We start from the raw sequence: 53,415 nt of genomic DNA on the forward strand, positions 1-53,415 counted from the left end.
TCCCCAACCCTTGGGCGACGGCGCGAACGGCACTCTCGATCGGCCAACGCCAGGAACCTCGGGCGCCGGTCCACCGCAGTGGCTGCGGCGATTCACCTGACAGCCACGTTCAGGCCCTGTGGGGCAGGAAAGTGGCTTTCCCGTCCTCACGACAGAGCCGCGAGGGCGCGGGTCAGGCCAGCGCCACGCGCAGCTGGGCCGCGCACTCCTCGACCGACCGCCCCGCCGTGTCGATCACGACGCGGTCGGTCGCCCACGGCTCGTAGGTGCGCTGCTGGATGTCCGCCCAGGTCGGCAGGGTGTGGTCGGGGATGTCGACGGTGCGCGTGCGGGCCCGCCGTTCGTGCTCGACGGGGTCGGAGCAGACGAACTCGACGTCGACGCACTTCGCCCCGCCGCGATCGGCGACGTCGTGCCAGCTCTCGCGGGTGACGGCGAGCGCGTTGACCGACTCCGCGAAGACGGTGAACCCCTGCCGCAGCAGGTCCCCGGCCAGCGCGTACCCCGCGCAGTAGCCGAGCGGACCCACCTCGGCACCGGCGCGGGCGATCGCGTTCTCGATGGTGTCGATCCGCACGTAGGGCGCGGACATCTCGTTGGCGACGGCGCGACCCACCGTCGACTTCCCCGTCGCCGGCAGCCCGGAGATCGTGACCAACAGGCTCATCGCTCGTCCTCGCTGTCGCAAATGTGCTACCCACCGTCGATGGAGCACATCATCGTCCCGGAGCTGCGGGGCTTCGAAGACCGGTGGACGTTCTCGCACGCCGTCCGGCACGGCGGCCTGCTGCACCTGTCCGGGGTCACCGGCACGCGCGCGGACGGTCAGGTGGTGTCCGACCCAGCCGAACAGTTCGAGCAGGTGTTCCGCCACCTCGAGCTCTACCTCCGCGCGGCGGGCGCGCAGCTCACCGACATCATCGAGATGACGAGCTACCACGTCGGCCTCAGGGAGCACCTCGACGCGTTCATGGCCGCCAAGAGCCGCCACATCCGGCACCCCTACCCGGCGTGGTCGGCCATCGGTGTCGCCGAGCTGATCACGCCGGGCGCGCTGGTCGAGGTCCGGGTGATCGCGGCCGACCCGCGCTGACGCCCGATGGGTCACCTTTTGCCTCCCACCTGCGTCGGATGGACGACAACACGACGCACCAGCTCGGGGACACGATGGAGACCGACATGACCTTCCAGCGCGAACGCCGCCAACTGCTCGCCATCGCGTTCCGCATACTCGGCTCGACCGCCGACGCGGAGGACATCGTGCAAGAGGCATGGATCCGGTATGCCCGCGCCGATCTCGACACCATCGAGAACGTCGCCGCCTGGCTGACCACCGTCGTCACCCGGCTGTGCCTCGACGTGCTGCGCCGGGCGCACGAGCAGCCCGCCGAGCTGCCCGATGAGCCCGACGACGGGAGCGGGCCGGCCGAGACCGCGCTGCTCGCGAGCGAGCTGACCAGCGCATTCGTGGTCGTCATGGAGCGGCTCACACCACCGCAACGGGTCGCGCTGATCATGCACGATGTCTTCGGTGCGCCGTTCGACGAGATCGCGCACGTGCTCGACACGACGCCCGGCTCGGCCAAGAAGCTGGCCAGCCGGGCGCGCGGCCGCGTCCGCGGCGCGACCGCGCCGGCTACGGCCGATCCCGGCGCGACGCGCGAGGTGGTCGGCGCCTTCCTGCACGCCGCGCAGCGCGGCGACGTCGATGCGCTGCTGGGTGTACTGGCCCCCGACGTGACGCGCACCGCGGATCCGCAAGCCGTCCCGGCCGGCGCCGCGCTGCAGGTGCGCGGCGCCCGCACGGTCGCCGAGCAGACGCGGAACTTTGCCGCGGCGGCACGGCTGGCCCGGCTCGTCGTGATCGACGGTGAGCCGGGCCTCGCGCTGCGGTCGGGCGGGCACGTGCGGCTGGCCATCACGTTCCACGTGGTGGCCGACCGGATCGAGCGGTACGACGTCGTCGCGGATCCGCGCCGGCTCGCCCTCCTGAACATCGAGGACTGAGCGGTGGACGGCGCCGCAGTCGTGGTCACGCTGGTGACCGTCGCGATGAACGTCGGGATCGCCGCCGCCGACCTGTCGAGGGCCGGGTTCGTGCTGGCGAACGCCGGGCAGCTGGGCCTCCCGCCCTCGATGCTGCCGGGGTTGGCCGCGCTCAAGCTGGCCGCCGCGGCCGGGTTGGTGCTGGGCCTGCTCGGGATCCCGCTGGTCGGGGAGGCCGCAGCGATCGGGCTGGTGGTCTTCTACGTCAGCGCCGTCGCCGTCCACGTGCGGGAGAAGGTCCTGTACAACCTCGCCTTCCCCGGCACGTTCCTCGCCGCGGCCGTGGCCACCCTCGTCCTCACGATCGCGAACTAGGCTCCAGCCACGGCACCTCGGAGAGGACGGATCCGGTCTCCAGGAACGACTTCAGGTTGGCCAGCACACCCGGCCACGTCGCCGCGGAGCCCGCCCGCTCCTCCTCGTCGCGGTAGTTGCCGTCGGTGACGGTGAGCCGGGTGATGCTGCCGTGCGGCTCGATGTCGAACGTCATGACACCCGGGCCGTTGGGCCGGGTCTCACCGGGGCCGGCGCCGTCGAGCACGAGCCGCCGCGGCGGGTCGCTCTCCAGCACGGTGCCGATGATGTCGGCGACGCCGGAGCCGTCGGTGCGCCGGTGCTCCCACGACGACCCGACCTCCCAGTCGGAGACGTTGCCGTGCCCCCACCACTGCCCGGAGAGGGCGGGATCGGTGATCGCCTCCCAGACCTTCTCCGGTGTGCTCTCGATATACGTGACGTATACGAACTCGGGCTTGCTCATCTGCTGTCCCTCCGCGTGTCGGCGGACCGCGCTCAGCGTGCGCAGCCGCGGACGCTCGAACTTGTCGATCCAGCGCTCCTGGATCTCCTGGAGCGGGACGGGGTTGAGGTAGTGCAGCTTCTCCCGCCCGCGCTTGACCGTGCTGATCAGGTTCGCCGCTTCGAGCACGGCGAGGTGCTGCGTCGCGGACTGGCGGGCCATGTCGAGGTGCTCGCACAGCTCGCCCAATGTCTGCCCGTTGTTCTCGTGGAGCAGGTCGAGCAGGTGGCGCCGGCTCGAATCGGCCAGGGCCTTGAAGACCTTCTCCATCTCTGCGGGCACGTCGGCCACTTTATGCAGGTATTTGCCTGCATGTCAACAACGCCACCGCGGCGGGATCCTCGACGTGCGCGTTGTGCCCCAGCCCCGGCAGCTCGACGGGATCGGGGACGATCGCGCGGAGCTGCTCGGCGGCGACCATCGGGTCGCGCTCCCCACGGGCCAGCACGACGGGCACCGGCGAGGCCGTGACCAGCGCGGACACCCCGGGCTCCCCGACGCCGAAAGCCGTGGGGTCGAGCGCGGTGCACCAGCCGTCGCCATCACGGACCACGCCTGCTTCGACGGTCGCGGGGGCGACCAGCCCGGTCAGCCCGGCCACCTTGAGGTGCCGCTCGACGGCTTCCTCCCGCGTCGCGAACCGCATCGGCGGACGCTGCGCCATCGCCGCCGCCCTGGCCAGCTCCTCGGCGCTCCAAACGACCTTGATGCCGAGCCCGATCACCGCAATGACACCGGGCCGCGCGGCGAGGTGCAGCCCGACGACGCCACCGAACGAGTGCCCGAGCACCACCGTCCCGGCGGGATCGACGAGATCGGCGACGGCGTCGGCGACCGCGGCGAACGTGTACGCGGGCAGCGGTGCCGTCGCGCCGTGTCCTGGCAGGTCCGGCGCCGTCCAGGCACCCGGCAGGTGCGCGGCCACCCCCGCCCAGACGTCCGCCGTCGCCCCGAGCCCGTGCAGCATCAACACCGTCGGCCCACCCGCACCACCACGCAGCACCCGCATGGCCGACAGCATCCCGAATCTCAGGCGCTGACGGGGGCCAGGTTCTGCCGGCAGGCCTCGGCGTAGGCGACGGGGGTCATGCCGATGGCACGCGTGAAATCGCGAATGAAGTGCGACTGGTCGAAGTAGCCCAGCTCGGTCGCGACGTCCGCCCACTGGCGGCGGTGGTCGTCGGCGAGCACAGCGGCCGCCTCGTGGAGCCGGTAGCGGCGCAGCACCCACTTCGGGCTCACGCCGACGTACCGCGCGAACAGCCGCTGCAACGTGCGCGGCGTGATCGCGAAGCGCTGGGTGACGTCCTCGACCCTGCTGATCGTGCGGTCGTGCAGCAGCGCGGCGACGATCTCGCCGACGAACCGGACCTGCGGATCGTCGGGCGGCCACCTGGCGCGCAGGAACTCCTCGACGAGCGCGATCCGCCGATCCGTGCGCTCGTCGGCGTCCATCGCCCTCGCGAGCGCGGCCGCCGACGGCCCCCACAGCTGCTCGGCGGGCAGCACCCGCCGGGTGATGTCGCCGACCGGGCGGCCGAGGAACGGCAGGAAGCCACCCGGACGGAACTTCACCCCGAACACCCTGCCGGCACCTCGGTAGACGTAGGTGAAGCGCTCCTCGCCGACGCCGGAGATCGCGAGCCGCCCGGCGTCGAGTACGAGGTTGACGCACGGGTGCGGCAGCAGCGTGATCGACGCCTCCCGGCCGGGCGGGAGCTCCCACGACACCACCCAGTGGCGCTCGACGAGCGAGGCGAGATCGGCCGCCGGCGGGAACCGCTCGAGCAGGTGGTGGGACTGCTCGGCGAAGCCGGAACGCACGCCGAGGACGCCGTACTCGCTGGTGGTGGCGATCTCGGGGCCGTTCATGGCAACAGGATGCCCGCTCACACCGACAACATTCCGCATCATTGACAACTTTTATTGTCGGTGCGACAGTCGTCCCGTGCAGGAGCTCACCGTCATCGCCGACCCGGCCGCGGCCGGAGTCTCGCTCGACCCGATCCGGGCCCGGCTGCTCGCGGAGCTGGTCGAGCCGGGCTCGGCCTCGACGCTCGCCGCGAAGGTCGGGCTGGCCCGGCAGAAGGTCAACTACCACCTCCGGACCCTCGAGGAGCACGGCCTCGTCGAGCTCGTCGAGGAGCGACGCAAAGGCAACATGACCGAGCGGGTCATGCAGGCGACCGCAGCGAGCTACGTGATCTCGCCGGCCACGCTCGGCGCGATCGCGCCCGACCCGGGCCAGGCCCCCGACCGGCTCTCGGCGCGCTGGCTCGTCGCCGTCGCCGCACGCACCGTCCGCGAGGTCGGCGAGCTGCTCGCCGGCGCGCGCCGGGCCGGCAAGCGGGTGGCGACGTTCGCCATCGACGGCGAGATCCGCTTCGCCACGGCGGCCGACCGCGCCGCGTTCGCGGAGGAGCTCGCCGACGCCGTGACGGCGCTGGTCGGCAAGTACCACGACGAGACCGCACCCGGCGGGCGGCCGCACCGCGTCGTCGTCGCCGTCCACCCCACGACACCTCCGACGGAGAAGCCATGACCGACCGCAAGCTGGAGAAGACGATCGAGCTGGCCGCCGACCCCGAGGCGGTCTGGGAGGCGATCGCAACCGGCCCCGGGATCTCTGCGTGGTTCGTGCCGAGCGAGACCGAGCAGCGCGCCGGCGGCGCGATCGTGCAGCGGTTCGGCGGCGGGTTCGACGAGACGGGGCGGATCACCGCGTTCGAACCCGGCCGCCGGTTCGCATACGGCGCCGCCGAGCCGCCCCCGGACGGCGCCGCGAACTACGCCTTCGAGTTCCTCGTCGAGGGCCGCGACGGCGGTGGGACCGTGCTGCGGTTCGTCCAGAGCGGGTTCCTGGAGACCGGCTGGGAGGACGAGTACAACAGCTTCGACGCCGGATGGGCGCTGTTCTTCGGCAACCTGCGGGTATACCTCGAGCATTTCGCCGGTATGCCGGTGCGCACCGTCGTCGCGATGGGTTACACGCCCGGGAGCGCAACCGACGTGTGGCCGCAGATGCATCGCGCACTGGGCCTCTCCGGACGACCGGCCGTCGGCGACGACGTCACGCTCGCGCCCGACGGGCCGGCGCCCATCACCGGAGTCGTCGACGTCGCGAACGACGAGTTCCTCGGCGTGCGCTCGGCCACCGGCCTGCACCGCATCGGCGCGGAGGGCGAGCACGGCTGCGGGGTGAGCGCCTACCACTACTTCTACGGCGACCCGGTGGACGTCGACGCACTCACGACCGAGTGGCAGAAGTGGCTGGCCGCGCAGTTCCCGCCACCCGCTGAGTGACACGAAGTTCCCCACCGTTTTGGGCACTTGCGCGCGTTTTCGGCGCGCATCCACCCAAAACGGTGGGGAAGTTGCGGTCAGTGGCCGAGGTGCATGGCCTCGAGACGGCGGATGCGCTCCTCGAGCGGAGGGTGGGTGGAGAACAGCCGGCTGAGCTGCTCCCCCGCCCGGAACGGGCTCGCGATCATCAGGTGCGACTGCGCGACGAGCTGCGGCTCCGGCGGCAACGGCGCCAGCTGGGTACCGCGCTGCAGCTTGCGCAGCGCCGACGCCAGCGCGAGCGGGTCGCCCGTGAGCTGGGCGCCGCTCGCGTCGGCCTGGTACTCGCGCGAGCGGCTGACCGACATCTGGACGACGGCGGCGGCGACCGGTCCGAGCAGCGCGATCAGGATCATCGCGAGCGGGTTGGGCCGGTCGTCGTCGCCACCGCCGAAGAGGCCGGCGAACATCGCCATGTTGGCCATGAAGCTCACCATCGACGCGAGCGCACCGGCCACCGAGGAGATCAGGATGTCGCGGTTGTAGACGTGCGACAGCTCGTGCCCGAGCACGGCACGCAGCTCCCGCTCGTCGAGCAGGGAGAGCAGGCCCGTCGTCGCGCAGACGGCGGCGTGGCGCGGACTGCGACCGGTCGCGAACGCGTTGGGCGCGTCGGTGGGGCTGATGTAGAGCTGCGGCATCGGCTGCCGGGCAGCGGCGGACAGCTCGCGCACGATCCGGTACATGCCCGGGTGCTCGGCCTGTGTGACGGGCCGGGCGTGCATCGCCCGCAGCGCGAGCTTGTCGGAGCGGAAGTACGCGTAGCCGTTCAGCGCCAGCGCGAGCACCAGCGCGATGACCAGACCTCCGCGGCCGAAGAACGACCCGACGAGCAACACCAGCGCGCTCATCACACCGAGCAGCACCGCTGTCTTGAGCCCGTTCACCTGCCTGTGCACTGCAACCGTCCTTCCACGTCCCCGCTGCTCAACGAGCCACGGACGAGTGGTGTTCCGGTTGTGCCCACACCTGGGTCACCAACCGCGCAGGTCCACCGGCCAGGTCTCGATCACCTCGCCCTCGACGGCCGCCGATCCGCTGACGAGGTGCATGCGCTCGTGAAGCGCGACGGTCGGGTCGATGTGCGCCGGCACGACGTGCACCCGGTCGCCGACCGCCACTGGCGCGTCGGGCGCGAAGACGGTGTGCTCGTCAGAGCAGAACCAGACCTGCCCGCCGAGCACCGTCGGGTTGCCGTGGTCCATGCCCAGCGCCTTGAGCCCCAGGTCGGCGACGGCCCACCCGGGCATCTCGCCGGACGGTGCCGTCACCGAGATGACAGTGGCCAGCACGGTCAGCGACTGCCGGAACGGCAGCCCCGCCTTTGTATACGCAGTGTCCATCAGCGCGTACGAGCCGGCCTGGATCTCGGTGACCCACGTGTTCACCGCGTACGTGCCGGTGCCACCGCCCGTCACCAGCTCGCCGCCGACGTCGGCGTGCGCTGCGAGCAGCTTCGCCATGCACTCCTCGGTGAGCTTCGCGCGCTCGGCGACGTCCTCCAGCATCATCAGGTGGCCCTCGTAGCCCATGACGCCGCGGACCACGAGCCCGGCAGCCCGGGCCGCATCGGCCAGCGCACCGGCCCGGTCGGGGGCGATCCCGCAGCGCGGCAGGCCGACGTTGACGTCGACGACGACCTCGCGCACCCCACCCGCGACGGCCGCGGCGAGCGTTGCGTCGGAGTCGATCGCGAGCGTCACCCGCGCGCCGGCATCGAGCAGCGGCCCGATGCGCCTGGCGTCGGCGACCTCGTTGGCCAGCAGGAGGTCCTCGCCGAGCCCGGCCGCGACCATGCCTTCGACCTCGCGGATCGTGGCGCAGGTGAAGCCGCGGTGGCCGGCCGCGAGCTGCCGCTTGGCCAGCTCGGTGGTCTTGTGCGCCTTGACGTGCGGGCGCAGCCGGTCGCCGGGCAGCGCGGCGGCCATGTCCGCCAGGTTCGCTTCGAACGCGTCGACGTCGACGACGAGCGCCGGCGTGGTCAGCTCGTTGATGTTCAACCGAGTACTCGTTCCAGGTAGGCGTTGGTGAAGCGGCGTTCGGGGTCGACGCGGTCGCGCAGCGAGACGAAAGCGTCGAACTCCGGGTAGCTCGCGCGGAGGTCCGCGGAGGTCCGGGTATGCAACTTGCCCCAATGCGGGCGTCCGCCCAACCCCGCCAGCGCCGACTCGACGGCGCCGAAGTACGCCTCGTGTGGCTGCCCGCGGTAGACGTGCACGGCGATGTAGGCGCTGTCGCGGCCGCTCGCCGTGGAGAGCGGGATGTCGTCGGCCGCCGCGAACCGCACCTCGACGGGGAACGTGACGGCGCGGGCGTGCCGTTCGGCCGCGGCGCGCATGCCGTCGAACGCCTCCCGGATCGCCTCGCGGGGCACCGCATACTCCATCTCGACGAACCGGACGCGGCGCGGGCTGGTGAACACCTCGTACGAGCGGTGGACGTACTCCGACGCGGCGAACTGCCCCGCGACCAGCCCGTTGAGCCGCGGCACCAGGCGGGGCGCGAGCTTCCCGACCCGGCAGACCACCTCGAAGGCGCCGTTGCCCACCAGCTCGTCGCCGACCCACTCCGCGACGCGGCCGCGTTCGGGGCCGGCGGCCTCGGTGCGGTTGTTGCTCTTGGTCGCCGCGACGGCGGTGTGCGGGAACCAGTAGAACTCGAAGTGCTCGTTCGAGGCGACGTGCTCGTCGAGGTCGGCCAGCACGCCGTCGAGGGGCACCGCCCGCTCGACGGCGTGCAGCCTGAACGCCGGAACGGTCTGCAGCGTGACACCGACGACGACCCCAAGCGCCCCGAGGCCGACCCGCGCTGCGCTGAACAGCTCCGCGTTCTCCGCCGGGGAGCACATCACGACCGACCCGTCGGCCAGCACCATCTCCAGCCCGCGGACCTGCGCGGCGATGCCGCGGAAGGTCGCTCCGGTGCCGTGGGTGCCGGTCGAGATCGCGCCGGCGACGGTCTGCGCGTCGATGTCGCCGAGGTTGGGCAGGGCCAGGCCGCGTTCCCAGAGCAGCGTGTTGAGCCTGCGCAGGGTCATCCCCGCCGGGACGGTGACCAGCTCACCGTGCACCCGCACCAGCCGCTCGTCCGAGGGCACCTGCAGCGCGATCCCGTCGGGCACGCCGATCGCGGTGAACGAGTGGCCGGAGCCGATCGCCTTGACCCGCAGCCCGTCGACGGCAGCGGCCTTCACCGCATCGACGACGTCGGCGGTGCTGTTCGCGACGACCGTGCGCAGCGGGTCGGTCCGCTGGTTGCCCGCCCAGTTCCGCCACGCCATGCCCGCCTCCGGTGGTTCGGCTCGCATCAGGGTGCGATGTGGAGCACACTGTGTCAAGCGTCCGGGACAGTTGACCCAGAGCGGCGCGGTCGGGAGGTCATGACCATGGCACGGGTGCCGGCGCAGGTGCGTCGCAAGCAGCTCGTCGACGCCGCGTTCCGGGTGATCGGCAAGGAGGGCTTCGCCGCCGCGACGACCCGCCGCATCTGCGCGGAGGCCGGCGCCTCGCTCGCGGCGTTCCATTACTGCTTCGACTCGAAAGAAGAGCTGCTCGTCGAGCTGACCAGGCAGACGCAGGCCGAGCTGACCAGCCGGCACGCCGCGGAGGTCGAGATCGGCGGCTCGGTGGCGGCGTCCGTCCGCGCCACGCTGCGCGGCTACTGGGAGACCGTCGAGGAGGACCCCAACCGCGAGTCCGTACTGATGGCGCTCACCCAGCACGCGCTGCACGAACCGGCGCTGGCCGGCGTCGCCGCACAGCAGTACGTCGAGTACCACCGCGTGGCGCAGGAGTCGCTGGAACGGATCGCGGCGGCGTGCGACGTCAGCTGGACGTTGCCGGTGGAGCAGGTCGCGCGCATGCTCGTCGTCGTCACCGACGGCGTGACGCTCGCCTGGCTCGTCGACGGCGACCGCGACGCCGCCCTCACGGCGCTGGACGCGTTCGCCGACGGGCTCGCCCGGTTCGCCGAGCCCGCCCACTAGCCGAAAGTTCCCCACCGTTTTGCCAACCTGCACGGGCAAAACGGCGTGCAGGTTGGCAAAACGGTGGGGAAGTTACGGGTTGACCTCGCGGCGCGCCTGGCGCTCGGCGCGGGCGGCGGCGACCTCCTGCGCACGGCCGTGCCGGGTGAAGTGCTCCCGCGCCACGATGACGAACAGCGCCGACGCGCGCGCGGCGACCGGGCCGTCCTCGGCGTCGAGCCGGGCCTCCCCGCTCACCCACAGCTTGCGACCCTCGCGCCCGTCGACCGTGCAGCGCAGGTGCAGCGTCGAGCCGACCGGCACCGGCCTGCGGTACTCGGTCTGCAGGCTCGCGGTGACGGCCGGCTCGCGGATGAAGACCTGCAGCGTGCCGAGCGCGTCGTCGAACGCGGTGGCGATGAGCCCGCCGTGGGCGAGCCCCGGCGCGCCCTGGTGCTGCGGCTCGACGGTGAACGTGCCGTGGATCGTGAGGCCGTCGCCGGTGCGGAACCGCAGGCGCAGCCCGCCCGCCAGCTCCCCGCAGCCGAAGCAGCCGGAGTAGTGCATCGGCAGATCGGTGCCCGGCGGCGGCGAGTCGGGGTGCGGAGCAGGCACGACGGCTTCGGTGGGGACGGCCAGAGTCACTACTCGACGGTAACTCGTCGCCGCCCGACGTAGTAGTCGGTCGGTCAGGCGCCGTCCACTTCGACGCTGAGGGCCGACCAGTCGGCCCAGGTCTGCAGGCGCGCCGCGTAGATCTCCCGGATGTCCCCGTACGGCTGGCTGCCGAGGATGACGCGCAGCGGCGGGCGCTCCGAGTCGACGATCTTCAGCAGGGCGGGGCCGATGGTCGCCGGGTCCAGCCACTTGATCTCGAACCCGGCGATCGCCGCGCGGAGGCCGTCGTAGGCGGGTTCGGGAGCGGAGAGCGTGGCGGAGGAGCCGCTCCAGTCGGTGGCGAACCCGCCGGGCTCGACGATGGTGACCTTGATGCCGAACGCGGCCACCTCCTGCGCGAGCGACTCGCTGAAGCCCTCGAGCGCGTACTTCGACGCGTGGTAGCCGCCGAGCAGCGGGAAGGACACGACGCCACCCGCGCTGGAGATCTGCACGATGTGCCCGCTGCCCTGCTCACGCAGGTACGGCAGGACCGCCTGGGTCACCCACAACGCGCCGAACACATTGGTTTCGAACTGGTCGCGGACGGCCTGCTCGGTGATCTCCTCGATGGCACCGAACAGCCCGAATCCCGCGTTGTTCACGACGATGTCCAGCCGGCCGAAGTGCTCGGCCGCCCGCTTCACCGTCTCGGTGACGGCGGCTCGGTCGGTCACGTCCAGCGGCAGCGGCAGGATCGCGTCGCCGTACTCCTCGACCAGGTCGGCCAGGGTGTCGATGTTCCTCGCGGTCGCCGCGACCCGGTCGCCGCGCTCCAACGCGGACTCCACGAACCGCCGACCGAAACCGCGGGAGGAACCAGTGACGAACCAGATCTCAGGCATGAGCTCGACCTCGTTTGTGTTGTATGCGCCAGATGTCCGAAACCGTAACCTCGATTTCGGTGACAGTTCCAATAAATGGTTCTGATCAGTCCGAGAACCTGAGGAGGGTCGCTCGATCCGTCCTGGTCGCGTGACGGCCGCAACGCGCGCGACATAGGGTCGCGACATGGCCACGGACGTCCGCAAGACGATCACCGACCGGGTCGCCGTCCTCACGGTGTCGAACCCCGAGCGGCGCAACGCGATGAACATCGAGCTCTCCCGGAAGCTCGTCGACGCCGTGCACGCCGCGGAGAGCGACGACGGTGTCGGCGCGATCGTCGTCACCGGCGAGGACCCGGCCTTCTGCGCCGGCGGCGACCTCGCGGAGCTCGCGACGGCCGATCCGGCGACCCTGCGGACGGTCTACGCGGGCTTCCTCGCCGTCGCGGAGTCACCGCTGCCGACGATCGCGGCCGTGAACGGTGCGGCGGTCGGCGCGGGGCTCAACCTCGCGCTCGCCTGCGATCTGCGGCTCGCCGGCCCACGCGCGAAGTTCGACGCGCGGTTCCTGCAGCTCGGCCTGCATCCCGGCGGTGGGTACACGTGGATGGCGCAACGTGTGCTCGGCGCGCAAGGCGCCGCCGCGATCACGCTGTTCGGTGAGGCCGTCGACGCCGCCGAGGCCGAACGGATCGGGCTCGTGCACAGGGTCGCGGAAGACGTCGTCGCGGCTGCCGTCGAGCTCGCGGCGCGTGCTGCCGCCGCCCCGCCGGGGCTGGTGCGCACCACGAAGGCGACGCTGCGGCTCACCGCCGGGATGTCGACGCAGGCCGAGGCCGTGGAGGTCGAGGTGCGGGCCCAGGCGGAGTCGGTGCGCTCGCCCGAGTTCCAGGAGCGGCTGGCCGCGCTGCAGGCCAAGATCCGAAGCTCTGCGTGAAACGTGCTGTTTCAATCGAGCGATCAGTGATGTGTGACATGCAACAGGGTGCTGCGACACCCGGGCGCACCGAGAGTTAACCTCGAAGTGCACCCTGAGCACGCCCCGTCGACCCGAGGACCGACCTCGAATGACTTCTGACACCGCCGTCGACCCATCCCCTGCAGAGTCCGGCGGCGGTCGTGAGGTACTCACGCGCGACCGCGTCGTCATCCGGTTCGCCGGCGACTCCGGCGACGGCATGCAGCTCACCGGCGACCGCTTCACGTCGGAGACCGCTGCCTTCGGCAACGACCTCTCGACGCTGCCGAACTTCCCCGCCGAGATCAGGGCGCCTGCCGGGACGCTCCCGGGTGTGTCGTCGTTCCAGCTGCACTTCGCGAACTACGACATCCTGACCCCCGGCGACCGCCCCGACGTGCTGGTCGCGATGAACCCGGCGGCGCTGAAGGCGAACATCGCGGACCTCCCGCCCGGCGGCGTGCTGATCGTCAACACCGACGAGTTCACGAAGCGGAACCTGACGAAGGTCGGCTACGAGTCGAACCCGCTCGAGGACGATTCGCTCACCGAGCAGTTCCAGGTCCACCCCGTCGCGATGGCCACGCTCACCCGCGGCGCGCTGGAGGAGACCGGGCTCTCGAAGAAGGACGCCGAGCGCGCGAAGAACATGTTCGCGCTGGGACTGCTCTCCTGGATGTACCACCGCCCGAGCGAGGGCACCGAGCGCTTCCTGCGCGAGAAGTTCGCGCGCAAGCCCGACATCGCCGAGGCCAATATCCTCGCCTTCCGGGCAGGTCACGCCTACGGGGAGACGACGGAGTCGTTCGCCGTCACCTACGAGGTCGCGCCGGCCCCGCTGCCGACCGGCACTTATCGTCAGATCACCGGTAATACGGCGCTGGCGTACGGGATCGTGGCGGCCGGGCAGGTCACGGGCCTGCCGGTGTTCCTCGGCTCGTACCCGATCACGCCGGCGTCCGACATCCTGCACGAGCTGTCGAAGCACAAGGCGTTCAACGTCACGACGTTCCAGGCGGAGGACGAGATCTCCGGCGTCGGCGCCGCACTGGGCGCGGCGTTCGGCGGCGCGCTCGGCGTCACGACGACGTCGGGGCCGGGGGTCTCGCTGAAGTCGGAGACGATCGGCCTCGCGGTGGCGCTCGAGCTGCCGCTGCTGGTCGTCGACGTACAGCGCGGCGGGCCGTCGACCGGCCTGCCGACCAAGACCGAGCAGGCCGACCTGCTGCAGGCGATGTTCGGCCGCAACGGCGAGGCGCCGCTGCCGATCATCGCGCCGCGCAGCCCCGGCGACTGCTTCGACGCCGCGGTCGAGGCCGTCAAGATGGCCGTCAAGTACCGCACGCCGGTGATGGTGCTCTCCGACGGCTCGCTGGCCAACGGCTCCGAGCCGTGGCGGGTGCCGTCGGTCGACACGCTCGGCACGCTCGACCCCGAGTTCGCCACCGGGCCGAACGCGCCCGACGGCTCCGACGAGTTCTGGCCCTACCTGCGCGACAGCGAGACGCTCGCCCGGCCGTGGGCGATCCCCGGCACGGCCGGCCTCGAACACCGCATCGGCGGGCTGGAGAAGGCCGACGGCCGGGGCTCGATCTCGTACGACCCCGACAACCACGACCGGATGGTCCGCCTCCGGGCCGCCAAGATCGACGGCATCCCGGTGCCCGACCTCGAGGTCGACGACCCCGACGGCGACGCCGAGCTGCTCGTGCTCGGCTGGGGCTCGACGTACGGCCCGATCGGCGCCGGTGCACGCCGCGTGCGGGCGCTGGGCCGCAGCGTCGCGCAGGCACACCTGCGCAACCTGAACCCGCTGCCGGCGAACCTCGGCGAGGTGCTCGCCCGCTACCGCACAGTGCTCGTCCCCGAGATGAACCTCGGGCAGCTCTCGCTGCTGATCAGGGGCAGGTACCTGGTCGACGCCAAGAGCTACACCAAGGTCTCCGGCCTGCCCTTCAAGGCCGAAGAACTGCAGGACCTCTTCCTGGACTACCTCAACGGGGTGCAGACGTGACCACGATCGACCTGGGACTGCCGCAGCTCGGCGGCCTCGACGGGGTTCCGACCACGGACGACAAGCAGACGGCCAAGGACTTCACGTCCGACCAGGAGGTCCGCTGGTGTCCGGGTTGCGGCGACTACGCCGTGCTCGCCGCCGTGCGCCAGTTCCTGCCCACACTGGGGATCAAGCGCGAGAACACCGTGTTCGTCTCGGGCATCGGGTGCTCGTCGCGATTCCCGTACTACCTGAACACCTACGGGATGCACTCGATCCACGGGCGCGCCCCGACGATCGCCACCGGTCTCGCCGTGACCAGGCAGGACCTTTCGGTGTGGGTCGTCACCGGCGACGGCGACGCGCTCTCCATCGGCGGCAACCACCTGATCCACGCGCTGCGCCGCAACGTCAATCTGAAGATCCTGCTGTTCAACAACCGGATCTACGGGCTGACGAAGGGCCAGTACTCGCCGACGTCCGAGGAAGGGAAGATCACCAAGTCGACGCCGTTCGGCTCGGTCGACCACCCCTTCAACCCGATCTCGCTCGCGCTCGGCGCCGAGGCGTCGTTCGTCGGCCGGGCGCTCGACTCCGACCGCAAGGGCCTCACCGAGGTGCTCGGCGCCGCGGCCGCGCACCGCGGCAGCGCGCTCGTCGAGATCTTCCAGGACTGCCCGATCTTCAACGACGGGTCGTTCGACGTGCTGCGCAAGGGCGACGACGCCGCCAAGCGGGTCATCTCGGTCCGCCACGGCGAGCCGATCCGCTTCGGACCGGTCACCGACGACGGCGTCGGCAGCTACGCGGTCGTCCGCGAAGGTTTCGGGCTGCGGGTGGCGAAGACCGACGAGATCGACGAGTCGGAGATCGTCGTGCACGACTCGGCCGACCTGAACCTCGCGTTCGCGCTCTCCCGGCTGTCCGACCAGGACCTGACGCACACCGTCACGGGCATCTTCCGCAACGTCGGCCGCACGACGTACGACGACGCCGTCCGCGCGCAGGTGAACCACGAGCGGGAGACCAGGCAGGCCGACCTGCAGGCGCTGCTCAACGGGCGCGACACCTGGACCGTCGCCGGATAGAGCCGAACAGAAACGCAGCGGCCCCGGCCGCTTATCCTGCGACCGGGGCCTGACTCGGCAGCGAGTCGATTCCAGATATCGGTGCTGCCTCCGATTTCGAGCTGCGTAGATCCCCCACCACTGGTCGCTCGGGTCAACTTCACGAAGGCGTGCTCTGCCATTGAGCTATCAAGGCATGGTTGGAGCCTTGACCGGGGGTCGAACCCGGAACCCACCTAAGATCGCCCGCGCGGGTAGATGCGAAGGATGCAGTTGTCTCGTTCAGCTTGGAGCGTTGCCAACTTGACGTGCCCGGCGCCTCTACCAATTGGGCCACGCCGGCCTGAGGTGCCGGCGGCAGGATTCGAACCTGCACTGAACGGGCGGTGACTCGACTTCATCTTTGCGACTGATCTTCAGCTTGCGCTCCTGACGCGGTACGGAACGTAGCACGGTCCCGCACCGCGTCAGAAGCCGATAAACATCAGGCGAAGATGTAGGACAGGATGCCGCTGCCGACCTCGGGGCGCACTGCCTCGGCCCGGTTCGCCTGCTCGCGCGCGACGTGCACGGCGCGGCGCAGGGCCTGCACGCGCTGCACGATCTCGGCCCGGCGGGCGATCGGGACGGCCCCGGACAGCTTGGTGGTCGTCCACACGCCGACGACGACGTTCTCCTGGTAGGTCGTCGCCTGGGCCGGGTGCTTGTCGGTGGCCGGGACGATGATCATGCTGCGCGGCTGCTGCACCTGCCGTGCCGTCTGCACCGGCGTGGAGCGGTAGACACCGCGCGGGTCGTCGAGCGTCCACTCCGTCGCCGGGTCGAGCGTCGGCAGCTTCGATGCGAACGTCTGCAGGTGCTCCAGCTGCTTGTCGAGCCAGATCAGGTACGGAACCGGGGCGGACGCGACGAGAACCTGCTCGCCGACCCGGACATCGGCAACAGCCGCGCCCTCGGCGGCACCGGGACCATTCGTGAAATCACGAGCCGCGGTGATGTCGAAGAGCCGGACCATCAATTCCTGCGTCGCCGTGATCATCTCGGTGACGGTGGCCTGAACCCGCACACCTTCGGGCGGGAGCTGCTCGCCCCCGTCGACGGCCGGCTGGTAGACGCGCTCGATCCCTTCGAGCATCGCGGGCTTCTGCAGGGCGTGATAGGCCGTGGTGAGCGCGCGCTCGGTGTCGCGACGGACGTCCTTTTCGATTGCGACGATCTGGTTCAGGTACTTCACGATCCCTCATCCCCCATTGAACGCCGGTGCCAGCCGGCCCCGGTCCCTCCGATCGTCGCATGAGGATTCCACCCGTTTTACGGCGGCGGTCACCGGCGGGGCCGGGTTCGAGGAGGGCAGGAAAGCCACTTTCCTGCCCTGTGAGGGCCGGAAAGTGGCTTTGCTGCCCTTGCATGCGAAACGCATACACCCCGCCCGCGGGTGCGTCGGCCCGCCGCGCGGGCTAGCGCTTGCGTTCGGGCGGGACGTCGGCGGGGCCGGCCTGCGCCGGGATCTCGGGCGGGGTGGCTTCGCCGACGCCGAGGCGGTCGAGCGCGTCGTTGGCCGATGCGGCCGGGCCCTGCCGGTCGACGACGGGCAGCTCCCCGGTCTCGGTGACGTCGAGCGCGGCGAGGGCCGGGTCGACCGGCGGCGCCGCGGGTCGCGACTCCTCCCGGCGCTGCAGCGGCGGGGGCGGCATCGTTGAAGGCGGCTGTGCCGGGGCCTGCCGGCCCTCCTGCGGTGTCTCCTCGCGCGACTTGAAGACCGGCAGCGGTGCCCACTCGGCGTGCCCCACGGGCGGCTCGGCCGCCCGCAGCGGCCGCACGAACATCAGCCACGTGACCGCGGAGCCGGCCAGGAACGCGATCACGCACAGGACCCAGACCTGACCGATGAGCCAGACCATGTCTCCTCCTACGAAACGCTGATCTCGACGCGACGGCTCGCCGCTGCCGAGTCGAGCTGGTTGGCGGCACCGCGGCCGGTCGCGGTGATGCGCGCTCGGTCGACGCCGCCCGCGACGAGCGCCTCGGCGACGACGGCCGCGCGGCGCTGCGAGAGGTCCACCGCCGTCTCCGGCGATCCTGGCGTGTCCGCGACGTAGCCGTCGAGCGCGACCCGCGCGGTGGGCTGGGCGACCAACAGCTCGGTCACCCGACGGACGGTGGCTGCGGGAGCTTCCGTGAGCTCGTCGCTGTCGGCGGCGAACGTGATCGGCGCGGCCTTGATGGCCTCCGCGATCCCGGTCGTCAGCAGCTGGGCCGCGGCGGGGTCCAGCGCAGTGCTGGTGAGCGGCGCGGCCGTCGGGACGGCGGCGGTGGGCGCGGTGCCCGGCGGTGAGGCCTGGACGACCTCGGCCGTCCCGATCCGGACCGCGCGCACGCCCGGCACGGAGGCGGCGACCTCGGCGGCCGAGCGGCCGGCGCCGATCGGGATGTTGTCGAGCCGGACGTCCCGCCCGTCGACGGACACGACGACAGGCCCCAGCCCGCGGTCGCTGAGCGCGGCCTCCGTGTCGGCCCGCAGGGTGCTCTCCAGCTGCGGGCCGGGCCACGCCTGCGCCAGGTATGCCAGTACTGCCGGGACCACGAGCAACGCGAGCACCCAGATCACGACCGCGCGGAACCGGCGTCCGGAGCCAGCGTCGACCACCGGACCTCCTCTGCGCTCGTCCACAGGCGACGCGAGAAACGTCATGCATCAGCGTCACGCGCCGATCACGGCGAGATAACAAAACGCTACTCGTGATCTCGCAATGCGCAACTCACCGTGCCGAAAGCGTCAACTCACCGTGCCAGATGTGTCGACTCACCGTGCTGGAAGTGGCGACTCACCGGGCTGGAAGTGTCGACTCAACCCGTCCTGTCGACCACGTAGGTGGTGAGGGCCGCGAGGGCGTCGTTGGCGGGGCAGGCGGGGAGTTTGCCCAGCTCCGCTCGGGCGGCGGCGGCCTGGGCGGCAAGGACGTCGCGGGCGCGGTTGAGGCCGGCTGCGCCGCGGAGCAGCTCCAGCGCCTCCTTCACCTCGGCCTCGTCGACGATGGGGCGGGCCAGCAGCGTCCGCAGCCGGTCGGCGGCCGGGCCCTTCTCCTGCAGCGCGTAGAGCATGGGCAGCGTGTGGATGCCCTCGCGCAGGTCGGTGCCGGGGGTCTTGCCGGAGCTGTCCGACGCCGAGGCGATGTCGATGATGTCGTCGGAGATCTGGAACGCCGTGCCGATCACGGCGCCGAACCGGTGGAGCGACTCGATGTGCTCGGGCGGGCAGCCGCCGAACATGCCGCCGTAGCGGCCGGCGGTGGCGATCAGCGAGCCGGTCTTCTCCGCGATCACGGTGAGGTAGTGCTCGACCGGGTCCTCGCCGGGCTGCGGGCCCTTGGTCTCGCGCATCTGCCCCGTGACCAGCTCCGCGAACGTCTCCGCGATGATCCGGACCGCCTCCGGGCCCAGGTCGGCGACCATCCTCGACGCGTGGGCGAAGAGGAAGTCGCCGGTGAGGATCGCGACGGTGTTGTCCCAGCGCAGGTTGGCGCTCTCGGCGCCGCGCCGCATGGTCGCCGAGTCCATGACGTCGTCGTGGTACAGCGTCGCCAGGTGGATCAGCTCCACCACGGCGGCGGCGATGATGACGGACTCGGAGTCGGACTTCGGGCCCATGTGGGCACCGAGCAACGTGAACAGCGGCCGGAATCTCTTGCCCCCGGCCTCGATCAGGTGCATCGAGGTTTCGCTGACGAACTGGTAGTCGCTGCGCACCTCTCGGTGCAGCAGCTCCTCGACCCGTTGCAGCCCCGCTTCGGTCGCCGCACCCAGCTCGGGATCGACGACCTCGACACCCGTTATCGCGTTCACGCCCCCTAGCCTACGAAGCCGCTGCTGCCGGCCCACCCCAAGGCCAGTGTTGGGAGGATCCCGAGCAGCAGGGTGACCAGCACTCCGAGCGTGATGGCGGCCGTCGTGAACGCCCCGGGGACGGTGACGCTCGGCCCGTCGGCGGCCGGTTCGCTGAAGTACATCATCACGATGACGCGGAGGTAGAAGAACGCCGCGACCGCGCTCGCCACCAGCGCGACGATCACAAGCGGGCCCATCCCGTCGCCGAGAGCTGCCGCGAAGACGGCGAACTTCGCGGTGAATCCGCTGGTCAGCGGGATGCCGGCAAGCGCGAGCAGCAGGAACGTCATCACCGCGGCCACGATCGGCGAGCGCTTCGCGAGCCCGGCCCACTGCGAGAGGTGCGTCGCCTCGCCGTCGGCGTCGCGCACGAGGCTGATCACGCCGAACACCGCGAGCGTCGTGAAGCCGTACGCGAGCAGGTAGAACAGCGTGCCGGAGACACCCTGCTCCGTGATGGACATCGCACCGAGCAGCAGGAAACCGGCGTGCGCGATCGACGAGTACGCCACCATCCGCTTCACATCGGTCTGGGTGAGACCGATCACAGCACCGATGACCATCGACGCGATCGCGACGGCCCACAGCACCCCGCGCCACTCCCAGCGGGTGTCGCCGAACGCGACGTACAGCACACGCAGGATCGCGCCGAACGCCGCGACCTTCGTGCAGGCCGCCATGAACGCCGTGACGGGCGTCGGCGCGCCCTGGTAGACGTCGGGCGTCCAGGTGTGGAACGGGCCGACGGAGCCCTTGAACAGCAGCCCGACGACGAGCAGCGCGAGCCCGCCGAGCAGCAGCGAGTCGGACTTCGCCGAGCCGGCCGCCGCGGTGGCGATGTCGGCGAGTTTCACCGAGCCCGCGTAGCCGTAGAGCAGCGCGAGCCCGTAGAGGAAGAACGCCGAGGCGAACGCGCCGAGCAGGAAGTACTTGACCGCCGCCTCCTGCGAGAGCAGGCGCCTGCGGCGGGCGAGCCCGCACATCAGGTACAGCGGGAGGCTGAGCACCTCGAGCGCGACGAACATCGTCAGCAGGTCGTTCGCGGCGCAGAACGTCATCATCCCGGCGAGTGCGAACAGCGTGAACGGGAAGACCTCGGTCTGCATCGTCGGGGCCTGCCCGACCATGCCGTACGAGCGGTCCTCGGGGTCGTCGACCGGCCCCCCGTTCACACCGCCGCCGACCGCCGCCCGCGACGCCGCGGAGGCCACGAAGGCCCCTCCGGGCTCGACGGAGCGGTCCGCGATCAGCAGGATGCTGCCGAGCCCCAGCGCGAGCAGCGTGCCCCAGAGGAACAGCGTGGGGCCGTCGATCGCGAGGGCGTCGGCGAGGGTGGTGGTGCCGATCGGCTCGCCGCCGGCGTAGAGGCCCAGCGAGAGCCCCGCGACGCCGATCGTGAGGATCGACAGCGCCACCTGCGCCGGCCAGCGCTGGTGCCGCGGGAGGAACGCCTCGACGAGCACCGCGATGCACGCGCCGCCGAGCACGACGAGCAGCGGCAGGATCGCCGCGTAGTCGATCGGCGGCGGGTCGAGCCTTGCCGGACCTTGGGCGAGTACAGCGCCTTCGGTGAGTACAGCGGAGAGCGGGCTCACTGGGACAGTCCTCCCACCGGGTCGGGAAGACCCACTTCATGGAGCGTGGCCATCACCGACGGGGTGATGACGTCGAGCACCGGGCCGGGGAAGAACCCGAGCACCAGCACGAGCACGATCAGCGGGGTCAACACGGCGATCTCACGACCGGAGAGGTCGGGGAAGCCGGTGCCGGCCTTCTTGGCCGCGACGTCCGGGTCGATCATCGCCCCCGGGCCGCCCGCCGGCTCCAGCGCGCCGAGCACGGCGCTGCCGCGCAGCGGACCCTGCATCGTGCGCTGGTAGACCCACAGGACGTAGAGCGCGGCGAAGATGATGCCGACGGTGGCCAGGATCGTGTACACCGGCTGGCGCGGGTAGGAGCCCACGAGCACCAGGAACTCGCTGATGAACGAGTTCGTGCCCGGCAGCGCCAGCGATGAGAGGCCGGCCACCAGGAACGTCCCCGCCAGCAGCGGGGCGACCTTGTGGACGCCGCCGTAGTCGGCGATGAGCCGCGAGCCGCCGCGCGCGATGACGAGCCCGACGACGATGAACAGCATCCCGGTCGAGATGCCGTGGTTGACCATGTAGAGCGTGGCGCCGGCGAAGGCCTGCGACGAGAACGCGAAGATCCCCAGCGCGATGAACCCGAAGTGGGCGATCGAGGTGTAGGAGACGAACCGCTTCATGTCGCTCTGCCCGACCGCGAGCAGCGCGCCGTAGAGGATCCCGATCACGGCCAGCGTCAGCACGAGCGGCGCAAGCCGCTGCGACGCCAGCGGGAACAACGGGAGGCAGTACCGCAGGAAGCCGAACGTGCCGACCTTGTCCAGCACGCCGACGAGCAGCACGCCGGCCCCGACGGGCGCCTCGGCACCGGCGTCGGGCAGCCAGGTGTGGAACGGCACCAGCGGCGCCTTGATGGCGAACGCCACGAAGAAGCCGATGAACAGCCAGATCTGCGTGGTCTCGTCGACGCTCGCGGCCATCCGCTGCAGCTCGACCCAGGTGAACGTGGCCTGGCCGAGCTCGGCGCCGCTGACGACGTACAGCCCGATCACCGACGCGAGCATGATCAGCCCGCCGAACAGCGAGTACAGGAAGAACTTCACCGCCGCGTACTGCCGGCGCGGCCCGCCGAAGCGGCCGATCATGAAGTACATCGGGACCAGCATGGCCTCGAAGAACACGTAGAACAGGAAGACGTCAGTGGCCGCGAAGACGCCGACGAGCAGGCCCTGGGTGGCCAGCAGCAGCGAGAAGAACCCCGCGGCCGTGCGGCCCTCGGGGAGCTTCTCCTCCCACGAGAAGCCCATGACGATCGGCACCAGCACCGCGATCAGCGCGAGCATGACGAGCGCGATGCCGTCGACGCCCAGCGCGAACGACGTGCCGAACGCCGGGATCCACGGCACCGAGAGCTCGAGCTGGAAGCGCGGCGCGCCCTCGGCGATCGAGTACGAGAACCAGGTGACGGCCGTCAGCACCAGCGAGGCCAGCGCGAACGCCAGCGCGACGAGCTTCGCGGTCGCGGCGTTGTTCTTCAGCGGTGCGACCACCAGCGCGCCGACGAGCGGCAGCACCAGCAGGATCAGGAGCAGCACACTTCCTCCAGTACTCATTGCTCGACCCTGACAAGCAGCTCTCGCGTGCTCATGCGAACCGCACCGCCAAGAGCGCCGCGACCACGAGCACGGTGCCGCCGAGCATGGAGAGCGCGTAGGACCGGACGAAGCCGGTCTGCAGGCGTCTGAGCCGTCCGGAGCTGCCGCCGAGCATGGCGGCCGTCCCGTTGACGACGCCGTCGACGCCGCGGTTGTCGACGTAGACCAGCGCGCGCGAGAGCCACACGCCCGGGCGGGCGATGAGCGCCTCGTTGATGGCGTTGGCGTAGAGGTCGCGGCGCGCGGCGCGGACCGGCAGCGACACCGGCTCCGGCCGCTCGACCGGTGTGGGCCGCCCGCCGACGACGAGCAGCGCGATCAGCACGCCCAGCGCGGAGAACCCGACGACGATCCACGGCACGATCTCGTGCGGCAGCGCGCCGCCCGCGGCGTGCTCCTCCAGCTCACCCAGCGAGGGTGCGAGCCAGTCGATGAGCACGTGGCCGTTGGAGAGCAGGAAACCCGCCCCGATCGAGCCGAGCGCCAGCACGATCATCGGCGCGGTCATCGAGATCGGCGACTCGTGCGGGTGGTAGTCCCTGCCGTCGGCCGACTTGAGCTTCTCCCAGCGCTTCTCGCCGAAGAACGTCATGAGCACCAGCCGGGTCATGTAGAACGCGGTGAGCCCGGCCGCGAGCGTCGCGGCACCGCCGAAGGCCCAGCCCTGCCAGCCCGGCTCGGCGAACGCGGCCTCGATGATCGCGTCCTTGGAGAAGTAGCCGGAGAGGAACGGGAAGCCGATCAGCGCGAGGTAGCCGAGCCCGAACGTGATGAACGTGATCGGCATGTACCTGGCGAGCCCGCCGTAGCGGCGCATGTCGACGTCGTCGTTCATGGCGTGCATGACCGAACCGGCGCCGAGGAAGAGCCCTGCCTTGAAGAAGCCGTGCGTGAGCAGGTGGAAGATGCCCAGCGCGTAACCGGCCGGCCCGAGCCCGACGGCCAGGAACATGTAGCCGATCTGGCTGACCGTCGAGTACGCGAGCACCTTCTTGATGTCGTCGTAGGCGCAGCCGATGATCGCCCCGATCAGCAGGGTGACCACCCCGACCAGGGCGACGACCAGCCGGCCGGTCGTGGTCAGGTCGTAGATCGGGTGCGTGCGGGCGATCAGGTAGACGCCCGCGGTGACCATCGTCGCCGCGTGGATCAGCGCCGAGACCGGGGTCGGGCCCTCCATGGCGTCGGGGAGCCACGCCTGCAGCGGGAACTGGCCGGACTTGCCGCACGCGCCGAGCAGCAGCAGGACGGTGATCGCGATGAGCACGCCGGCGTCGAGGGTCCCGATGTTCTCGAAGACCTCCGTGTACTGGACGGTCCCGAGGTTGGTCCACAGCAGGAAGATCGCGATGGCGAGCCCGACGTCACCGACGCGGTTCATCAGGAACGCCTTCTTGGCGGCGGTCGCCGCGGACGGGCGGTCCTGGTAGAAGCCGATCAGCAGGTACGACGCCAGGCCGACGCCCTCCCAGCCGAGGTAGAGCATCACGAAGTTGTTGCCGAGCACCAGCACGAGCATCGCCGCGACGAACAGGTTCAGCTGCGCGAAGAAGCGCCGCCGCCCGGGGTCGTGGCCCATGTAGCCGGTCGAGTAGATGTGGATCAGCGACCCGACACCGGTGATCAGCAGCACGAACGTCAGCGAGAGCGGGTCGAGCCGCAAGCCGAAGTCGACGTGCAGGCCCGCGACGGCGATCCAGTCGAACAGCGAGATCTCGCGGGTGCGCTCCTCGGCCGGCAGGCCGACGGTCTCCAGGAAGATCGCCAGCCCGAGCGCGAACGACGCCACGACGGTCAGCACGCCGAGCCAGTGGCCCCACTTGTTCGCGGCGCGCCCGGCGACGAACAGCACGAGCGCGCCCGCGGCCGGCAGCACGAACAGCAGCCAGGCGAGCGAGGCCATGCCGGTCGCGGGACCGACGTGGGGCAGCTCGGAGGTGGTCTCCGCTGCCGCGACCAGCACGTTCAGCGGGGCGTTCACGAGAGACCGCCACGGGGTGCGGCGCGGGGAGGACGACGGCTGGGCACGGGGAGCTCCTTGCGGCTCAGTACTTCAGCAGGTTCGCGTCGTCGACCGACGCGGTCCGGCGGGTACGGAAGATCGACATGATGATCGCGAGGCCGACGACGACCTCCGCGGCAGCCACGACCATCACGAAGAAGGCCATGACCTGGCCGTCGAGCTGGCCGTTGATGCGGGAGAACGTGACGAGCGTCAGGTTCACAGCGTTCAGCATCAGCTCGATGCACATGAACACGACGATGGCGTTGCGGCGCACGAGCACGCCGACCGCGCCGATCGCGAACAGCAGCGCGGAGAGCAGCAGGTAGTACGTGGGGCTCATGACTGCTTGTCCTCGGACTCGGGGCCGGTGGCGCTCTCGGGCTCTTTGCGACCCCCCGTGAGCGCGTGCGCGTCCGGCGGCGGCTCGTCGAAGGCCTCGACCGGGGTGGCGTCGATGATCGCGGAGATGGACTCCGGCGCGATCGAGCCGTCGGGCAGGATCGCCGGCACGGCGACCGAGTTGCCCGTCGCGAAGACGCCGGGGCCGGGCAGCGGGGAGATGCGGTCGTGCTCGCCGCGCAGCCGCGCCTCGACGGTGGCCCGCTGGCCGCGCTTGGCGTGGCCCTTGGACTGCGCGTAGGCCAGCACCATCGCCCCGAGCGCCGCGGTGATCAGCAGCGCCGAGGTGAGCTCGAACGCGAACAGGTACTTGGTGAAGATCAGCGCGCCGAGCCCGGTGACGTTCCCGCCCGAGCCGGCCGAGCCGGCCGCGAGCCCGACCGGCTGCACGGCGGTCAGCGAGCTGCCGACGGCGCCTACCAGCAGTACCGCGAAGCCGAGCCCAAGCACCAGGCCGGCGAGCCGCTGGCCGCGCAGCACCTCGACGACGGAGTCGGAGCTGTCGCGCCCGACGAGCATCAGCACGAAGAGGAACAGCATCATCACGGCGCCGGTGTAGACGATGATCTGCACGAAGCCGAGGAACGGCGCCTGCTGCACGATGTAGAGCACCGCGAGCGCGAGCATCGTCGAGGCCAGCAGCAGCGCGGAGTGCACGGCGTTGCGGGCGAAGACCATGCCCAGCGCGCCGGCCAGGGCCAGCGGGCCGAGGATCCAGAACGTGATGGCCTCACCGGTGCTGACGGCGCCGCCGGCAGCGTCGGCCGCTTGGGCCAGGAGGGTCATGTCGAGGCTCACTTGACCTGCTCCCCCACCGGATCGGTCTTCGGGTTCGCCCTGGCGAGCGTGGGGCCCTGGACGTAGTAGTCCTGCTCGCTCTCACCGAGCCGCATCGGGTGCGGCGGCTGCTCCATGCCGGGCAGCAGCGGCGCGAGCAGCTGCTCCTTCGTGTAGATCAGGTCCTGCCGGTTGTCGTCGGCCATCTCGTAGAAGTTCGTCATCGTGAGCGACCGGGTGGGGCAGGCCTCGATGCACAAGCCGCAGCCGATGCACCGCAGGTAGTTGATCTGGTAGATCGCGCCGAAGCGCTCACCGGGCGAGAAGCGCGCTTCCTCGGTGTTGTCCCCGCCCTCGACGTAGATCGCGTCGGCGGGGCAGGCCCATGCGCACAGCTCGCAGCCGACGCACTTCTCCAGCCCGTCCGGGTGCCGGTTGAGCTGGTGGCGGCCGTGGTAGCGCGGGGCCGCGGGCGGGAAGTTCTCCGGGTACTCCTCGGTGACGACCTTCTTGAACATCGTCGAGAAGGTGACGCCGAAGCCCTTGAAGAACTCAAACATCCTTCTTGTCCTTTCCGCCTGCGAGAGCCGGTTCCCGGTTCTCCGCTCCGGCAGCGAGCCTGCGCGCGCGCAGCTTGTGCCGCGGCGGCGTCGGGACCGTCAGGTCGAGCGGCGGCACCGGGTAGTCGGACGCGACCTCGATCACCGGCTCCTGCTGCACCTGCCGGTCGGGCACCAGGAACGCTATGACCAGCACGACCGCGAGCCCGATCCCGACCGCGACCAGCAGCGACGTCACGCCCTCGCCGCTGTTGCGGTAGGTGCGGATCGCGAAGATCATCAGGATCCAGAGCAGGCTGCCGGGGACCAGCACCTTCCAGCCCAGCCGCATGAACTGGTCGTAGCGCAGGCGGGGCAGCGTGCCGCGCAGCCAGATGAAGACGAACAGGAAGATGAACATCTTCAGCACGAACGCGAGGAACTGGAACCAGCCCGAATCGAAGCCCGACCACAGCGCCGGCAGCCACGGGATCTGGCCGCCGCCGAGGAACAGCGTGGTGGCCATCGCCGAGACGGTCACCATGTTCACGTACTCGGCGAGGAAGAACAGCGCGAACTTCAGCGACGAGTACTCGGTGTGGAACCCACCGACCAGCTCCGACTCCGCCTCCGGGAGGTCGAACGGCGCGCGGTTGGTCTCACCGACCATCGAGATCACGAACACCACGAAGCTCGGCGCCAGCAGCAGCACGTACCAGCCGCTCGACTGGGCACCGACGATGTCGGCGGTCGACATCGAGCCGGCGTAGAGGATCACGCCGACGATCGAGAGGCCCAGCGCGATCTCGTAGGAGATCACCTGCGCCGCCGAGCGCAGCGCAGCGAGCAGCGGGTACGGCGAGCCGGACGCCCAGCCGCCGAGCACGATCCCGTAGACGCCGAGCGAGGAGCAGGCGAGCACCACGAGCACGCCGACCGGGAGGTCGACGAGCTGCAGCACCGTCTCCTCACCGAAGATCGTGACGGTGCCGCCGAAGGGGATCACCGAGAACGCGACGAACGCCGGGATCGTCGAGATGACCGGGGCGATGAAGTACACCCGCTTGTCGGCCATCACCGGCATGATGTCTTCTTTGAACGCCAGCTTGAGGCCGTCGGCGAGGCTCTGCAGCCAGCCGCCCGGCCCCACCCGGTTGGGCCCGGGCCGCTGCTGCATGCGGCCGACGACCTTGCGCTCCCAGTTGATCATGAACAGGGTCATGACCACGCCGATGGCGAAGAGCAGGACGACCTTGAGCACGATCAGCCACAGCGGGTCGTCCGCCAGCAGCTGCTGCGTCCGCGTCAGGCCCCCGTCCTGCGCCAGTACAGCGCCGAGACCGGTCACGCCGTCACCCCCACGAGGTCGCCGTGCCCTGCGCCGAGCACGGTCCGTACCTGCGACTCGCCGGACTTGCCCGGCAGCCACACCACACCGTCAGGAAGGTCGGCGAGCGCCACCGGCAGCGTGATCGAGCCGCGCTCGGTGCGGACGGTGGCGTCGGCACCTTCCGCGAGGCCCAGCCGCTCGGCGGTCGCCGCGTTGATCCGCACGACCGCCGGACGCGCGGTGCCGGCGAGCGCGGGCTCGTCGATCGCGAGCGACGCGTCGTCGATCAGCTGCCGCCAGGACGCCAGCACCGCCTGGCCGAAGCCGGGGCGCAGCGGCTCGGAGGGGGCCAGCGCCGGCGCGGCCGGAGCCGCCGCGTTGCCGCTGCCGAGCCTGGCCAGCTCACCGGCCGCGGCGGCCGGGGTCTGGGTGAACAGGTCGACGTCCATCTCGACGGCGAGCGTGTCGAGCACCCGGCAGTCGGGAAGCACGCCGCCGGCCTCCAGGGCGGCGCCGAACTCGCGGCGGCGGCCCTCCCAGTTGAGGTAGCTGCCGCTGCGGTGCGCGTCGGGCGCGACCGGGAGCACGACGTCGGCCAGCTCGGTGACGGCCGAGGTGTGCAGCTCGAGGCTGACGAGGAACCCGATCTCGCGCAGGCCGGCGAGCGCCGCAGCGGGGTCGGCGAGGTCGTTCGGGTCGAGCCCGCCGACCACCAGCGCCGCGATGTCGCCCATCGCGGCGGCGGCGAGGATCTCGTCGGTGTCGCGGCCGCGCGCGGTGGGCAGCGTGCCCTCCGCGAGGCCCCACGCCGACTCGACCTCGGCGCGGGCGGCGGCGTCGGTGACGAGCCGGCCGCCGGGCAGCAGGTTCGGCACGGCGCCGGCGTCGAGCGCGCCGCGGTCGCCGGCCCGGCGCGGGACCCAGCCGACGGCAGCGCCGGTGCGGGCGCCGAGCGCGGCGACCGCGGAGTACAGGCCGGGCACCTCGGCAGCCCGCTCGCCGACGAGGATCACGCCACCGCCGGTGAGCGCCTCGACGACGTGCGCCGGGAGGTCGGCGAGCACCGCCGCCTCCGCACCGGGCACCGCCGGGATCAGGTTGTCGCGGGCCGCGGGCTCGGCCGAACCCAGCTCGACGGCCGTGCGCAGCACCGCCGGGGTGGACCACTGGCCGAGGTGGAAGACCTTCTGCGCGGTCTTGAGCGCGGCCTTGCGCAGGCGGAGGAAGACGACCGGCGCCTCCTCCTCCGGCTCCAGCGCGACGCAGAGGACCGCGGGCGCGGCCTCCAGCCGGGAGTAGCTGAGGTGCTCGGGACCCGTGCCCACGACGTGCGAGGCGAGGAAGTCCAGCTCCTCGTCCGAGTGCGGGCGGGCCCGGAAGTCGACGTCGTTGGTGCCGGCCGCGACGCGCGCGAACTTCGCGTACGCGTAGGCGTCCTCGACGGTGAGCCGGCCACCGGTGAGCACGCCGATGCCGCCGGCGCGGGCCGCGAGCAACCCCTCGGCGGCGACCCGCAGCGCCTCGGTCCACGACGTCTCGGCGAGCTGCCCGTCGGCGCCGCGGACCATCGGGCGGGTGATCCGGCCCTTCGAGGTCAGGTAGCGGAAGGCGAACCGGCTCTTGTCGTCGATCCACTCCTCGTTGACCTCGGGGTCGTTGCCCGAGAGGCGGCGCAGCACGACACCGCGGCGGGTGTCGATGCGCAGCGCGGCACCGCTGGCGGTGTGCTCGTCGACGCCCATCGTCGAGACCAGGTCGAACGGGCGGGAGCGGAACCGGTACTGCGCGCTGGTGAGCGCACCGACCGGGCAGATCTGGATGGTGTTGCCGGAGAAGTAGCTCTGGAACGGCTTGTCCTGGGCCACACCGATCTGCTGGTGCGCGCCGCGCTCCAGCAGGTCGATGAACGGGTCGCCGGCGATCTGCTCGGAGAAGCGCGTGCAGCGCTGGCAGAGCACGCAGCGCTCGCGGTCGAGCAGCACCTGCGTCGAGATCGGCAGCGGCTTCGGGAACGTCCGCTTGACGTCGACGAACCGCGAGTCGGTGCGCCCGTGCGCCATCGCCTGGTTCTGCAGGGGGCACTCGCCGCCCTTGTCGCAGATCGGGCAGTCGAGCGGGTGGTTGATGAGCAGCAGCTCCATCACACCCTGCTGCGCCTTGTCGGCGACCGGCGACGTGTGCTGGGTCTTGACGACCATCCCGTCGGCGACCGTCATCGTGCAGCTGGCCTGCGGCTTCGGCATCGGCCGGCCGCCCATCTCGACCTCGACCAGGCACTGGCGGCACGCGCCGGCCGGGTCGAGCAGCGGGTGGTCGCAGAAGCGCGGCACGATGATCCCGAGCCGCTCGCAGGTGCGGATCAGCAGCTCGCCCTTGGGCGCGTCGACCTCGCGGCCGTCGATCGTCAGGCGCACGTACCCGTCGGGTACGAGTGCCTTCTTCTCCTCGGGTGCGATGGTCATGCGGTCGCTCCGGTCAGCTCGGCCAGCTGCTCGGGACGCTGCACCGCGGGCTGTGCCGCGATGAGGTCCAGGAACTCCTGGCGGAAGTACTTGATCGCGCTCGTGATCGGGCTCGTCGCGCCGTCGCCGAGCGCGCAGAAGGAGCGGCCGAGGATGTTGTCGCAGATGTCGAGCATCGTCTCGACGTCGGCCTCGGTGCCCTCGCCGGCCACCATCCGCTCCAGGATCTGGACGAGCCAGTACGTGCCCTCACGGCACGGCGTGCACTTGCCGCAGCTCTCGTGCTTGTAGAACTCCGTCCACTTCATGACGGCCCACGGCACGGAGACGGTCTCGTTGAAGATCTGCACCGCGGTGGTGCCGAGCATGGAGCCCGCGGCCGCCGCGCCCTCGAAGTCGAGGGGGACGTCGAGGTGCTCCGCGGTGAACAGCGGGGTCGACGAGCCGCCCGGCGTCCAGAACTTGAGCGGGACGCCGTCCTTCATGCCGCCGGCGAGCTCCAGCAGCTGGCGCAGGGTGATGCCCAGCGGCGCCTCGTACTGTCCGGGCTTCTCGACGTGCCCGGAGATCGAGTAGATCTTGGGGCCGGGGCTCTTCTCGGAGCCCATCGCCCGGAACCAGGCGCTGCCGCCCATGACGATCGCGGGAACCGAGGCGATCGTCTCGACGTTGTTGACGACAGTGGGCGAGGCGTAGAGCCCCGAGGTGGCCGGGAACGGAGGCTTGAGGCGAGGTTGACCGCGACGACCTTCCAGCGAGTCGAGCAGAGCCGTCTCCTCGCCGCAGATGTAGGCGCCCGCGCCGGCGTGCACCACGATGTCGAGGTCGAACCCGGAACCGAGGATGTCCTTGCCGAGGTAGCCCTTGGCGTAGGCCTCCTCGACGGCCTTGCGCATGCGCCGGATGCAGTGCAGCGCCTCGCCGCGCACGTAGATCGCGCAGAAGTTCGCGCGGATCGCGAAGCTGGTGATGATGCAGCCTTCGACCAGCGAGTGCGGGTCGGCCATCATCGTCGGGATGTCCTTGCAGGTGCCCGGCTCGCCCTCGTCGGCGTTGATCACGAGGTACTTCGGCTTCGCACCGGGGCCGGTGGCGCCCTGCGGGATGAAGCCCCACTTCATGCCGGTCGGGAAGCCCGCGCCGCCGCGGCCGCGCAGGCCGGAGTCCTTGACCAGCTGGATGATCCGGTCGGGGTGCGTGGTCAGCGCGTGGCGCAGCGCCTGGTAGCCCTCGAGCTGCTCGTAGGTCTCGATCGCCCACGAGCGCGGCGACTGCCAGCGCCGGGTGAGCACCGGGGTCAACGGGTCCGGGGTCACGGGTGCGGTCATCAGCTCTTCTCCGGCAGGTCCGGGAACGCGGGAGGCGAGTCGGGCATGGCCGGGGCCAGCCAGCCGCGCTCGGAGGCGAGCTGCGCGCCGCGCATCGTCTCCACCGCGGTCGACGGGCCCTCCACGCTGCGCTCGAGGTCGGGGAAGATCCCCGAGAGCTCCAGCTCGACGGTCTTGAAGTCGGTCAGCGGCGCGCCGCGGGTCGGCGCGGGCTTCTCGCCGCGCTGCAGCGCCTCGACGAGCTGCTCGGCGCTCTCGACCGTCTGGTTGTCGTAGTACTCGTAGTTGACCTGCAGCACGGGGCCGAGGTCGCAGGCGGCGAGGCACTCCGCGTGCTCCAGCGTGATCGAGCCGGGGCTGCCGGGCTCGCCGGCCGTCTCCTCGTGCCCGACGCCGAGCTTCTCCTTCAGGCGGGCGTAGATGTCGTCGCCGCCCAGCACCGCGCACAGCGTGTTGGTGCAGACGCTGACGAGGTGCTCGCCGCACGGCCGCCGCTTGTACATCGTGTAGAAGGTGGCGACGGCCGAGACCTCGGCCGTGCTCAGCTCCAGCGCTTCAGCGCAGTACCGGATGCCGTCCTGGCTGACGTGCCCCTCGACCGACTGCACGAGGTGCAGCAGCGGGAGCAGCGCCGAGCGGCTCTGCGGGTACCTGGAGATGATCTCCTTGGTGCGCTGGCGCGTGACCTCGTCGAAGATCTCGTCGCTCATCTGTCCACGCCCCCCATCACCGGGTCGATCGACGCGACCGCCGCGATGACGTCGGCGATCATGCCGCCCTCGCTCATCGCGGGCATGGTCTGCAGGTTCACGAAGCTGGGCTCCCTGACGTGGACGCGCACCGGGCGCGTGCCGCCGTCGGAGACCAGGTGGTAGCCCAGCTCGCCGCGCGGCGACTCGACGGCGGTGTACACCTGGCCCGGCGGGACCGCGAAGCCCTCCGTGACCAGCTTGAAGTGGTGGATCAGCGACTCCATCGACTGACCCATGATCTTCTTGACGTGCTCGAGGGTGTTGCCCATGCCGTCGGAGCCGACCGAGAGCTGCGCGGGCCAGGCGATCTTGCGGTCCTCGACCATGACCGGACCGGGCTCGGCCTTCATCTTGTCCGCGGCCTGCTCGATGATCTTGAGCGACTCGTGGATCTCGGCGACGCGCAGCCGGTAGCGGGCGTAGCAGTCGGCCTCGGTGGCGACCGGGACGTCGAACTCGTACTCCTCGTAGCCGCAGTACGGCTCGACCTTGCGCAGGTCCCACGGCAGGCCCGCGGCACGCAGGATCGGGCCGGTCGCGCCCAGCGCGAGGCAGCCGTCGACGGGCAGGTAGCCGACGTTCTCCAGGCGCTGGCGCCAGATCGGCTGGCCGGTGAGCAGCTTGTCGTAGTCGGGCAGCCGCTTGCGCATGAGCGCGACGAACTCGACGACCTTCTCGTACCAGCCGTCGGGGAGGTCCTGCGCGAGCCCGCCGGGCCGGACGTACGCGTGGTTCATGCGCAGGCCGGTCAGGAACTCCAGGAGGTGCAGCGCCTCCTCGCGCTCGCGGAAGCCGGCCGTCATGCCGGTGAGCGCGCCCAGCTCCATGCCGCCGGTGGCCAGGCACACCAGGTGCGAGCCGATCCGGTTGATCTCCATGAGCAGGACGCGGCCGATCGTGGCCCGGCGCGGGGCCTCGACGCCCAGCAGCTTCTCGACCGCGAGGCAGTAGGCGACCTCGTTGAAGATCGGCGCGAGGTAGTCCATGCGCGTCACGAAGGTGACGCCCTGGGTCCAGGTGCGGTACTCGCAGTTCTTCTCGATGCCCGTGTGCAGGTAGCCGATCACCGAGCGGGCCTGCTGGACCGTCTCGCCCTCCAGCTCCAGCACGAGCCGGAGCACGCCGTGGGTCGACGGGTGCTGCGGGCCCATGTTGACGACGATCCGGTCGTCGTGCTCGGAGTCGATGAGCGTGTCCCAGTCGCCGCCGGTGACCGTGTAGACGGTCCCCTCCGTGGTGATCCGCTCGTCGGCGTAGGCGTCGTTCGTGCTGGTCATGAGTACGACCGCCTCTGATCAGGCGGAGGGATCTCCGCGCCCTTGTACTCCACCGGGATCCCGCCGAGCGGGTAGTCCTTGCGCTGCGGGTGCCCGTCCCAGTCGTCCGGCATGAGGATCCGGGTGAGCGCCGGGTGGCCCTCGAAGACCACGCCGAACATGTCCCACGTCTCGCGCTCGTGCCAGTCGGCCGTCGGGTAGACCTCGACGACGCTGGGCAGCTTGGCGTCGTCGACGTCGAGCGCGACCTCCAGGCGCACGCGGCGCCGGTAGGTCATCGACAGCAGGTGGTAGACGACGTGCAGGCGCTGCTCGACGTCGACGCCGTAGTCGACGCCCGACACCGAGGAGCACAGCTCGAAGCGCAGGTCGCCGGCGTCGCGGAAGGTGCGGCAGACGTCGAGGATGCGCTCGCGCTCGATGTAGAAGGTGATCTCGTCGCGGTCGATGGTGATCTGCTGCACCGCGCCGCGCGGCACGCCGCTCTCGGCGAGCGCCTCCGCGACGTCGTCGGCGAAGTCGTCGAACCAGCCGCCGAAGGGCCGCTCCGCCGGGGCGGGCACGTGGCCGGGCAGGCGCAGGCCGCCGAAACCGGACGTGTCGCCGGAGCCGGAGACACCGAACATGCCGGAGCGGGTGCGGCTCGGCGCGAGGCGGGTGCCGCCCTCGGTCTCGGGCGCTTGCTCGAGCTCGCCGCTCTCCGGGGTCTCGCCGCCGGCGGCGTCCTGCGCTGCGGTGTCGGCGCCGCTCTTCTCGGCGGACGACTGCGGCGCGCCCGTCGCGTCCTTCGGTTCGTCAGGCACTTTCCACTGCCTTCTTCTTCGGCGCGAACTTGATCGAGGACGGCACGAGCTCGGTCTTGTGGCCCGACTCGGCGAGCGCCGCGGCGCGCTTGGCGCCCAGCGGCTCGTCCATGATCTTCGCGTGGATCTTGAGGATCGCGTCGATCAGCATCTCCGGCCGCGGCGGGCAGCCCGGGAGGTACATGTCGACGGGCACGACGTGGTCGACGCCCTGCACGATCGCGTAGTTGTTGAACATGCCGCCCGACGACGCGCAGACGCCCATCGCCAGCACCCAGCGCGGCTCCGGCATCTGGTCGTAGATCTGGCGCAGCACGGGCGCCATCTTGTTGCTCACCCGGCCGGCGACGATCATCAGGTCGGCCTGGCGCGGCGAGGCCCTGAAGACCTCCATGCCGAACCGCGCGAGGTCGTAGCGCGGGGCGCCGGTCGTCATCATCTCGATCGCGCAGCAGGCCAGCCCGAAGGTGGCCGGCCAGAGCGAGGACTTGCGGGTCCAGTTGACCAGCTTCTCGACACTGGTCAGCAGCACGCCGTTGGGAAGGTGCTCTTCGAGGCCCATCTCAGTTCCAATCCAGCCCGCCGCGCCGCCACACGTAGATGTAGGCGAAGCCGACCGTGACGATGAACAGCACGATCTCCACCAGCCCGAAGAGGCCGAGCGCGTCGGCGCTCACCGCGAACGGGTAGAGGAAGACCATTTCGATGTCGAACAGGATGAACAACATCGCAGTGAGGTAATAGGCGACCGGCATCCGACCGCCGCCGACGACGGGCTGCGGCGAAGGCTCGATACCGCATTCGTAGGCGTCGAGCTTGGCGCGGTTGTAGCGGCGCGGACCGACGTAGGGCGCCGCGGTCACCGAGAACAGCGCGAAGGCACCGGCCAGTGCGAACAGCAGCACCAGCGGGAGGTAGGGATCGAGCATCCGTGCGTCCTCTTCTGATTCGATACCGGCGGCCGCGACACTAGGTCGGCGCGCGGCACCGGGCTGAGCCAGGCAAGCCTTACTTCGGTGGTGCTACAAGCTCGGCGCGACCTTTGTCATCGCCGTGATCACGCGATCACTCACCCCGCCATCCCGTGGGTCGTACAAGTTGGCGAGGAGCTTGAGGATGAAACGCATCAACGTGACCCGCGGAAGGCCGTACTTCGTGGCCATTCCCATGATCGTCGGGTTGCCGATGAGCTTCGAGAAGATGTTGCCGATGCGGTAGTAGCCGCCAAGGGCCTGGCTCATCGCGGCCGGGTAGCCGGCGAGCGCGGCCTCCGCCGACGCGCCGGAGCGGGCGAGCGACTGCACCGCGCAGCGCGAGGCGATCGCCGCCGACTCCATCGCGTAGGCGATGCCCTCGCCGTTGAACGGGTTCACCATCCCGCCCGCGTCGCCGACCAGCAGCAACCCCGGCCGGTAGTGCGGCACCCGGTTGAAGCCCATCGGCAGCGCGGCGCCGCCGACGGTGCCGACGGCGTTCTCGTCGCGGTAGCCCCACTCCTCCGGGGTGCCCTCCAGCCAGCTGCGCAGCAGCGCCCGGTAGTCGGTGGAGCCGTAGGCCTTCGACGTCGAGAGGATGCCGAGGCCGACGTTCGACGTGCCGTCGCCCATCCCGAAGATCCAGCCGTAGCCGGGCAGGAGCTTGGGGTTCGCCGGGTCGGACCGGTCCCACAGCTCCAGGTGGCTCTCGAGGTAGTCGTCGTGCGTGCGCGGGCTGTTGTAGTAGCGGCGCACCGCAACACCCATCGGGCGGTCGTCGCGCTTGCCCATGCCGAGGCTCAGCGCGAGGCGGGCGCTCACGCCGTCACACGCAAGGGTGAGCGGCGCGCGGAAGGTGACCTCGCGCTTGTCCTTGCCCTTGCCGACGTGCCCGGTGACGCCCACGACCCGGCCGCGGTCGGTGACCGCCTCGGTGACGGTGGTGTCCTCGTGCAGGCGCGCGCCCGACTTCTCGGCGTGCCGGACCAGCAGCTCGTCGAAGTCCTGGCGGGGGCGGACCGCGCCGAAGTTCGGGAAGCTCGCGAGCGTCGGCCAGTCGAGCTCCAGCGTCACACCGCCGCCGACGACGCGCAGGCCCTTGTTGTGCAGCCAGCCGTTCTGCTCGGAGCAGTCGATGCCCAGGTCGATGAGCTGCTTCATGCCCCGCGGGGTGAAGCCGTCGCCGCACACCTTGGGGCGCGGGAACGTCGACTTCTCCAGCAGCAGCACATCGAGCCCCGCGCGGGCGAGGTACGCGGCGGCTGTGGAACCGGCGGGGCCGGCACCGACGACGATGACGTCGGCGTCGGCGCCGCTCGTGGTGGGATTCGGCGCGGCCATGCGGCTCCTTGTGAACAGATTCACGAAGTCGGTTGGGAGTCTAAGCGCCCAGCTCCGAGCCTGCCCACCCACCCGGGTGACCTTCTGCGGCGAGCCCCGACTTCCCCACCGTTTTGGGTGGATGCGCGCCCCAGCGGCGCGCAAGTGCCCAAAACGGTGGGGAACTTCGGGGGCCGGCGGCTAGCGGGTGGCGCGGTGGAGGGCGACGGCGCCGCCGGCGAGGTTGCGCCACGCGACGCGCTGCCAGCCGGCGTTGCCGATGCGCGCGGCCAGCTCGGGCTGCGGCGACCAGTCGCGGATCGACTCGCCGAGGTAGGAGTACGCCTCCGGGTTGCTGGAGACGGCGTTCGCAACAGCGGGGAGCCCGCGCTCCAGCACGAGGTGGTAGGCCGCGCGGTACGGCGCCCACGTCGGGCGGGAGAACTCGCAGACCAGCAGCCGTCCACCCGGACGGGTGACGCGCGCCATCTCGGCCAGCGCGATGTCGGGCTCGGCGACGTTGCGCAGCCCGAACGAGATCGTCACGGCGTCGAAGGACCGGTCGGCGAACGGGAGGCGCATCGCGTCGGCCGCGACCTTCGGCACATCACGCCCCTCGCCGGCGCGGAGCATGCCGAGCGAGAAGTCGGCGGCGACGCACCACGCACCCGAGCGGCTGAGCTCGACCGTCGAGACCGACGTGCCGGCGGCGAGGTCCAGCACCCGCTCGCCGGCCCGGAGCGCGAGCGACTCGCGCGCGATCCGCCGCCACCGCCGGTCCTGGCCGCCGGACAGGACCGTGTTGGTGAGGTCGTACCGCGCCGCGACGCCGTCGAACATCGCCGCGACCTCGTGCGGGTCCTTGTCCAGCTCAGCCCTCATCACGAGAGGAACCCTACGCACGGACCCCGGGAAGCCGCCGCCACACATGCGATGCGTGCGCATCGCACGGGTTGCCGCCACCCCCTTGGGGTCTGCCCGCCGGCCGGGGCGTGGCTGGGTGCCCCACAGGAGGGCAGGAAAGCCACTTTCCTGCCCTGTGAGGGCCGGAAAGTGGCTTTCCTGCCCTCCCCGGTGCCGTCCCCCGTTGGGGCGTCAGCCGGCCAGTTGCACCAGCATGCGGTCCACCGACGCCGGCCAGTCGTACCGCTCCGCACGGGCGCGGGCGGCCGCGCGCCGCCCCCGCTCGTCGTCCGCCAGCAGCGTCGTGACGCCCGCGGCGAACGCGTCGGGTGAGTCCGCGGCCGCCGCGCCGGAGCGCCCGACGATCTCCGGCAGCGCCGACGACGCCGAGACGACCACGGGTGTCCCGCTGGCCAGCGCCTCCAGCGCGGAGAGGCCGAACGTCTCGTGCGGGCCGGGGGCGAGCGAGACGTCGGCCGAGGCGAGCAGGCCGGCCAGCCGCGACCGGTCGGGCACGAACCCGAGGAACGTGACCGGCAGCCGAGCGGCCCGCCGTTCCAGCGACGCGCGCCGCGGCCCGTCCCCCGCAACGACGAGCCGCACGCGGTGCCCGGCGTCACGCAGCGCCGCGACGGTGTCGACGCTGCGCTCGGGGTGCTTCTCCGGCGACAGCCGCCCGCAGTGCACGAGCAGCGCGTCGGCGCCGGCGGCGAGGTCGCGCCGGAGCGTCCGGTCGTGCCGCGCGGGCGTGAACGTCGTCAGGTCGACGCCCAGCGGCACCTGCACGACGTTGCGCGCGCCGATCCGGTCGAACTCGGCCCGCGCGAACCCCGTCGTGCAGACCACGGTGTCGTACGCGGCGGCCATCCGCGCGTTGGCGGCGTCGGCAACCCGCTCTGCGACGTACCCCGGCAGCAGGAACTGCGTCAGCAGCCGGTCGAGCCGCTCGTGCGAGATCACGACGCTCGGCACCCCGACCCGGCCCGCCCACGCGCCCAGACCGCGCAGCGTCAGCCGGTCGGACACCTCGACGGCGTCGGGCCGCAGCCGTTCCAGCAGCCGCCGCACCCGCCAGGGGTCGACGGCGCGGTAGCCGCCGGTGCCGGGCAGCCGCGGCGCCGGCACGGTGATGCGGCGGACGCCGGTGGGCAGCAGCTCGTGCGCGGCCCGCGCCCCGGGCACGACGAGCACCACCTCGTGGCCACGCCCCACGTAGCCGGCCCCGAGGTGGTGCAGCGCGGTGCGCAGGCCACCGGAGCGGGGGCCGTAGAAGTTCGCGAGCTGGACGATCCGCACGGGTCAGGCCGCGGCCGCGGCCGCCACCCCGATCACCTCGGCGTAGTGGGCGAGCAGCTCGTCGCAGACCGTCGTCCAGGTGCGGCGCAGCACCGACTGCCGCGCGGCCGTGCCGAAGCGCCTGCGCAGCCGCGGGTCGGTCAGCGCCGTCACGGCGGCGCGCAGCTGCTCGTCGGCGGCGGCGCCGACCGGGTCGGCCCAGTCGGGCCGCGGCGGCACCAGGTAGCCGGTCCGCCCGGGCAGCACGAGGTCGCGCGGCCCGCCGGCGTCGGGCGCGACGACCGGCAGCCCCGACGCGAGCGCCTCCTGCACCGCCTGGCAGAACGTCTCGGACGGCCCGGTGTGCACGAAGATGTCGAGCGAGGCGTAGATCCGCGCCAGCTCGTCGCCGCTGCGGAACCCGAGGAACGCCGCGTCGGGCAGCGCCGCCCGCAGCCGCTCCTCGCTCGGCCCGCCGCCGACCACGACGAGCCGGACGCCCGGCAGGTCGCGCAGCACCGCCAGCCGCTCGACCTGCTTCTCCGGCGCCAGCCGCCCGACGTACCCGACGAGCAGCTCGTCGTTCGGCGCCAGCTCGGCGCGCAGCGCGGCGTCCCGCTTCGACGGGGTGAACCGGCTGGTGTCGACGCCGCGCGCCCACTGGTGCACCCGCGGCACCCCGCGCTCGCGCAGCGCCTCGGTCGCCCAGCTCGACGGCGCCAGCGTCCGGTCGGCCTGGCCGTGCAGCCGGCAGGTCCACCGCCAGGCCGCGCGGGCGGTCAGCCCGAGCCCGTACGACGACGCGAAGCCGGCGACGTCGGTCTGGTAGATCGCGACGGTCGGGATGCCGAGCCGGCGCGCCGCCGCCAGCCCCCGGTAGCCGACGACGAACGGCGCGGCGAGGTGGACGACGTCGGGGCCGAACTCGCGCAACGCCGTCATGATCCGCCGCGACGGCACACCGACCGGCATCGAGGAGACGACGGGCAGGTCGAACGCGGGCACCCGGACGACGGGGGCGCCGGCGTACTCGACCGGGCCCTCCAGACCGGGGGCGATCACCAGCACCTGGTGGCCGGCCTCCGTCAGGTGCTCGACGACCCGCAGTACCGAGTTCGTGACACCGTTGACGACCGGGAGGAAGCACTCGGACACGATCGCGACTCGCACGGGTGCAACGTCCCCCAACCGGCGGCCGAGCGGCCGTACCTGGGTTGACGTGCCGCGGAACAGGCGGCCAACTCTGCGGTCCGCCCTGTTTGTACCGTCGGTGATCCCTGGCACGTCACCTGTGTGACGCACTCGGGACACCGGAGCCGGTGACGCTTGTGCGGCATGACGGTCCAAGACCACCCGCCGGTCTCCAGGGCGCCCGAGCCCGGGTTGCTCTCCCGCGCGCTCGAGGTCGCGGGCCGGCTCGCGAACGATGCCGCCGAGGTGATCACGGCGACGGCCGGCCGGGAGCACCACACCGGCGCGGTGCAGAAGGCGAACCCGTTCGACTGGGTCACCGACACCGACCGCACCCTCGAACGGCACACCCGCCGGGTGCTCGCGGCCGAGTACCCGGGCATGCCTGTCGTCGGTGAGGAGTACGGCGCCGACGACGGGGCAGGGTCGGCGCCGTACCGGTGGGTCGTCGATCCGGTCGACGGGACGGCCAACTACGTGGCCGGTTTCCCCTGGTACGCCTACAGCCTCGCGCTGGTCGACGCGCACGGCCCGGTGGTCGGTGTGATCGCCGACCCGAGCCGCGCGCAGATCTACGCCGCCGCCCGCGGCCGGGGCGTCCGCGCCAACGGCGTGCCCGTGCGCGTCCGGCCGCGCGAGACAGCGGGCGGGCTGGTCTGCGCCGAGCTGTCGCCCGACCGGGCAGCGGGCTTCACGCGGCAGGCGGCCGCGGCGCACGTCGGTGTGCGGGTGCTCGGCTCGGCGGCGCTCGCGATCACGCAGGTCGCGCTCGGCCACGCGGTCGCCGCGGTGCTAGACGGGTTCCGCGAGTGGGACGTCGCCGGTGCCGCGTGCCTCGCGGCGGAGGCCGGCGCGCTCGTCGTCGACGGCGCGGGCAACGCCGACCCGCTCCCGACCGGTGTGATGATCGTCGCTGTGCCCGGGGCGCTGGACGACGTGCTGGGCTGGTGGCACGGCACCTGAGCGGGCCACCGCATCGGAATTGGCTGGTGGCGGCGCATCCCACCCGGGTTAATGTCGGCCCATCGCCACCACCACCGCCCCCGCCTCATTCGCAGTACGGGCCACCCCGTGGATCTTCGTCGTCATCTGGGCGTCGGGGTTCGTCGTCGCGAAGTACGCCGCGCCCTACGCGGAGCCGCTGACGTTCCTGCTGATGCGCTACACCGCCGTGATCGTCCTGATGCTCGTGCTCGCGATGCTCGCGGGCGCACCCTGGCCGCGGGGCCGGCAGGTGCTGCACATCGCGGTGGCCGGGGTCGGGATCCACGCCTGCTACCTGGGCGGGGTCTGGACGGCGGTCGCCGCCGGGATGCCGTCGGGGGTGGCCGCGCTGGTGGTGAACCTGCAGCCGGTACTGACCGCCGGGATCGCCGGCCTGCTCGGCGAGCGGCTCGGCAAGCTGCAGGTCGGCGGGCTGCTGCTGGGCTTCAGCGGGGTCGTGCTGGTGGTCGCCAACAAGCTCACGACGTCGGGCATCACGGTGCTGACGCTCGGCCTGACCGTCATGGCGCTGCTGACGATCACCGCCGGAACGCTCTACCAGAAGCGCTTCTGCCCGGAGTTCGACCTCCGGACGGGGCAGATCGTGCAGTTCGGCGCCGCGATCGTGGTGACGCTGCCGTTCGCGTTCGCGTTCGAGTCGTTCCGCGTCGAGTGGGCGCCGCAGCTGTTCGGGGCGCTCGCGTGGTCGGTGTTCGGGCTCACCGGGGCCGGCGTCTCGTTGCTCTACCTGATGCTGCGCCGCGGCGCGGCGGCGCAGGTGACCAGCTACTTCTACCTCGTGCCCGGTATCACGGCGCTGATGGCGCTCGCGATGTTCGGCGAGACGCTCGGGCTGCTCGCGATCGCGGGCATGGCGGTCGCCGTGCTCGGTGTGGCGCTGGCCACCCGGCGTGCGAAGGGCGCGAAGGACTCAGCCGGCGCGGCGTCGGCGTAGCCAGTACGCGAGCGAGCCGAACACCGCCCACACCCCGGCCAGCACGGCCAGGGTCGTCGGCACCCCGTCGATCGCCGAGCGGCCGGCCACCCGCACCAGATCCGGCTTGGCGAGGTTGTACTCGACCGCGACCTTCTGGCCCGGCTCGAGCCCACGCGGGTAGAACACGCCGAGCTCCGGGACGACGGCCACGTTGTCCTTTGCGAGCGTGAACCGGATGAGCGTGCGGCTGAACGAGGAGCCCTCCAGCACCTCGGCCTCGGCCACACCCTTGTTCGACTCGATCGTGCGGTCGTCGATCACGGCCCCGGCCAGCGCGAACCCCGCGAGCGCCGTGATCACCAGCGCGATCGCGACGAGGATCTCGGGGACCTTGCCGGAGACGGCGGACACGGCAGGGCGGACGAGATCCCTGAGCTCGTCGACCGCGCGCGTTCCGGTGCTCACGATGGTCGAGGGTAGTGCCGCTCGCAGGTGGTGTGGCCAGCGCCTCCCCGGGGCGGACGAGCAGCCGGGAGGCAAGCCTCTTACTCTCGGTATCGTGACGATCGCCCCGCTACCTACCGGGTTGGGCGTGCGAACGAGGCTTGTCGACGACCCGGGCCGGCTGCTCGACCTGCTGCCCGACGACCGCAACCCGCTCTCGTGGGTGCGGGATTCCGACGGTCTCGTCGGCTGGGGCGAGGTCGCCCGCTTCACCGCATCCGGCCAGGAGCGCTTCGCCGCGGCCGACGAGTGGTGGCGCGCGTTCGTGCGCAGCCTCGACGTGCACGACGAGGTCGGCGTGCCCGGCACCGGCCCCATCGCGTTCGCGAGCTTCACGTTCGCCGACACCTCGCCCGGCTCGGTGCTGGTCGTGCCGAGGGTGCTCGTCGGGCGCCGCGACGGGCGGGCATGGATCACCGAGTTCTCCCGCGGCGACGGGCCGTCCACCGTGCGGTCGGTGAGCCCCGTGCGGCCGAGCGGCACGCTGCGCTACGCCGACGGGAACCTCCCGGTCGCCCGGTACCGCGGCGCCGTCGCCGAGGCCGTGCGCCGGATGCGGGCCGGTGAGCTGGAGAAGGCCGCGCTCGCGCACGACCTGCTCGCGATCGGCGAGCAGCCCCTCGACGCGCGGTTCCTGCTCGGCGGCCTCGCGAAGCGCTACCCGACCTGCTGGTCCTACGCCGTCGACGGGTTGGTCGGCGCCACCCCCGAGCTGCTGATCAGGCGCACGGCCGGGACCGTCGAGGCGCGGGTGCTGGCCGGCACGATCTGGCCGGGCGAGCACGGCGCGACCGACGAGGAGGAGCTGGCCCGCCAGCTGCTGGAGTCGGTCAAGGACCGCAGGGAGCACGCGCTCGCGATCGACTCGCTCGCCGACGCGCTGCGCCCGCTCTGCGCCGAGCTGCACGTGCCGCAGACGCCGTCGGTGATCGCGCTGCACAACGTCTCGCACCTGGCCAGCGACGTGCACGGCAAGCTGCCCGCCACCGCACCCGCCTCGCTGCTGCAGCTCGCCGAGGCCGTGCACCCGACGGCCGCGGTCGGCGGCACGCCCCGCAAGGAGGCCGTCGCGCTCATCGCGGAGCTGGAGGGCATGGACCGCGGCCGCTACGCCGGGCCCGTCGGCTGGGTCGACGGCAGCGGCGACGGCGAGCTCGGCATCGCGCTGCGGTGCGCGCAGCTGGACGGGGCGGTCGCGCGGCTCTTCGCGGGCTGCGGCGTGGTCGCCGACTCCGACCCCGACACCGAGGTGCGCGAGGCGGCGGCGAAGCTCCTCGCCGTCCGCGACGCCCTCGAGGACCAGGCGTAGAAGTTCCCCACCGTTTTGCCAATCTGCACGCCCTCAGGGGTCTGCAGGTTGGCAAAACGGTGGGGAAGTTGGGGTACGGGCACGGGGCGGATCCTGTGCGGACCCGCCCCGTGTTCCCCCGACTGTCGTGCTGGTTCGTCGGCTGCGCTGACCTATCGGCCGCGCGGCATTACCGGCTCAGCGACCGTTCGGTCGCGGCTGCGGCGGCTCGGGCGGACGCCCGTTTCCGGTGCACATCGTGACAACCCCTCTTCGGATGTTCTGACGTTCGTGCCGGCTCATTCGAGGCCGGCGTCCAACGTGATCGTGGTGCCGGTGAGCGCCTTGCTGACCGGGCAACCGTCCTTGGCCGCTTGTGCGGCCTTCTCGAAACCGGCAGCGTCGAGGCCCTCGACCTCGCCGCGCACTCGAAGTGCGATGCCGGTGATGGCGAACCCGCCCTTTGGATCGGGGCCGAGCGTGACCTCGGCGGTCACGTCGAGCGACTGGGGAGTGCCGCCCGCGTCGGCGATGATCGCGGAGAGCTGCATGGCATAGCACGACGAGTGCGCTGCCGCGATGAGCTCTTCGGGGCTGGTCGTGCCATCGGCGTTCTCCGCCGCGCGCTTCGGAAAGCTGACGTCGTAGGTTCCCACTCCGCTGCTCGTGAGTTCTACCTGGCCAGAGCCTTGCTGCAGGCTGCCGTTCCAGGCAGTGCGTGCGGTGCGGGTTGGCATGGAACCTCCTCGTGCGTCGTCGCGCGTCTTACTAAACAACCCCCGAATGGGCCAGAGCATTCGCGTTTTTGCCTACGTTGAGCTGACCGGTGGGTGATCGACGGCAAACGGTCGGTCACGAACGATCAACGTGTTGGGCGAGCGGTTCACCCGCTCGGCGCTTCCCTCGTTGCCGCTCACCGGTCCGTTACCGGACCTGTACGCCGTCTCCCACCTGGAGGAAGTCGTAGAAAGCGCTTGCGTCGTCCTCGTCCATGCGGATGCAGCCCGCTGACCGCGATTCCGTGCTGCCTTCGTGGAACGCGATGCCGCCTTCGGCGAAGAACACGGCATAGGGCATCGGGGCGTCGTCGAACTCGCTGCTGTGGTGGTCCTTGTTCTTCCACTGGACCTTGTGGTTCCCGCGCGGGGTCGGCGTGTCGTCGCCGCCGGAGGTGATCGCCACCGGGCCGCGGACGATCTCCCCGTTCTCGATGAGCCACGCCTGCTTCTCGTCGAGGTCGACGCACGCGCGCGGCGCGCCGGTGCACGGCGTCCCGTCGATGACGACCGGTCGCGGCGCCTCGGCCTGCGCAGTTCCTACTGCTGCGCCGACCGATCCGAGCGCGCCGAGCCCGACCAACCCCGCCGCGACCAGCGCTCGCGTGCGCACGCTCGTCGCCTTGCTGTGCATCCCCATCGACGGTCCTTCGGAAAGTTCAGGTGAACCGGCTGCGTAGTCGGTTCGACACGAAGAGTCGCGTTTGATCACTCAACGACCTGCTCGCACAGTGGTTACTCAGGCCTTTTCCGGCGAATCGGCCCACGCGGGGAGCACATCGCGACCACGTAGGATTTGCTCGACCTCGGCGCCGCCGTCCCGCCTCTCGACTCCGGACCGGTGCGCCGCCAGCTGGACAAGATCAGCCAGATCAGGGAGTGGGCCTCATGCCCGACGTCCGAGTGGCCGGCAACGCTGTTCGCCCCGCCGCAGCCATCGTGCTCGCAGCAGGGGCCGGCACCAGGATGAAGTCGGCCGTCAGCAAGGTGCTGCACGAGATCGGGGGTCGCAGCCTCGTCGCGCACGCCGTGCACACCGCGGCCGCGCTGGATCCGGAGCACCTCGTCGTCGTGGTGGGGCACGGCGGCGCCGAAGTGCGCGCGCTGCTCGACGACCTGAGCGCCGAGCTCGGCCGCCCGGTGCTGGCCGCGGAGCAGCCGCAGCAGCTCGGCACCGGGCACGCCGTGCGGTGCGGGCTCGACGCGCTGCCGGCCGACCTCGCCGGCCCGGTGCTGGTGACCTACGGCGACGTGCCCCTGCTCGAACCCGCGACGCTCGACGGGCTGCTCGCCGGCCACACCGGCGCGGTGACGGTGCTCACGACCGAGCTGGACGACCCCAGCGGCTACGGCCGGATCGTGCGCGCCGCCGACGGCTCGGTCACCGCCATCGTCGAGCACCGCGACGCGACCCCGGAGCAGCTCGCGATCCGCGAGATCAACGCCGGCATCTACGCGTTCGACGCGGCGTTCCTCGAAGCCGGGCTCGGCAAGCTCGACACCGGCAACGACCAGGGCGAGCTGTACCTGACCGACCTCGTCACGATCGCCCGCGACGACCACCGCGAGGCGCACGCCGTCGGCTGCGTCGACGAGTGGCAGGTACGCGGTGTGAACGACCGGGTCCAGCTGGCGTCGCTGGGCGCCGAGCTGAACCGCAGGGTGCTCGACGGCTGGATGCGCGCCGGCGTCACCGTCGTCGACCCGGCCACCACCTGGGTGGACGTGCAGGTGCGGCTCGCGCGCGACGTCGTGCTCAAGCCGGGCACGCAGCTGCACGGCGCCACGACCGTCGAGGAGGGCGCGCAGATCGGCCCCGACACGACGCTCACCGACTGCACGATCGGCGCCGGGGCGACGGTGATCAGGACGCACGGCAGCGAGAGCGTGATCTCGGGCGGTGCGACGGTCGGCCCGTTCGCCTACCTGCGCCCCGGCACGACGCTCGGCGAGCGCGGCAAGATCGGCACGTTCGTCGAGGTCAAGAACGCGCAGATCGGCGCGGGCAGCAAGATCCCGCACCTGTCGTACGTCGGCGACGCCACGATCGGCGAGTCGAGCAACATCGGAGCGGGCTCGCTCTTCGCGAACTACGACGGTGTGAAGAAGCACCGCAGCGTCATCGGTTCGCACGTCAAGGGCGGGTGCGACAACACGTTCGTCGCGCCGGTCGAGGTCGGTGACGGCGCCGTCGTCGGGGCCGGCGCGGTGATCAGGCAGGACGTTCCGCCGGGGGCGCTGGCCGTGTCGGCTGTGTCACAGCGGATTATCGACGGGTGGGTCGTCGCGAAGCGGCCCGGAACCCCCGCCGCGGAGGCCGCGATCAGAGCGGCCGACTCGGCCGACAACGGTGGAGGCACAGCACGGTGAGCGCGATGTCGGCGACCCCCAAGAAGAACCTGATGCTCTTCTCGGGTCGGGCGCACCCCGAGCTGGCCGAGCAGGTTGCAAAACACCTCGACGTGACCATCACGCCGCAGTCGGCGTACTCGTTCGCGAACGGCGAGATCTTCGTCCGGTTCGAGGAGTCGGTGCGCGGCTGCGACGCGTTCGTCCTGCAGTCGCACTCCGCGCCGATCAACGACCAGATCATGGAACAGCTGATCATGGTCGACGCGCTCAAGCGGGCGTCGGCGAAGCGGATCACCGTGGTGATGCCGTTCTGGGGGTACGCGCGGCAGGACAAGAAGCACCGCGGCCGCGAGCCCATCTCGGCCCGGCTCATCGCCGACATGTTCCTCGTCGCGGGCGCCGACCGGATCATGACCGTCGACCTGCACACCGCGCAGATCCAGGGCTTCTTCGACGGACCGGTCGACCACCTGTTCGCGCTGCCCGTCCTCGCGGAGCACATCAAGCGCACCTACGCCGACCACGAGCTCGCCGTCGTCTCGCCCGACTCGGGGCGCGTCCGGCTGGCCGAGCGGTGGGCCGAGACGCTCGGCGGCACGCCACTGGCGTTCATCCACAAGACCCGCGACCCGCTCAAGCCGAACGAGGCCGTCGCGAACCGCGTGGTCGGCGACATCCACGGCAGGCTCTGCGTCGTCATCGACGACATGATCGACACCGGCGGCACCGTCGCCAAGGCCGTCGAGGCGCTGCTGGAGCAGGGCGCGAGCGACGTAATCGTCGCCGCGACGCACGGAGTGCTCTCCGGACCCGCCACCGCGCGGCTCGCCGGCTGCGGCGCCAGGGAGATCATCTTCACCGACACGCTGCCGATCCCCGACGAGAAGCGGTTCCCGACCATGACCGTGCTCTCGATCGCCCCGCTGCTCGCGCGAGCCATCCACGAGGTCTTCGACGACGGCTCCGTGACCAGCCTCTTCGACGGGAACGCCTGATGCGCGACCTGCTGGACGACGCTGCCATCACCACCGCGCTCGACGACCTGCCCGGCTGGCAGCGCGAGGGCAACTCCCTCGTGCGCACCGCCGAGCTGCCCAGCTTCCCCGCCGCGATCACCGTGGTGGACCGGGTCGCCGAGGTCGCCGAGGCCCGCGACCACCACCCCGACATCGACATCCGGTGGCGCACGCTGACCTTCACCCTCTCCACGCACTCCGAGGGCGGGATCACCGAGCTGGACGTCGCGCTCGCCGGCGCGATCTCCGAGCTGGTGGCGGCGGCGCAGAAGTAGGACTCGGGTCTCGTCGGATCGCGCGGTGCGGCGCGGCTGGAGGGCAGGGCGGGTGGCTGGGAAAGTGGCTTTCCCGGCGTGTGATGCCGGCAAGGTGGCTTTCCCGGCACCGTGTGCGCCCCGCACCTCTTCGCGTGCGCGGGCGGAGCGCCGCGCCTAGAACCGGCGGTTGGCCAGCACCGGGATCGTCTGGCGGGCCTTCGTCACCTCGTCCATGTCCAGGTCGGACACCAGCAGGGCGGGGTCCGTCCCGAGCTGGCCGAGCACGTTGCCCATCGGCCCGGCCACGAGGCTCGCGCCGAGCCCGCAGGGTGCGCCCTTGGGGTCGCGGCCGACGGTGAGCGGGTCGGCCTGGTCGCAGGCCGCGACGAACGACGTGCTGTCGAGTGCACGGGCGCGCACGAGCAGATCCCACTGCTCGCGCTTGCCCGGACCGTCGCCCCACGACGCCGGCAGCACGACGAGCGTCGCCCCGCCAGCGGCGAGCTCGTGGAACAGACCCGGGAAGCGCAGGTCGTAGCACGTCGCCAGGCCGACGGTGACCCCCGCGACGACGATGCTCACCGGCTTGCCGCCCGGCGCGACCGTCGTGGACTCGCTGAAGCCGAACGCGTCGAACAGGTGGATCTTGTCGTAGGCAGCCTCGACGCCGCCGCCGGTCGCCAGCAACGTGTTGTGCACACGCCCGTCGTCGGCGGGTGTGAACATGCCGACGACCGCGGTGATCCCCGCCTCCGCGGCCGTCGCGCGCACCGCAGATGCCCACGGGCCGTCGAGCGGTTGTGCGATCGGGATCAGCGGCACGCCGAAGCAGCACATCGCGCCTTCGGGGAAGACGACCAGGTCGGCGCCCTGCGCGGCGGCCTGCCGGATGCCGTCCTGGACGAGCCCGAGGTTGTGGGTGAGGTCGGGCGTCGACGAGATCTGGGCGAGTGCGATGCGCACGAGCTGCCTCCAATAACCGGTACGTGCTGTATACGTAGTGCATGCAAGCTGTCGGGTCGGGCCGTGAGCGCGCCTACCGCTACCTGCGCGAGATCGTTCTCGTCGACCCCGCGGTGCAAGGCACGTTCCTCAACGAGGTCGAGCTCGCACAGGTCATCGGAGTGTCGCGCACCCCGGTGCGGGAGGCGCTGCTGCTGCTCGTCGCCGACGGCCTGATCGAGATGGTGCCGAAGCGGGGTGCCTACGTGCCACCGCTGACCGGGCGGCAGATCAAGGAGCTGATGCAGCTGCGCGGGCTCCTGGAGCGGCACGCCGCCTCCGTCACGCTCGCGGCCGGCACCGTCCCGCTCACCGCGATGCGCGACGCGCTCGACGAGCAGCGAGCCATGATCGCGAAGCGCGGGGACGCCGACTCGCAGCAGTTCATCGAGTGGGACCGGCTGTTCCACCAGGTACTGGTCGACGCCGCCGGCAACGAGCTGATCGCCAAGACGTACGCCGGCCTGCGCACCCGGCAGGTGCGGGTGGGGGTCGCGGCGCTGTTCCGCGCCGCCGACCGCCAGTCCGCGGTGTGCAACGAGCATCAGCGGATCGTCGACGCGCTCGCCGCCGGCGACGAGAGCGCGGCCCACACCGCCATCGAGGACCACCTGCGGGTCACGCTGCAGCTGTTCCTGGAGTCGTGACGCGCATCGCGAGGTAGGCGTCGTCCTCCTTCGTGTCGGGGTTGCGCCCGAGCGCCAGCCCGCCGAGCGTGACGGCCGCGGCGATCAGCACGTACAGCGCCACCGGCACCCAGCTGCGCCATGAGCTCAGCAGCACCGTGAACAGCAGCGGCGCGATGGCGCCGCCGATCACCCCGGCCAGCGTGTAGGCGAGCGAGCTGCCCGTGTAGCGCAGGCGCGTCGAGAACTGCTCGGTGACGAACGCCGCCTGCGGCCCGTACATGAACGAGTGCAGTGCCAGCCCGACCACGACGCCCAGCACCAGCAGCGGCACCGAACGGCCCGAGATCGCGGGGAAGAACACGAACGGCCACACCGCGGCGCCGACCGCGGCCGCCCCGTAGAGCAACCGCCGGTTGACGCGGTCGGAGAGCGCACCGGCGAGCGGGATCAGCGCCAGCTGGCACGCCGACCCGATGAGGATCGCCATCAGCACCTCGCCGCGGCTCATGCCCAGCTCGCTGGTGGCGTAGGTGATGACGAAGACGGTGAAGAGCGCGTAGGTGACGTCCGGCCCGACCCGGGACAGCACGGCGGCGGCCAGCTCGCGCGGTTGGGTGCGGAAGACCTCCTGGATCGGCGCGGCCGGCTGGTCACCCTTCGCCTGGATCGCCCGGAAGACCGGTGTGTCCTCCAGCTTGAGCCGGATCCACAGCCCGAACCCGACCAGCACGGCCGAGAGCAGGAACGCCACCCTCCAGCCCCACGAGAGGAACGCCTCTTCCGACATCACGGCGGTGAGCAGCGCGAGCACGCCGTTGGAGAGCAGGTTGCCGGCCGGCGGGCCGATCTGGGCGGCCGACGACCAGAACCCGCGCTTGCGCGGATCGCCGAACTCGCTGGAGAGCAGCACCGCGCCGCCCCACTCACCGCCGACGCCGACGCCCTGCGCGAAGCGCAGCAGCACCAGGATGATCGGCGCGGCCACGCCGATCGTCCCGTACGTCGGGAGCAGACCGATCAGGAACGTCGCCGCGCCGATCAGCAGCAGCGTGATGACGAGCACCTGCTTGCGGCCGATGACGTCGCCGAGTCGCCCGAACACGAACCCGCCGAGCGGGCGCGACACGTACCCGACCGCGTAGGTGGAGAACGCCAGCAGGGTGCCGGTGAGCGGGTCGGAGCCGGGGAAGAAGAGCTGCGGGAACACCAGCGCCGCGGCGGCTGAGTAGACGGCGAAGTCGTACCACTCGAGCGACGTGCCGGTGAGGCTCGCGGTGAAGGCCTTGGCCAGCGAGCGCTTGTCGATGTCGGGTTCCTGGGCCTTGCTCAGATCGACCATGAGTCTCCAAATCCGGTGGCGCGATGCGTCATACTTGCTGTATACAAGCCGTATGCGCAAGTCCTGACCAGGAAGGATCTTCATGGCCGAGCTCACGTTCTCCCTCCCCGACGGCTCGTCGACCACGGTCGCCGTCACCCGCCTGCTCAACGGCGGATACGCCGGCCGCGAGCAGGACGAGGTCGCCGCGCACGTCGCGGAGCTGGCCGAGCTCGGCGTCCCGGCGCCGAAGGTCACCCCGGCCCTCTACCCGGTCGCGCCGTACCTGGCCGCGCAGGTCGACGAGGTGCCCGTGCAGCACGGCCGCACGTCGGGCGAGGCGGAATGGGCGCTCGTCGTCGGCGAGGAGCTGCTGCTGACCGTCGCCTGCGACCACACCGACCGCGAGCTGGAGGTGCACGGCGTCGCGTGGAGCAAGAACGCGGGGCTCGACGTGCTCGGCCGCGGCGCCTGGCGGCTCGCCGACGTCGAGGACCACCTCGACCGGATCCGGCTGCGCGCGTGGGTCCGGCACGGCGAGGGGCCCGAGGAGCTCATCCAGGATTCGCCGCTCGCCGCGCTGCTGGCCCCCTCGTACTGGCTGGAGGAGCATTCCGAGCTGCTCGTGCCCGGCACCGTGCTGCTCTCCGGGACGGTTGCGATGGTGCCCGGCGTCGACCAGTTCGCGACGCACTGGCGAGCCGAGATGGCCGACCCGGTCACCGGCGAGACGATCGACCTCTCGTACGCGGTGCGGCGGATGCCCGAGCCGATCGGCTAAGGTGGCGGACGTGCAGCGCCAGTATTGGTTTAGGTCCCCGGCCCGGGCAGGGTCGGCGGGCGATCTGCTGCGCTGACCAACCTTCCCCCGAGCCGGAGCACGTGCCGGTTCGTTGGGGCAGCCCGATGAGGCCGGCGCATCACGAGAAAGCCGCCGAAATGCCTCTCACCGCCCTTCCCGCGCTGGACGAACAGCGCACCACGCGGATCAGCCCGCTGCTTTCGCCTTCGCTGCTGAGACACGAGCTGCCGATCGAACCCGGCGTCGCCGACACCGTCACCTCGGCGCGCGCCGAGGTCGTCGACGTCCTCGACGGCCGGGACGACCGGCTGGTCGTCGTGGTCGGGCCGTGCTCGATCCACGACCCCGTTGCGGCGCTCGACTACGCGCACCGCCTCGCCGCGCAGGCCGAGCGGGTCGCGGGCGAGCTGCGCATCGTGATGCGCGCGTACTTCGAGAAGCCGCGCTCGACCGTCGGGTGGAAGGGCCTGATCAACGACCCCGGTCTCGACGACACCTTCGACGTCAACACCGGGCTGCGCACCGCCCGCAAGCTGCTGCTGGACGTCAACGCGCTGGGGCTGCCCGTCGGGTGCGAGTTCCTCGACCCGATCACCCCGCAGTTCATCGCCGACACCGTCACGTGGGGCGCGATCGGCGCGCGCACCGCGGCGAGCCAGGTGCACCGGCAGCTCTGCAGCGCGCTGTCGATGCCGGTCGGGATCAAGAACCAGACCGACGGCGACGTCCAGGTCGCGGTCGACGGCGTCCGGGCGGCCGCAGCGAGCCACGTCTTCATGGGCATCAACCCCGACGGGCTGGCGGCGCTGATCACGACGGCCGGCAACCCGGACTGCCACGTCATCCTGCGCGGCGGCTCGACCGGCCCGAACTACTCCGCCGCCGACGTCGCCGCCGCGCTCGACACGCTCGACCGCGCCGGGCTGCCCCGGCGGGTGATCGTCGACGCGAGCCACGGCAACAGCGGCAAGGACCACGTCCGGCAGGCCGAGGTCACCCACGAGATCGCGGCGCGCATCGGCGGCGGCGAGCGCGGGATCGTCGGGGTGATGCTGGAGAGCTTCCTCGTCGCCGGCCGCCAGGACCTCGGGCCCTCGATGACCTACGGCCAGAGCATCACCGACGCGTGCATGGACTGGGACACCACCAGCGCGCTGCTCGACGAGCTGGCGGGGGCGGTCGCGGCGCGGCGGTGACGAAGGCGACCGGGCCGACGAGACCCCCGTCGCCCGGCCGGCCCGGGGTTCAGGAGAGTCCGTCATGGCCCTCCGGGCCGTCACGAGGGATGAGAATCCGTGCCGGGGTGCGGCTCCGGGTACGCGACCGCAGACCGGGGTGGGTGCCCGAACAGGGCGTGGCGGGCGCTCGTGCACAGGTTGGTGCCGCCGTGCACAGGTTCGAACCTGTGCACGGGGAGGTGAACCTGTGCACGA

At 71.3% G+C, this 53,415-nt stretch carries 54 protein-coding genes; 18 read left to right on the forward strand and 36 right to left on the reverse strand.

Annotated features, from left to right (window positions below; genetic code table 11):
* Positions 1–172 precede the first annotated feature (172 nt).
* A complete protein-coding gene (locus LL648_RS37125) occupies positions 173–667 on the reverse strand; it encodes an AAA family ATPase (RefSeq protein WP_232667550.1) in 495 nt (164 codons plus the stop codon).
* A 39-nt stretch (positions 668–706) separates the two neighbouring features.
* Between LL648_RS37125 and LL648_RS37130 the strand changes: the two genes are divergently transcribed.
* From LL648_RS37130 to LL648_RS37140, 3 genes are read left to right on the forward strand one after another with little or no spacing between them, the layout of a single operon-like run.
* On the forward strand, positions 707–1,093 hold the full coding sequence (locus tag LL648_RS37130; RefSeq protein ID WP_232667552.1) for a RidA family protein: 387 nt from the start codon (positions 707–709) through the stop codon (positions 1,091–1,093).
* Between the two features lie 38 nt (positions 1,094–1,131).
* Positions 1,132–2,007 (forward strand): sigma-70 family RNA polymerase sigma factor, encoded by an 876-nt coding sequence (locus LL648_RS37135; protein ID WP_232667554.1) that lies wholly within the window; start codon positions 1,132–1,134, stop codon positions 2,005–2,007.
* Positions 2,008–2,010: 3 nt separating this feature from the next.
* Positions 2,011–2,361 (forward strand): DoxX family protein, encoded by a 351-nt coding sequence (locus tag LL648_RS37140; protein ID WP_232667556.1) that lies wholly within the window; start codon positions 2,011–2,013, stop codon positions 2,359–2,361.
* Here the strand turns inward: LL648_RS37140 and LL648_RS37145 are convergent.
* From LL648_RS37145 to LL648_RS37155, 3 genes are read right to left on the reverse strand one after another with little or no spacing between them, the layout of a single operon-like run.
* The gene (locus LL648_RS37145; RefSeq protein ID WP_232667557.1) at positions 2,345–3,127 is read right to left on the reverse strand and encodes an ArsR/SmtB family transcription factor; all 783 of its coding nucleotides are present in this window, start codon (positions 3,125–3,127) and stop codon (positions 2,345–2,347) included. The genes LL648_RS37140 and LL648_RS37145 overlap by 17 nt on opposite strands.
* A 10-nt stretch (positions 3,128–3,137) precedes the next feature.
* The gene (locus LL648_RS37150) at positions 3,138–3,854 is read right to left on the reverse strand and encodes an alpha/beta fold hydrolase (protein ID WP_232667559.1); all 717 of its coding nucleotides are present in this window, start codon (positions 3,852–3,854) and stop codon (positions 3,138–3,140) included.
* Positions 3,855–3,874: 20 nt separating this feature from the next.
* On the reverse strand, positions 3,875–4,717 hold the full coding sequence (locus tag LL648_RS37155) for a helix-turn-helix domain-containing protein (protein ID WP_232667561.1): 843 nt from the start codon (positions 4,715–4,717) through the stop codon (positions 3,875–3,877).
* A 76-nt stretch (positions 4,718–4,793) separates the two neighbouring features.
* On the opposite strand from LL648_RS37155, the gene LL648_RS37160 reads away from it, so the two are divergent.
* On the forward strand, positions 4,794–5,387 hold the full coding sequence (locus LL648_RS37160) for an ArsR/SmtB family transcription factor (RefSeq protein ID WP_232667562.1): 594 nt from the start codon (positions 4,794–4,796) through the stop codon (positions 5,385–5,387).
* On the forward strand, positions 5,384–6,148 hold the full coding sequence (locus tag LL648_RS37165; protein ID WP_232667563.1) for an SRPBCC family protein: 765 nt from the start codon (positions 5,384–5,386) through the stop codon (positions 6,146–6,148). Before LL648_RS37160 ends, LL648_RS37165 begins: the two co-directional genes overlap by 4 nt.
* Before the next feature lie 77 nt (positions 6,149–6,225).
* Here the strand turns inward: LL648_RS37165 and htpX are convergent, their stop codons facing one another.
* The 3 genes from htpX to LL648_RS37180 form a co-directional block, all read right to left on the reverse strand.
* Entirely contained in the window at positions 6,226–7,086 is an 861-nt protein-coding gene (gene htpX / locus LL648_RS37170) for a zinc metalloprotease HtpX (protein ID WP_232667564.1), read from the reverse strand.
* A gap of 75 nt (positions 7,087–7,161) precedes the next feature.
* Complete coding sequence (locus LL648_RS37175; protein WP_232667565.1) at positions 7,162–8,187, reverse strand: alanine racemase; 1,026 nt, start codon at positions 8,185–8,187, stop codon at positions 7,162–7,164.
* The gene (locus LL648_RS37180; RefSeq protein ID WP_232667566.1) at positions 8,184–9,494 is read right to left on the reverse strand and encodes a D-arabinono-1,4-lactone oxidase; all 1,311 of its coding nucleotides are present in this window, start codon (positions 9,492–9,494) and stop codon (positions 8,184–8,186) included. Before LL648_RS37180 ends, LL648_RS37175 begins: the two co-directional genes overlap by 4 nt.
* 78 nt (positions 9,495–9,572) lie before the next feature.
* Here LL648_RS37180 and LL648_RS37185 point away from each other — a divergent pair, with 78 nt between their 5' ends.
* Positions 9,573–10,172, forward strand: a complete 600-nt coding sequence (locus LL648_RS37185) for a TetR/AcrR family transcriptional regulator (protein WP_232667568.1) — start codon at positions 9,573–9,575, stop codon at positions 10,170–10,172.
* A gap of 72 nt (positions 10,173–10,244) precedes the next feature.
* Here LL648_RS37185 and LL648_RS37190 read toward each other — a convergent pair whose 3' ends face one another.
* Positions 10,245–10,796, reverse strand: a complete 552-nt coding sequence (locus tag LL648_RS37190; RefSeq protein ID WP_232667569.1) for a PaaI family thioesterase — start codon at positions 10,794–10,796, stop codon at positions 10,245–10,247.
* Between the two features lie 44 nt (positions 10,797–10,840).
* Complete coding sequence (locus LL648_RS37195; protein ID WP_232667570.1) at positions 10,841–11,653, reverse strand: SDR family oxidoreductase; 813 nt, start codon at positions 11,651–11,653, stop codon at positions 10,841–10,843.
* 166 nt (positions 11,654–11,819) lie between these two features.
* Here LL648_RS37195 and LL648_RS37200 point away from each other — a divergent pair, with 166 nt between their 5' ends.
* The 3 genes from LL648_RS37200 to LL648_RS37210 all read left to right on the forward strand — a co-directional run bounded on the left by LL648_RS37200 (position 11,820) and on the right by LL648_RS37210 (position 15,677).
* On the forward strand, positions 11,820–12,572 hold the full coding sequence (locus tag LL648_RS37200) for an enoyl-CoA hydratase (protein ID WP_232667571.1): 753 nt from the start codon (positions 11,820–11,822) through the stop codon (positions 12,570–12,572).
* Positions 12,573–12,702: 130 nt separating this feature from the next.
* On the forward strand, positions 12,703–14,607 hold the full coding sequence (locus LL648_RS37205; protein WP_232667572.1) for a 2-oxoacid:acceptor oxidoreductase subunit alpha: 1,905 nt from the start codon (positions 12,703–12,705) through the stop codon (positions 14,605–14,607).
* Positions 14,604–15,677, forward strand: a complete 1,074-nt coding sequence (locus LL648_RS37210; RefSeq protein ID WP_232667573.1) for a 2-oxoacid:ferredoxin oxidoreductase subunit beta — start codon at positions 14,604–14,606, stop codon at positions 15,675–15,677. Before LL648_RS37205 ends, LL648_RS37210 begins: the two co-directional genes overlap by 4 nt.
* A 463-nt stretch (positions 15,678–16,140) precedes the next feature.
* Here the strand turns inward: LL648_RS37210 and LL648_RS37215 are convergent, their stop codons facing one another.
* The 22 genes from LL648_RS37215 to LL648_RS37320 all read right to left on the reverse strand — a co-directional run bounded on the left by LL648_RS37215 (position 16,141) and on the right by LL648_RS37320 (position 40,096).
* Positions 16,141–16,890 (reverse strand): DUF7873 family protein, encoded by a 750-nt coding sequence (locus LL648_RS37215; RefSeq protein WP_232667575.1) that lies wholly within the window; start codon positions 16,888–16,890, stop codon positions 16,141–16,143.
* A gap of 223 nt (positions 16,891–17,113) precedes the next feature.
* Positions 17,114–17,557 carry a hypothetical protein gene (locus LL648_RS37220; protein ID WP_232667577.1) on the reverse strand — a complete coding sequence of 148 codons (444 nt, stop codon included), beginning with the start codon at positions 17,555–17,557 and terminating at the stop codon, positions 17,114–17,116.
* Positions 17,558–17,565: 8 nt separating this feature from the next.
* Complete coding sequence (locus tag LL648_RS37225) at positions 17,566–18,303, reverse strand: OmpA family protein (RefSeq protein WP_232667578.1); 738 nt, start codon at positions 18,301–18,303, stop codon at positions 17,566–17,568.
* A gap of 200 nt (positions 18,304–18,503) precedes the next feature.
* Positions 18,504–19,499, reverse strand: a complete 996-nt coding sequence (locus LL648_RS37230) for a polyprenyl synthetase family protein (protein ID WP_232667579.1) — start codon at positions 19,497–19,499, stop codon at positions 18,504–18,506.
* Between the two features lie 5 nt (positions 19,500–19,504).
* Positions 19,505–21,061: an NADH-quinone oxidoreductase subunit NuoN gene (gene nuoN / locus LL648_RS37235; protein ID WP_374112162.1), complete on the reverse strand. Its 1,557-nt coding sequence runs from the start codon at positions 21,059–21,061 to the stop codon at positions 19,505–19,507.
* Positions 21,062–21,132: 71 nt separating this feature from the next.
* Entirely contained in the window at positions 21,133–22,740 is a 1,608-nt protein-coding gene (locus tag LL648_RS37240; RefSeq protein WP_232667581.1) for an NADH-quinone oxidoreductase subunit M, read from the reverse strand.
* Positions 22,741–22,771: 31 nt separating this feature from the next.
* Complete coding sequence (gene nuoL, locus LL648_RS37245; RefSeq protein ID WP_232667615.1) at positions 22,772–24,685, reverse strand: NADH-quinone oxidoreductase subunit L; 1,914 nt, start codon at positions 24,683–24,685, stop codon at positions 22,772–22,774.
* A 142-nt stretch (positions 24,686–24,827) separates the two neighbouring features.
* Positions 24,828–25,127, reverse strand: coding sequence for an NADH-quinone oxidoreductase subunit NuoK (nuoK, locus tag LL648_RS37250; protein ID WP_232667583.1), 300 nt, complete (start codon positions 25,125–25,127; stop codon positions 24,828–24,830).
* Positions 25,124–25,972 (reverse strand): NADH-quinone oxidoreductase subunit J, encoded by an 849-nt coding sequence (locus LL648_RS37255; protein ID WP_232667617.1) that lies wholly within the window; start codon positions 25,970–25,972, stop codon positions 25,124–25,126. Before LL648_RS37255 ends, nuoK begins: the two co-directional genes overlap by 4 nt.
* 8 nt (positions 25,973–25,980) lie before the next feature.
* Positions 25,981–26,523 (reverse strand): NADH-quinone oxidoreductase subunit NuoI, encoded by a 543-nt coding sequence (gene nuoI, locus LL648_RS37260; RefSeq protein WP_232667584.1) that lies wholly within the window; start codon positions 26,521–26,523, stop codon positions 25,981–25,983.
* On the reverse strand, positions 26,516–27,811 hold the full coding sequence (gene nuoH, locus LL648_RS37265) for an NADH-quinone oxidoreductase subunit NuoH (RefSeq protein WP_232667618.1): 1,296 nt from the start codon (positions 27,809–27,811) through the stop codon (positions 26,516–26,518). Before nuoH ends, nuoI begins: the two co-directional genes overlap by 8 nt.
* A 35-nt stretch (positions 27,812–27,846) precedes the next feature.
* Positions 27,847–30,294: an NADH-quinone oxidoreductase subunit G gene (locus LL648_RS37270; protein WP_232667585.1), complete on the reverse strand. Its 2,448-nt coding sequence runs from the start codon at positions 30,292–30,294 to the stop codon at positions 27,847–27,849.
* Complete coding sequence (nuoF, locus tag LL648_RS37275; RefSeq protein ID WP_232667587.1) at positions 30,291–31,622, reverse strand: NADH-quinone oxidoreductase subunit NuoF; 1,332 nt, start codon at positions 31,620–31,622, stop codon at positions 30,291–30,293. The genes LL648_RS37270 and nuoF overlap by 4 nt, the downstream gene beginning before the upstream one ends.
* Positions 31,622–32,332, reverse strand: coding sequence for an NADH-quinone oxidoreductase subunit NuoE (nuoE, locus tag LL648_RS37280; protein WP_232667588.1), 711 nt, complete (start codon positions 32,330–32,332; stop codon positions 31,622–31,624). Before nuoE ends, nuoF begins: the two co-directional genes overlap by 1 nt.
* Positions 32,329–33,651: an NADH-quinone oxidoreductase subunit D gene (locus tag LL648_RS37285; protein ID WP_232667589.1), complete on the reverse strand. Its 1,323-nt coding sequence runs from the start codon at positions 33,649–33,651 to the stop codon at positions 32,329–32,331. The genes nuoE and LL648_RS37285 overlap by 4 nt, the downstream gene beginning before the upstream one ends.
* Complete coding sequence (locus LL648_RS37290) at positions 33,648–34,454, reverse strand: NADH-quinone oxidoreductase subunit C (RefSeq protein ID WP_232667590.1); 807 nt, start codon at positions 34,452–34,454, stop codon at positions 33,648–33,650. The genes LL648_RS37285 and LL648_RS37290 overlap by 4 nt, the downstream gene beginning before the upstream one ends.
* Positions 34,447–35,016 (reverse strand): NuoB/complex I 20 kDa subunit family protein, encoded by a 570-nt coding sequence (locus LL648_RS37295; protein ID WP_232667591.1) that lies wholly within the window; start codon positions 35,014–35,016, stop codon positions 34,447–34,449. Before LL648_RS37295 ends, LL648_RS37290 begins: the two co-directional genes overlap by 8 nt.
* Position 35,017: 1 nt before the next feature.
* Positions 35,018–35,383 (reverse strand): NADH-quinone oxidoreductase subunit A, encoded by a 366-nt coding sequence (locus LL648_RS37300; RefSeq protein ID WP_232667592.1) that lies wholly within the window; start codon positions 35,381–35,383, stop codon positions 35,018–35,020.
* Between the two features lie 93 nt (positions 35,384–35,476).
* Positions 35,477–36,769, reverse strand: coding sequence for a geranylgeranyl reductase family protein (locus LL648_RS37305; protein WP_232667594.1), 1,293 nt, complete (start codon positions 36,767–36,769; stop codon positions 35,477–35,479).
* A gap of 180 nt (positions 36,770–36,949) precedes the next feature.
* Positions 36,950–37,633, reverse strand: a complete 684-nt coding sequence (locus tag LL648_RS37310; RefSeq protein WP_232667596.1) for a demethylmenaquinone methyltransferase — start codon at positions 37,631–37,633, stop codon at positions 36,950–36,952.
* A 210-nt stretch (positions 37,634–37,843) separates the two neighbouring features.
* A complete protein-coding gene (locus LL648_RS37315; protein ID WP_232667597.1) occupies positions 37,844–38,947 on the reverse strand; it encodes a glycosyltransferase in 1,104 nt (367 codons plus the stop codon).
* A 3-nt stretch (positions 38,948–38,950) separates the two neighbouring features.
* Positions 38,951–40,096: a glycosyltransferase family 4 protein gene (locus LL648_RS37320; protein ID WP_232667598.1), complete on the reverse strand. Its 1,146-nt coding sequence runs from the start codon at positions 40,094–40,096 to the stop codon at positions 38,951–38,953.
* A gap of 165 nt (positions 40,097–40,261) precedes the next feature.
* On the opposite strand from LL648_RS37320, the gene LL648_RS37325 reads away from it, so the two are divergent.
* Positions 40,262–41,080 carry an inositol monophosphatase family protein gene (locus LL648_RS37325; protein ID WP_232667600.1) on the forward strand — a complete coding sequence of 273 codons (819 nt, stop codon included), beginning with the start codon at positions 40,262–40,264 and terminating at the stop codon, positions 41,078–41,080.
* A 124-nt stretch (positions 41,081–41,204) separates the two neighbouring features.
* Positions 41,205–42,056 carry a DMT family transporter gene (locus tag LL648_RS45565; RefSeq protein WP_232667619.1) on the forward strand — a complete coding sequence of 284 codons (852 nt, stop codon included), beginning with the start codon at positions 41,205–41,207 and terminating at the stop codon, positions 42,054–42,056.
* On the opposite strand, the gene LL648_RS37335 is transcribed toward LL648_RS45565, so the two are convergent.
* Positions 42,033–42,503, reverse strand: a complete 471-nt coding sequence (locus tag LL648_RS37335; protein ID WP_232667601.1) for a DUF3592 domain-containing protein — start codon at positions 42,501–42,503, stop codon at positions 42,033–42,035. The genes LL648_RS45565 and LL648_RS37335 overlap by 24 nt on opposite strands.
* A 94-nt stretch (positions 42,504–42,597) precedes the next feature.
* On the opposite strand from LL648_RS37335, the gene LL648_RS37340 reads away from it, so the two are divergent.
* Positions 42,598–43,851 carry an isochorismate synthase gene (locus LL648_RS37340; protein WP_232667602.1) on the forward strand — a complete coding sequence of 418 codons (1,254 nt, stop codon included), beginning with the start codon at positions 42,598–42,600 and terminating at the stop codon, positions 43,849–43,851.
* A gap of 278 nt (positions 43,852–44,129) precedes the next feature.
* Here the strand turns inward: LL648_RS37340 and LL648_RS37345 are convergent, their stop codons facing one another.
* Together LL648_RS37345 and LL648_RS37350 are read right to left on the reverse strand one after the other, a co-directional pair.
* Entirely contained in the window at positions 44,130–44,567 is a 438-nt protein-coding gene (locus LL648_RS37345; protein ID WP_232667603.1) for an OsmC family protein, read from the reverse strand.
* 187 nt (positions 44,568–44,754) lie between these two features.
* Positions 44,755–45,246, reverse strand: coding sequence for a L,D-transpeptidase (locus LL648_RS37350; protein ID WP_232667605.1), 492 nt, complete (start codon positions 45,244–45,246; stop codon positions 44,755–44,757).
* A gap of 248 nt (positions 45,247–45,494) precedes the next feature.
* Between LL648_RS37350 and glmU the strand changes: the two genes are divergently transcribed.
* Genes glmU through LL648_RS37365 form a run of 3 tightly spaced genes read left to right on the forward strand, consistent with a single transcriptional unit; the run spans position 45,495 to position 48,249 of the window.
* Positions 45,495–46,976: a bifunctional UDP-N-acetylglucosamine diphosphorylase/glucosamine-1-phosphate N-acetyltransferase GlmU gene (gene glmU / locus LL648_RS37355; RefSeq protein WP_232667606.1), complete on the forward strand. Its 1,482-nt coding sequence runs from the start codon at positions 45,495–45,497 to the stop codon at positions 46,974–46,976.
* A 5-nt stretch (positions 46,977–46,981) separates the two neighbouring features.
* Complete coding sequence (locus LL648_RS37360) at positions 46,982–47,953, forward strand: ribose-phosphate diphosphokinase (protein ID WP_232667607.1); 972 nt, start codon at positions 46,982–46,984, stop codon at positions 47,951–47,953.
* Positions 47,953–48,249 (forward strand): 4a-hydroxytetrahydrobiopterin dehydratase, encoded by a 297-nt coding sequence (locus LL648_RS37365; protein ID WP_232667608.1) that lies wholly within the window; start codon positions 47,953–47,955, stop codon positions 48,247–48,249. The genes LL648_RS37360 and LL648_RS37365 overlap by 1 nt, the downstream gene beginning before the upstream one ends.
* 156 nt (positions 48,250–48,405) lie before the next feature.
* Here the strand turns inward: LL648_RS37365 and LL648_RS37370 are convergent, their stop codons facing one another.
* Positions 48,406–49,194 carry a carbon-nitrogen hydrolase family protein gene (locus LL648_RS37370; protein ID WP_232667609.1) on the reverse strand — a complete coding sequence of 263 codons (789 nt, stop codon included), beginning with the start codon at positions 49,192–49,194 and terminating at the stop codon, positions 48,406–48,408.
* 41 nt (positions 49,195–49,235) lie between these two features.
* Between LL648_RS37370 and LL648_RS37375 the strand changes: the two genes are divergently transcribed.
* Positions 49,236–49,880 (forward strand): GntR family transcriptional regulator, encoded by a 645-nt coding sequence (locus LL648_RS37375; protein WP_232667611.1) that lies wholly within the window; start codon positions 49,236–49,238, stop codon positions 49,878–49,880.
* On the opposite strand, the gene LL648_RS37380 is transcribed toward LL648_RS37375, so the two are convergent.
* Complete coding sequence (locus LL648_RS37380) at positions 49,852–51,201, reverse strand: MFS transporter (RefSeq protein ID WP_232667612.1); 1,350 nt, start codon at positions 51,199–51,201, stop codon at positions 49,852–49,854. The genes LL648_RS37375 and LL648_RS37380 overlap by 29 nt on opposite strands.
* A gap of 82 nt (positions 51,202–51,283) precedes the next feature.
* On the opposite strand from LL648_RS37380, the gene LL648_RS37385 reads away from it, so the two are divergent.
* Positions 51,284–51,961, forward strand: coding sequence for a DUF2848 domain-containing protein (locus tag LL648_RS37385; RefSeq protein WP_232667613.1), 678 nt, complete (start codon positions 51,284–51,286; stop codon positions 51,959–51,961).
* A 158-nt stretch (positions 51,962–52,119) separates the two neighbouring features.
* A complete protein-coding gene (locus tag LL648_RS37390; RefSeq protein WP_232667614.1) occupies positions 52,120–53,178 on the forward strand; it encodes a 3-deoxy-7-phosphoheptulonate synthase in 1,059 nt (352 codons plus the stop codon).
* The last annotated feature ends 237 nt before the right edge of the window (positions 53,179–53,415 follow it).

Origin of the sequence: Pseudonocardia sp. TRM90224, from assembly GCF_021245725.1 — a bacterium.
GTDB lineage: Bacteria > Actinomycetota > Actinomycetes > Mycobacteriales > Pseudonocardiaceae > Pseudonocardia.

Bases quoted from the DNA above. Each gene is read 5' to 3' on its own strand.
- LL648_RS37360 (WP_232667607.1), top strand. From the start codon at position 46,982: ATGTCGGCGACCCCCAAGAAGAACCTGATGCTCTTCTCGGGTCGGGCG.
- nuoF (WP_232667587.1), bottom strand. From the start codon at position 31,622: ATGACCGCACCCGTGACCCCGGACCCGTTGACCCCGGTGCTCACCCGG.
- LL648_RS37195 (WP_232667570.1), bottom strand. From the start codon at position 11,653: ATGCCTGAGATCTGGTTCGTCACTGGTTCCTCCCGCGGTTTCGGTCGG.
- LL648_RS37180 (WP_232667566.1), bottom strand. From the start codon at position 9,494: ATGCGAGCCGAACCACCGGAGGCGGGCATGGCGTGGCGGAACTGGGCG.
- LL648_RS37200 (WP_232667571.1), top strand. From the start codon at position 11,820: ATGGCCACGGACGTCCGCAAGACGATCACCGACCGGGTCGCCGTCCTC.
- LL648_RS37345 (WP_232667603.1), bottom strand. From the start codon at position 44,567: ATGCCAACCCGCACCGCACGCACTGCCTGGAACGGCAGCCTGCAGCAA.
- LL648_RS37350 (WP_232667605.1), bottom strand. From the start codon at position 45,246: ATGGGGATGCACAGCAAGGCGACGAGCGTGCGCACGCGAGCGCTGGTC.
- LL648_RS37205 (WP_232667572.1), top strand. From the start codon at position 12,703: ATGACTTCTGACACCGCCGTCGACCCATCCCCTGCAGAGTCCGGCGGC.
- LL648_RS37220 (WP_232667577.1), bottom strand. From the start codon at position 17,557: ATGGTCTGGCTCATCGGTCAGGTCTGGGTCCTGTGCGTGATCGCGTTC.
- LL648_RS37385 (WP_232667613.1), top strand. From the start codon at position 51,284: ATGGCCGAGCTCACGTTCTCCCTCCCCGACGGCTCGTCGACCACGGTC.
- LL648_RS37380 (WP_232667612.1), bottom strand. From the start codon at position 51,201: ATGGTCGATCTGAGCAAGGCCCAGGAACCCGACATCGACAAGCGCTCG.
- LL648_RS37150 (WP_232667559.1), bottom strand. From the start codon at position 3,854: ATGCGGGTGCTGCGTGGTGGTGCGGGTGGGCCGACGGTGTTGATGCTG.
- glmU (WP_232667606.1), top strand. From the start codon at position 45,495: ATGCCCGACGTCCGAGTGGCCGGCAACGCTGTTCGCCCCGCCGCAGCC.
- LL648_RS37125 (WP_232667550.1), bottom strand. From the start codon at position 667: ATGAGCCTGTTGGTCACGATCTCCGGGCTGCCGGCGACGGGGAAGTCG.
- LL648_RS37365 (WP_232667608.1), top strand. From the start codon at position 47,953: ATGCGCGACCTGCTGGACGACGCTGCCATCACCACCGCGCTCGACGAC.
- LL648_RS37375 (WP_232667611.1), top strand. From the start codon at position 49,236: ATGCAAGCTGTCGGGTCGGGCCGTGAGCGCGCCTACCGCTACCTGCGC.
- LL648_RS37130 (WP_232667552.1), top strand. From the start codon at position 707: ATGGAGCACATCATCGTCCCGGAGCTGCGGGGCTTCGAAGACCGGTGG.
- LL648_RS37295 (WP_232667591.1), bottom strand. From the start codon at position 35,016: ATGGGCCTCGAAGAGCACCTTCCCAACGGCGTGCTGCTGACCAGTGTC.
- nuoK (WP_232667583.1), bottom strand. From the start codon at position 25,127: ATGAGCCCCACGTACTACCTGCTGCTCTCCGCGCTGCTGTTCGCGATC.
- LL648_RS37285 (WP_232667589.1), bottom strand. From the start codon at position 33,651: ATGACCAGCACGAACGACGCCTACGCCGACGAGCGGATCACCACGGAG.
- nuoE (WP_232667588.1), bottom strand. From the start codon at position 32,332: ATGAGCGACGAGATCTTCGACGAGGTCACGCGCCAGCGCACCAAGGAG.
- LL648_RS37270 (WP_232667585.1), bottom strand. From the start codon at position 30,294: ATGACCATCGCACCCGAGGAGAAGAAGGCACTCGTACCCGACGGGTAC.
- nuoL (WP_232667615.1), bottom strand. From the start codon at position 24,685: ATGGCCTCGCTCGCCTGGCTGCTGTTCGTGCTGCCGGCCGCGGGCGCG.
- LL648_RS37135 (WP_232667554.1), top strand. From the start codon at position 1,132: ATGGACGACAACACGACGCACCAGCTCGGGGACACGATGGAGACCGAC.
- LL648_RS37390 (WP_232667614.1), top strand. From the start codon at position 52,120: ATGCCTCTCACCGCCCTTCCCGCGCTGGACGAACAGCGCACCACGCGG.
- LL648_RS37240 (WP_232667581.1), bottom strand. From the start codon at position 22,740: ATGAGTACTGGAGGAAGTGTGCTGCTCCTGATCCTGCTGGTGCTGCCG.
- nuoI (WP_232667584.1), bottom strand. From the start codon at position 26,523: ATGTTTGAGTTCTTCAAGGGCTTCGGCGTCACCTTCTCGACGATGTTC.
- LL648_RS37305 (WP_232667594.1), bottom strand. From the start codon at position 36,769: ATGGCCGCGCCGAATCCCACCACGAGCGGCGCCGACGCCGACGTCATC.
- LL648_RS37300 (WP_232667592.1), bottom strand. From the start codon at position 35,383: ATGCTCGATCCCTACCTCCCGCTGGTGCTGCTGTTCGCACTGGCCGGT.
- LL648_RS37165 (WP_232667563.1), top strand. From the start codon at position 5,384: ATGACCGACCGCAAGCTGGAGAAGACGATCGAGCTGGCCGCCGACCCC.
- LL648_RS37155 (WP_232667561.1), bottom strand. From the start codon at position 4,717: ATGAACGGCCCCGAGATCGCCACCACCAGCGAGTACGGCGTCCTCGGC.
- LL648_RS37325 (WP_232667600.1), top strand. From the start codon at position 40,262: ATGACGGTCCAAGACCACCCGCCGGTCTCCAGGGCGCCCGAGCCCGGG.
- LL648_RS37255 (WP_232667617.1), bottom strand. From the start codon at position 25,972: ATGACCCTCCTGGCCCAAGCGGCCGACGCTGCCGGCGGCGCCGTCAGC.
- LL648_RS37185 (WP_232667568.1), top strand. From the start codon at position 9,573: ATGGCACGGGTGCCGGCGCAGGTGCGTCGCAAGCAGCTCGTCGACGCC.